Here is a 55,397-nt window from a genome sequence, read left to right as displayed (position 1 = left end):
TCCGTCAGCGGGAACGTCACGCCGTACGTCGCCGAGCAGAACTCGGCGATCTCCTCGGAGGTGCCGGGCTCCTGGCCCATGAACTGGTTGCAGGGCACCCCGAGGACGGTGAAGCCGCGGGCCGCGTACGTCTCCTGGAGGCGCTCCAGGCCCGCGTACTGCGGGGTGAGGCCGCACTTGGAGGCGACGTTGACGATCAGGACGGCCTTGCCCAGGTACTGGGACAGGTGCGCGGGGCCGCCCTGGAGGCTCTCGATCTCTACTGCGTCGTAGACAGACATGTCGCGGAGCCTACGCTCCGGCCGCATCGGGCGCCGAGGCGGGCCGGGCTGGCTCCGGCGGCTCCTCGCGGTGCAGCGTGCCGCGCGCGACGAGTTCGACGGTGACGGCGACCGCCACGGCCTGCACCGCCATCAGGGCGATGAGGACGAACAGCTGCACCGCGCCCGCCTGCACGGGGGATGCGCCGCCGAGCAGCATGCCGACGAACGCGCCGGGCAGCGTGACCAGGCCCACGGTGCGGGTCTGGTCGAGGCCGGGCAGCAGGGCGTCGGACGCGGCCGGGCGGATGACCTCCAGGCGGGCCTCGCGCGGCAGCAGCCCGAGGGCCAGGCCCGCCTCGAACTCGCCGTGGCGGGTGCGCAGTTCGTCCAGGGCGCGGCGGCCGCCCAGGACCGTCGCCGTGAGCGCGCCGCCGATGAGGATGCCGGTCACCGGGATCATGGCGATGCCGCGCACCGGCACGAGACCGGCGAGCGTGAGCGCCGCGACGACCGGCGCCACCGGCGTGACGAGGGGCACGGCCGCCCACCACCAGGTGCCGTTCGGCGTGATGCGGCGCCCCGCCGTGCGGGTGGCCACCGCGAGCATCAGGAGCAGGAACGCGAACAGGGCCGCCACGTGGTGGACCACCCAGCCGATGACCAAGGAGACCGCCGCCAGCTGGGCCGCCGCCCTGATCCCGGCCACCGCGATCTCCCGGGCCCGGGCGCGCGAGCCGTCCGGCGACAGGCGGAACACCGCGGCCACCGTGGCCGCGGCGACGAGCAGCACGAGCAGGACGACACCGAGGGTCACGTCGACGGGCAGCAGCGTTTGAGCAGCGAGGACACGCACGTCCCCACCCTAGAGTCGGGGGCCGTACGCTCCTTCGTGACCGGCGCGTTCGGCCCTGGTGGGCGGGGCGCGGCGGAGGGACGTACGCAGCGAGAGAAGGGCGAAGAGTCATGGCGCAGCAAGTGCGGGGCGTGGTCGCACGCGCGAAGGGCGAGCCGGTGCGGATCGAGACGGTCACGGTGCCGGATCCGGGGCCCGGGGAAGCCGTGGTGAAGGTCCAGGCGTGCGGGGTGTGCCACACCGATCTGCACTATCGCGAGGGCGGCATCAACGACGACTTCCCGTTCCTGCTCGGGCACGAGGCGGCGGGCGTGGTGGAGTCCGTGGGGGAGGGCGTCAGCGAGGTGGCGCCCGGTGACTTCGTCATCCTCAACTGGCGCGCCGTGTGCGGGCAGTGCCGGGCGTGTCTGCGGGGCCGCCCGCAGTACTGCTTCGACACGCACAACGCGCGGCAGAAGATGACCCTCGCCGACGGCACGGAGCTGGCGCCCGCGCTCGGCATCGGCGCGTTCGCCGAGAAGACCCTCGTCGCCGCCGGGCAGTGCACCAAGGTCGACCCGGCCGCGTCCCCGGCCGCGGCGGGGCTGCTCGGCTGCGGGGTGATGGCGGGGCTCGGCGCCGCGATCAACACGGGCGGCGTGGGCCGCGGCGACTCGGTGGCCGTGATCGGCTGCGGCGGCGTCGGCAACGCGGCCGTCGTCGGCGCGCGGCTCGCCGGGGCGGCGAAGGTCATCGCCGTCGACATCGACGACCGCAAGCTGGAGACCGCGCGCGGCCTCGGTGCCACGCACACCGTCAACTCCCGCTCGGCCGACCCCGTCGAGGCGATCCGGGAGCTGACCGGCGGCCACGGCGCGGACGTCGTCATCGAGGCGGTCGGGCGCCCGGAGACGTACGAGCAGGCCTTCTACGCCCGCGACCTCGCGGGCACGGTCGTCCTGGTGGGCGTGCCCACGCCGGACATGCGGATCGACCTGCCGCTGCTGGACGTCTTCGGGCGCGGCGGCGCGCTCAAGTCGAGCTGGTACGGCGACTGCCTGCCCTCGCGGGACTTCCCGATGCTCATCGACCTCTACCAGCAGGGGCGGCTCGACCTGGACGCGTTCGTGACCGAGACGATCGCGCTGGACGAGGTGGAGAAGGCCTTCGAGCGGATGCACCACGGCGACGTCCTTCGCTCGGTGGTGGTCTTCTGATGGCGGCCGGGGCCGCGGGCGCCGCCCGCGTCGAACACCTCGTCACGTCCGGCACCTTCTCCCTGGACGGCGGGGTCTGGGACGTCGACAACAACGTCTGGATCGTCGGGGACGAGCGGGAGGTCCTGGTCGTCGACGCCGCGCACGACGCCGAGGCGATCGCGGCCGCCGTGGGCGGGCGCCGGGTCGTGGCGATCGTGTGCACGCACGCCCACGACGACCACGTGGACGCCGCGCCCGCGCTCGCGGCCCGCACCGGCGCCCCCGTGCTGCTGCACCCCGACGACCTGGACCTGTGGAAGCTGACCCACCCGGACCGGGCGCCCGACGGCGAGCTGGCCGACGGCCAGGAACTGACTGTCGCGGGGACGACGTTGACGGTGCTGCACACCCCGGGCCACTGCCGGGGAGCGGTCAGCCTGTACGCGCCCGCGCTCGGGACCGTGTTCACCGGCGACACGCTGTTCGCGGGCGGACCGGGCGCCACCGGCCGCTCCTTCAGCGACTTCCCCACGATCATCGCGTCCATCCGGGAGCGGCTCCTGACGCTGCCGCCCGAGACGGTCGTGCGCACCGGCCACGGTGACAGCACGACGATCGGGGACGAGGCCGGACACGTGGAGGAGTGGATCGCGCGCGGCCACTGACGGCCGCGCCGCCCCACGAAGCCACCTGCGGGCACGCCCCGCGGGTGGCTTTTCCACGCTGCTAGCCTGTAGCAGGTGAACACTGATACTGACTATTACACGCTGCGGGACGAGACGCCCTCCGTCGAGGCCTACCTCCACCTGCGCGCCGCCTCCGGCCTGAGCCCCCGCACGGTCGAGCAGGCCGCGGCCGGACTGCCCCACACCTGGCACGCGGTGACCGTCTACGCCGAGGGCGAGCCGGTGGGGATGGGGCGCGTCGTGGGCGACGGCGGCTGCGTCTTCCAGATCGTCGACATGGCCGTACTGCCCGCGCACCAGGGGCAGGGGCTCGGCAAGCGGGTCATGGCGGCGCTCGTCGACGCCCTTGAGCGCCGGGCGCCCGCGGGCGCGTACGTCTCCCTCATCGCGGACGGCGACGCCCGCTTCCTCTACGAGAAGTTCGGGTTCCGCGATACGGCGCCCGAGTCGATCGGCATGCAGCGCCTTGTCTGATTCCCCCGACGCGGCGGCGCGCCGCAGGTCACGCGTGCTGGCAGCCGCCTCCGATCTCCGATAAGTTAGGCAAGGCTTACCTAATGGAGGTTGAGGATGGGTGTCCGACACGTCAGCACGACCATGCCCACAGCTGCGGCGCGCGCTCGCTCCGTGCTCGCCACCGCCTGGTCCTGTGCGGTGACCACGGAGATCGGCAGGGATGAACTGCTCGGCGCCCACAGCGTCACCGAGCGCGGCGCCGTCCGGCTGAGCCCGCCCGAGGACAGCGCCCTCGCCGCCGCCCTCATCTGCGCCCCGCGCGGGGAGCCCTCCACGCTCGTGGAGTTCGCCGACGTCGCGCCGGTGCCGGTGCGGGACCGGGTGCGCACCCGGCTGTGGCTCTCCGGCTCGCTCGCGGCCACCCACGACGAACTCCTCTTCGAGCCGGCCTGCGTCGTGCTGCACGACAGCCACGGGCGCACCGGCATCGACCTGGAGGAGTTCGCCCTGGCCGACCCCGACCCGCTGGCCCACGCCGAGTCCCGGCTGCTCACCCACCTCGCCGACTCCCACCCCGACGCCGTGGAGCAACTCACCCGGCTCATCGCGGCGGAGAGCCTGCACGGCGTCGTGAGCGTCAAACCGCTCGCCATCGACCGCCACGGCCTCACGCTGCGCCTGGAACGCGTCAGCAGCCAGGCCGACGTGCGACTGCCCTTCCACGCCCCCGTGGAGGACCTCGGCCAGGTCACCGAGCGCATGCACGCCCTGCTCACCAAGGCCCGCCTGCTGCGCCGCCCCGTCCTCGGCCCCGCGTCCGAGGAGCGCTGAACCGCCTCTTCGGGCGTGGGGGACGGGGCGGTTGCCGGTTCCTCGGACCACCGAGGCATGATGAGCGCCATGAGCGCGCAGAGTAAGTCCTTGCCCAACGATCCTGTGCAGGCCCTGATCGTCGTCGACATGCAGTCCGCCTTCGTGTCCGGCGACGACGCCATCCCCCACGCCGAGCGGGTGCTCCAGCGCACCGAACAACTCCTCGCCAAGGCCCGAGCGGAGGACGCGGTCGTCATCCAGCTCCAGAACGACGGCCCCGAAGGCGCCACCGACGAGCCGGGCACGCCCGGCTGGCGGCTCCATCTGCCCGTCGACAGGGACCGCGGCGAGGTCGTCATCCGCAAGGCCTTCGACGACGGCTTCGAGGAGACCGAACTGGAGGACCTGCTGCGCGAGGAGGGCGTCACCTCGATCGCCCTGTGCGGCGTGATGTCCGAGATGTGCGTGAGCGCCACCGCGCGCACCGCCCTCGACCTGGAGTTCCGCGTCGTCCTTCCGCACGACGCGCACGGTACGTACGACATCCCGGCGGCCGAGGGCATCAGCGACGCCGTACCGGCGGCGACGGTGTCGCGCGTCGCGGAGTGGGCGCTCGGCGACGAGGTCGAGATCGTGCCGAGCGCCGACGACGTGAGCTTCACGGGGGCCTGAGCGGGACCGTTCCCCTCCTCGGCCCGTCATGTCCCGGCGCCGCGGTCCGGGGAGACCGGCCGCGGCCCGGGACGGGTCGGGAGCGGGCGGTCAGGCCGAGGCCCCGCCCGCTGCCGCTGCCGCGGCTCGCTCCGCGAGGACGCCCGCCACCTCGTACAAGTAGCGGTTGACCGGCGTCGGCACCCCGGCGCGCTCGCCGAGGCGCACCACCGAACCGTTCCACGCGTCCAGTTCGGAGGGGCGCCCGGCGAGGATGTCGCGCTGGAGCGAGGACGTGCCTTCGGCGGGCTGCCGGTCGAGGAAGTCGAGCGTCGTCGGCACGATGTCCTCGGGCAGTTCCACGCCGTGCGCCCGGGCGAGCTGCTGGATCTCGGTCATGCCCTCGACCAGCAGCCGCCGCGTCCCCGGCCGCGCACGCAACACCCCGAACGGGGCGTTCGTGACCGTGCCGAGCCCGCCGAACGGCACGACGAACAGGAACTTGGCCCACAGCTCCGCCCAGATGTCGGCGGGCGCCGCCGCGGAGACGGACGACCCGGTGAGCGCCGACACCAGGCGGGCCACCCGCTCGGAGGGGCGGTTGTCCCACTCCGCGAAGGCCAGCGCGGCCGGGCCGCCCACATGGCGCACGCGTCCCGGCCCGTCCAGATGCGCGATGATCTTCGCGGTGCCGGGCAGGACCGCGGCGCGGCCGACCTCCCGCGCCACCCGCTCCGGGGCCTCGACGCCGTTCTGGAACGTCACGACCGCCGTAGTGGCGCCGACGAGCGGCTTCAACGCGGCGACGGCGGGCTCCAGCTGCCAGGTCTTCACGCACAGCAGGACGTAGTCGACCTCGCCGATGTCCCGGGTGTCGTCGCTCGCCCGCACCGGGGCGACGGAGAAGTCCCCGGCCGCGCTGTCCACGCGCAGCCCGTCGCGCCGCAGGGCCTCCAGGTGGGCGCCCCGCGCCACGAAGCGCACGTCGTGCCCGGCGGCGGCGAGCCGCCCGCCGAAGTAGCCGCCGATCCCGCCCGTGCCGAGCACCGCGACGCTGACCCGCCGCGCCGCCGCTGCCTTCTCCGTCTGCCCCGTCTTCTCCGCCATGGAGAACCTCCCCTGGATTCCCGGTACGTAGTGCCGGGCACCCAAGGCCCGGACCGGCTCACCCTAGTCGGCCCGGGCGCGCGGCCCGCCCCGCGCCCCGGCTACAGCGGCAGCGCGCACACCGCGACCGGCGCCGCGAAGGGCGGGCCCGTGAGGGCGAGTTCCCCCGTGCTGGCGTCGAGGCGGAAGACGCTGACCGTGCTCGACCGCTGGTTGCTGGCGAACAGCAGCCGCCCGGACGGCGAGAAGGCGAGGTGCCGGGGGAAGTCGCCGCTCACCGGCACCGTGCCGAGGAGCTCAAGGCGCGCCCCGTCCCGCTCGACGGCGTACCGCGCCAGGGAGTTGCCGCCCCGGTTGGCGAGGAACACGAAGCGGCCGTCGGGGGTCACGACGGGCTGGGCCGGGTAGTTGGTGACCCCCGGCGGGGTGCCCGTCGGCTGCGGCTCGCCCGGTGTGAGGCACCCGCTGTCCGGGTCGTAGGCGCAGACCACGACCGTGTTGTCCAGTTCGCACGCGACGTACGCGAAGCGCCCCGACGGATGGAACGCGAGGTGGCGCGGCCCGGCGCCGGGGCGCAGGGTGGCGTACGAGACGCGGGTCAGCCGTCCCGCCGCCGTGTCGAGGCGGTAGGTGTAGACGGCGTCGGTGCCGAGGTCGACGGCGAGGACGTGGCGGCCGTCCGGCGCGGTGACGATCTGGTGGGCGTGGGGGCCCTGCTGGCCGGGGCCGGGCGGCGGCTGCGTGTGCGTGACGAGGTCGGTGCGCGCCCCGAGCGCGCCCGAGGCCTCGATGGGGTGCACGGCCACGTTGCCCGAGCTGTAGTTGGCGCTCAGCAGCCAGCGGCCGCTGGGGTGCACGGACAGATGGCAGGCGCCCGCGCCGCCCGTGTCCCGGGTGCCGAGCACGCGGTGGGCGCCGTCGGGGGAGAGCTCGACGGCGGTCACACCGCCCTGGGGCCGTTCGTTGACGCAGTACAGCGTGCGCCCCGAGGGGTGCGCGACCAGATACGACGGGTCGGGCACCCCGGTGAGCGTCCCGGTGCCGGTGACGCGGCCCGTCACCTCGTCGTACGTGGCCAGGCCGATGCCGGTGCCGCCGCCCGGCTCGGAGGTGTACGTGCCGAGGAACAGGGGCCGCCCGCCGCGGGGGGCCGCCGCCGCGGGCAGGGCGATCGCCCCGGTGGCGGCCGCCGCGAGCGTCGTCGTGATGAACCGTCGTCTGTCCATGACCGCACCTCGTGTCTCAGGAGTAACGGAGTGGCAGCCACCCTGGACCCGGATCGGTTGAACAGGCAATAGTCGCAACAAGAGTTGCGTTCTGTGCAACGCCTGCTCAGGGCGCGAAAGGGCCCCCGGAAAGGCCCCCGGGAAGGCCACGGGAAGGCCCCGGAGAGGCCCCGGAGAGGCTCAGGCGAGGGCCGCGCGCTAGCGTCCGAACGCCGGATTCCGGGCCCCGCCGCCGGGCGGGGAATCGCCGTCGCCGCAGGCCGCCTCCTGGGACAGGGCCTTCAGCGCGCCGTCGATGGGGTGGGGCTGCGGCCGCCCCGAAGCGTCCGGCTTGTTCCACCGTTCGAGGTTCATCGCGACCGACATCTGCCGCGCGCCGTCGGCGCGGGTCATGGAGATCGTGCGGGCTCCCCACGTCGATCCGTCGTGGCCCCAGAAGGTGCCGCACGGGAGAGTGAACCGGTGCAGGCCGAGGCCGTAGTCGGCCGTCCCGCCCCCGTCCAGCGTGGTGACCGGCACGGTGCGCCGCATCTGCGCAAGCGCCGCCTTGCTGACGACCTTCCCGGCGAGGAGGCGGCCGTAGAACCGGTTCATGTCGCCCACGGTCGACACCAGACCGGCGCCCGTCATCACCCAGGACATGGTGTACACGCTGTAGTCGCGCGGGGGGTCGATCATGCCGTAGAACGCCTCGTACATCCGCGGGTGGGGCCCCTTGACGCGGGGCCCGCTCGGGAACGAGGTGTGCCGAAGACCGGCGGGCTCGATCACGCTGCGGGTGATGTACCGCGCGGCCGAGGTGCCGGTCACGCGCTCCAGGAGCTCGCCGAGGAGCAGGTAGTTGGTGTTGGAGTACACGCCGGGGACGGATCCGGGCGTGCTCGCGGCGGGCGCCGAGAGGCCCATCCTGATCAGCTCGGCCGGACGGAATTCACGGAACCGGTTGTCGTCCAGGCTCTTGGGCGAGATGTCCGGCAGTGAGGGGAAGCCCTTGAGGGACGGGAAGGCGTAGGGCAGGTAGTCGGGGATGCCGCTGGTGTGGTTGAGCAGCATCCGGACGGTGATCTTCCGGCCGCGTTCTCCCGGCACGAGACGCGGCAGATAGCGGCCGATCGGCGCGTCGAGCCGGATCCGGCCCCGGTCGACCTCGCGCAGGACCGCCGCGGCGGTGAAGGTCTTGGTGACGCTGCCGACGCGCTGGCGCATATCGGCCCGCACGGGCCGGCCGGTCCCGACGTCGGCGACGCCGGAGGCGCCGCGCCACACCTGGCCCGCGGCCCGCACCTCGGCGAAGACGCCCGGCATGCCCGCGCGGTGGACGCCGTCGAGCGCGGACCGCAGCGCCACGCGGTCGGGGGCGGCCGGGCGGCGGGGGTCAGCGGGCGGCGCGGGGGCGGCCGCCACCGTGCCCGCCGCGACGCTCAGCGCGGCCACGGTCGCGCACATCATCAGGCGGTACTTCATGACAGGGGTCCTCTCCTGGTCGGGACGGGGGTGACGGGGGTGACGGGGGCCATGCCGCGGGATCTCCGGCGAGGGCGCGGCTCGGTGCTGAGGTTCATTCGGCGCGGGCGTGGCTCGGTGCTGAGGTTCATCCGGCGTGGGCGCGGGGCAGCGCTGAGACTCTTCCGGCGCGGGCGCGGTGCGAGGCTGAAGGTCATCCGGCCAGAGCGCGGCGCAGCGCCGCGGCGAGTTCGGTGATCTGCCGCTGCGAGACCTCGGCCGACAAGATCGCCTGCGATCCGTGGAACGTGCCCGGCCACTGGTGCAGTTCGACGGACACGCCCGCCTGGAGGAGCCGCAGCCCGTAGGCGATGTTCTCGTCGCGGTTGGGGCACAGCTCCGCCGTGGCGAGGTGGGCGGGCGGCAGCCCGGACAGGTCGGTGGCCCGCATCGGGGCGGCGTACGGTGTGGCGGGCGCGGAGCCCAGGTAGTGCCGCCAGGCGGTGGTGACCTTGTCGCGGGTCATCCACGGGGTGTCGGTGAAGGCGTGCTGCGACCACGTCTCCTGGCGGTCGTCGAGCGCGGGCTGGTTGAGCAGCTGGAAGCGGATCGGCGGCCCGTCCTGGTCACGGGCGCGCAGCGCGAGACCGGCGGCGACGCAGCCCCCGGCGCTGTGACCGCCGACCGCGATCCGGTCGGCGTCGACGCCGAGTTCGGACGCGTGCTCGGCGGCCCAGGTCAGCACGGTGAAGGCATCGTCCAGGGCGGCGGGGAAGGGGTGCTCGGGGGCGAGTCGGTACTCCACCGAGATGACCACCGCGCCGGAGCCGCGCGCGAGCCGCGCGGCCCACGGGTGTTCGGTCTCCCGGCTTCCCATGACCCAGCCGCCGCCGTGCAGCCAGACCAGCGCGCCGTGCGCCTGGTGCGGGCGGTAGATCCGCACGGGCACCTCGGGGTCGCCGGGCACCGTGCGGTCCTCGACCTCCATGCCGGTGGTGTCCGGCGCGGGCACCGAGGCGGCGAGTTCGGCGAGGTTCGCGCGGTCGGCGGCGGGGTCGGTGAGGTCGACCTGCGGGAACAGCGGGAGGAATGCTTCCAGTTCGGGGTCCATACGGGCCATCCTGGCCGTCGTCACCCGCAGGGAGCGTCCGCCAACCGTCGCGGATGCGGACCTGATCGCGCGCCGATCGGCGCCCGCCGACGGGCCGGGCCCGCGCTCACCGCTCGCCTTCGCCCGCCCGCGTGGCGGTGAACGCGTTCTCGTAGAGCCGGAACAGGCGGGGCGCGGGCCGGTCAGCGCCCCGGGGCGGCGCGGTGCTCAGGAGGCGGTTCCAGCAGCGCGCGGTCAGGGCGCGGGCCCGGGAGCCGGGCCAGGGCCGGGGCAGCAGCTCGGGCGGGAGCAGGGGGTCCGGCGTCATCGCCGCCGAGAACGCCGAGGCGAGCGTGACGGCCAGCGTGAGGCGCTCGGTGTCCGTGGGCCCTACGGCGGCGTCGAGTACGGCGAGGCAGGACTCGGCGAGGGCCGCGAGCCGGTCGTGCCGTTCGGCGATCTCCTGGAGCGGCCACAGCGCCGCCGCCAGCTCGCGGGGGTCGTCCACGTCACCGACGCGCAGGTCCGTGCTGGTGAGGAAGGTGACCGAGGACAGGACGCCCAACTGGCGCGCCGGGGCCCGCACGAGGTCCTCGACGGCGTTCGCGCACACGTACAGGCCGCCTTGGAGCGGGGCGGCGCCCAGGTGCAGCAGGGTGTCGCGCAGCGCGTCGCGGGCGGCGCGCCGGGACTCGGGCACGGCGAAGGCGAACAGGTGCCAGACGCCGTCCCACGGCGCGAGCCCCTGGTCCTGGAGGTACGCGTGACGCACGTACGCGACGTCCGGGGCGAGGGAGCCGGTGGCGTCGGCGACGGTGCGAAGGACGGCCTTGCGGCCCCGGCCCTCGTGGGTGAACCGGCCCTCGCCGACGAGCCGTTTGACGCACAGCCGGACCTGCTGGTCGCTCATGCCGAGGAGGCCCGCCACCGCGTACAGCTCGCCCGCGTCGACCGTGCCGTCCTCGCGGACGAGGGCGTGGACGAGCAGGCGCGTGGGGATCTCGGGCCGGTCGGCCGCCCCGGTCGCGTCCTCGCGCGTGGTGGTGTTCATCGTGCCTCCCGGCGTCCCTGGTGATCCGCGGCCGTGACCGCGCGGTGCATGGTCGTCACCGCTCCGAAGCCCATCAGACGGCGCAGGAACGGCGTGCGCTGGGTGTGCGTGGCGGTGAAGCCGTGCCGTTCGTACAGGGCGCGGGCCCGGGGATTGGCGTCGATGACGTCGAGGCGGACGCGGCGGCAGCCCGCTTCGGCCGCCACCGCGATGACCTCCCGCAGCAGCAGGCTCCCGACGCCGCGGCCGCGATGGGCGGCGGCCACGGCGATGCCGTCCATCACCAGCTCCCCGGCGGCGGGCGTCCGCTCGAACAGGGCGAGGACCGCGAGCCGTGGCAGGCCCCGGACCGCGCCGTACGACGCAAGCACGTCCCGGACGCCGCCTCCGGTCAGGGCCCGGCCGCCCAGCTGGTATCCGGCCACCCCCACCACCCGGTCGCCGTCCGTCGCGATGACGCCCCGGTCGTGGTGGAGGTGCCGGGCGATGAACGCCCGCCCGGCGTCCGGGGGGTTGAGGCCCGGGCCCAGCTTCCGGCCGAACGCCTCCCAGTACAGCGCGGCGACCCGCTCCTCCGCGCCGTCCGGCACGCCTCGCCGCACCCTCAACACGCCCCCGGGCGCCGCCTGCCGCCCTTGGTCCGCCGCGCTCATGTGCACCGCCCCTCCCGCAGGATTCCCCCTTGCGCGATCGAGTGTATTACGTTCATTCTCAAAACGAGAGTTCTTCAAACGATAGTTTTCTGGGGGTGGGGTCATGCGAGGGCCGACACGCGACGCGTCCGAGCGGCACTTACGCGACACGTCCGAGCGGCGGCCGCACGACGGGGCCGAGCGACCGGTACATGACGCGTCCGGGCGACCGGTGCGCGACGCGTCCGGGCGGCGCCGCGGGCGAAGGTGGCGCGTCGTGGTGTGGTGCCTGGTCGGGGCGGTGCTGGTGGCCGCGGGCGTCGTCGGGGTGGTGCTCTGGCAGCACACGTACGCGCTGCGCGAGGAGCGGGTGCGGCTGCGCCACGACGGACACGTGCTCGACGGCGTCCTCGCCCGCCCGGAACACGGCGAAGGGCCGTTCGGGGTGGTCGTGTTCGTGCACGGCGACGGGCCCGTGGACGCGACCCACGACACGTTCTACCGGCCCCTGTGGGAGTCCTTCGCCAAGGCCGGATACGCCTCGCTGTCGTTCAGCAAGCCCGGCGTCGCGGACTCCGGCGGCGACTGGCTGGACCAGAGCATGACCGACCGGGCCGACGAGACCCTGGCCGCCGTCGCCTGGGCGCGCGCCCGGCCGGACCTCGACGGGCGGCGCGTCGGCCTGTGGGGCGCGAGCCAGGCGGGCTGGGTGCTGCCCAAGGTCGCCGCCCGCGACCGGAAGCTGCAATTCGTCATCGCGGTCTCACCGGCTGTCAACTGGCGGCGCCAGGGCCGCTACAACCTCCTGGCCGAACTCCGCCGCGACGGCGCATCCCCGGCGGAGCGGGCCGAGGCGCTGCGGCGGCGCGAGGTGACGCTGCGGCTGCTGCGCCGGGGCGCCTCGTTCGCCGCCTACCGGGCCGCCGTCCACGACGTACGCGGCATGACCGCCGCCCGCTGGCGCTTCATCACCAAGAACCACACCGCCGACGCCACCGCGGACCTCCGCGCGATGCGCGGCACCCCGGTGCTCCTGGTCCTCGCGGGCCACGACGTCAACGTCGACGTCGCCGACACCGAGGCCGCCTACCGCGCCCTGCTGCCCGCCGCGAGCCTGCGGATCGCGCGCTACCCGAACGCCACGCACTCCCTGGTGGCCCACGACCTCGAACGCTCCGAGACGCGGCTCACGCTCACCGCGGTGTTCGCCCCGAGGTCGGTGTACGCCTCCGGGTTCCTCAGCGGGCAACGGCACTTCGTCCAGCGGCTCGCCGCGCAGGGGGAGGAGACATGACCGGGACGACCACCCGGCCCCGGGCCACCGCGGCCCGGGCGCGCCTCGCCCACGTCGACGCCCTGCGCGGCTTCGCGCTCCTCGGCATCCTGATCGTCAACATCCACTACTTGGCCTCCGCTTACCACGGCACGGGCGTGCCAGAGCCCGCCTTCGGCTCGCCGCTGGACACGGCGGTCCGCTTCGTGATCGCGATGCTGTTCGAAGCCAAGTTCTTCCTGCTGTTCTCGTTCCTCTTCGGGTACGGCCTCACCTTGCAGCTCGCCTCCGCCGAACGCGCCGGGGCCCGCTTCACGCCCCGCTTCCTGCGGCGCCTGGCAGGCCTGTTCACCCTCGGAGTCCTGCACGCGGTGCTGCTGTTCCCCGGCGACATCCTCACCACGTACGCGGTCCTCGGCCTGATCCTGCTGGCGCTGTGCCGCATCCGGCCGCGCGGTGCGGTGCGCGTGGCCGTCGCGCTGTTCACCGTCACGGCGGCGGGCTACGCGCTGCTCGCGCTCGTCGCCCACACGGCGGGCACGGGCCCGGATACCGACGCCGCCGCGGCGGACGCCGAGCGGGCCACCGACGCGCTGCGCTCCGGCGCCGCCGCTGTCATCGGCGCGCACCTCGACCAACTCCCGGACGTGCTGGCCCTGCTCGCCCTCTTCCAGGCTCCGGCCGCCCTGGCCGCGTTCCTGCTCGGCCTGGCCGCGGGCCGCCACCGGGCCCTCGCCGACCCGGCCCGCCACCACCGCGTCGCGAGGCGGCTGCGCATCGCCGGGTTCACGGTCGGCCTCGCGGGCGGCGCGGTGTACGCCCACGCGAGCCTCGCGCACCCCGGCACCGCCTACCACGTCCTCGCCCTGGGAATCGACGTGATCACCGCGCCGCTGCTGGCCGCCGCCTACGCCGCCACGGTGCTGCGCGTCCTCGCCTCCCGCAGGGGCCGGGCGGTGACCGGCGCGCTGGCCCCGGCGGGGCGCATGACCCTCACCAACTACCTCACCCAATCCCTGGTCTGCGCCCTGCTGTTCACCGGGTACGGGACCGCCCTGGTCGGCCGCGTGTCCCCGCTCGGCGTCACGGCGGCGGCGCTCGCCCTGTTCACCCTCCAGGCCGTGGCCTGCCGCTGGTGGCTGCGCCGCCATCCGTACGGCCCGGTCGAGTGGCTGCTGCGGGCCGCGACCCACCTGGCGTGGCCGAGATGGCGCGAGCAGGGGTGACCCGGGGCGCCCCCAAGCGGCGGGGGCGTGAGCGCCGGGCGCACGCGCGGGCGGGCCCCGGGAAACGGCCCGTCCTGTCGACGGGCGGCCCTACAGTCGAGGCGGCGCGCGGACATCGGCGGAGGGGCCGAGAGGTCGGCGCCGGGCCTGAGGGGGGAAGCCGTGCTGGTCGTCTTCGTGGCCGCGGCCCTGGTGGGAGCCGCATCGCTGGCGGGCCTGCGGAGCCGCTCGCGCCGTCAGCGACTCGACCCCAAGCGACTGCGGCGCGGGGACGGCGGCCTCGGCCTGCCGCGCCCGGGTCTGACCGTCGCCTCCGAAGTCGCCGCGATAGTGGGCGTCTTCATCGCCCTGGTGGCCTTGGTTGTCACGCTGGCGGGACAGCGGTGACCGCGGAGCTCACGCGGTGGCGCGCGAGCGGCGGCGGTAGCCGCCGGGGGCCTGGCCGTACTCCCGCTTGAAGGCCTTGGCGAAGGCGTATTCGGAGCCGTACCCGGTCCGGGCCGCGACCGTGGTGAGGGGGGCCTCGGACTCGCGCAGGAGCTGGGCGGCGCGCGTCATGCGCCAGCGCGTCACGTACGCCATCGGCGGCTCGCCGACCAGCGTCGCGAAGCGGCGGGCGAAGGCCGCGCGGGACAGGCCCGCGCGGTCCGCGAGGGACTCGACGGTCCACTGGGCGGCCGGATCGGTGTGGATCGCGGTGAGGGCAGGGGCGACCGCGGCGTCGCTGAGCGCGGCGGCCCAGCCCTTGGCGGCCGCGGGCGGCTGCTCCTCCAGCCAGGCCCGCAGGATGTACAGGAGCAGCGAGTCGATCAGGGCGGGGACGATGCCCGCGGAGCCGAGGCGCGGGTTCTCCAGCTCGGTGCCGAGCAGCTGGACGGCGGCGCTCAGTTCGGGGTGGCGGCCGTGCCCGGTGGACAGGTGGACGACCTCCGGCAGCTGGCCCACCAGCGGGTGCGGGCGCCCTCGGTCCAGGTGGTAGTTGCCGCACAGCAGGCTCGTGCGCGGCCCGTCACCGCCGACCGAGACCGTGCCGATGGGGGAGCCGGGGCTGAACTGCTCGGCGCGCTCCTCCTCGGCCGGGGTGGAGGGGTCGTCGGCGAGGATGTGACCGGTGCCGTCGCGCAGGAAGACCACGTCGCCGGGGCTGAGGGCGAGCGCCTGGAGGCGGGGCGCGTCCAGCGGGATCAGCCAGCACGAGCCGCGCAGCACCACGTGGAAGCCCGCCCCGGCGACGGAGGGGAGGCGCAGGCCCCACGGGGCACGGCCCTCGGTGCGCACGGAGGCGGGGTGCCCGGTCCGCATCGAGCTCAGTGCCTCGGTCAGGATGTCCAACGCCCCGCCCCTTCGTCGTCGTTCATGATCCGGCCGCCCACGATACGGCCCCGCTGGTCAGGCGACGGCCAGGACGACCTTGCCCTGGGTGCGTCCTGACGCCACGAGCTCGTGCGCGCTCGCGGCGTCGGCGAGGTCGAACGTCGCGGAGACGTGCGGACGGATCCGCCCGGCGTCCACGAGGCGGGCGATGGCCTCAAGGGAGGCGTAGTCCGGCTCGACGGAGACTCCCGCGAAGCGGCGGCCCGCCTCCGTGACGCGCGCCGCGAGCTCCTGGTTCCCGTGCTCCATGATGCTCACCAGGGTGCCGCCGGGGCGCAGGACCGCCAAGGAGCGCGTTCCCTCGGACGAGGAGTCGAAGACCGCGTCCAGGTCCTTCACCGCCTCGGTGAAGTCGACGTCGCGGTAGTCGATGACCTCGTCGGCGCCGAGGCTCCGCACGAAGGCGTGCTTGGGGGCGCTCGCCAGGGCCGTCACGTGCGCGCCGCGCGCCTTGGCGATCTGCACGGCGAAGTGGCCGACGCCGCCCGCCGCGCGGTGGATGAGGACGCGCTGCCCCTCGCTGAGCCGGGCCGCGTCGACCAGGCCCTGCCAGGCGGTGAGCGCGGCCAGGGGCAGGGCCGCGGCCTGGACGTGGTCGAGGGTGGCGGGCTTGCGGGCCACCTGCCGGGAGGGCGCGGCGACGTAGTCGGCGTACGCGGTCGCCGCACGCGGGAAGAACGGCATCCCGAACACCTCGTCGCCCGGCTGGAACCGGGCGCCGGGCCCGGCCTCCTCGACGACCCCCGAGACGTCCCAGCCGACGCCGAACGGCGGCTCGCCGAGCAGCGGGTACGCCCCCGACCTGACGGCCAGGTCAACGGGGTTGACGCCGCTGGCGTGCACCCGGATAAGCACCTCGCCGCCGAGCGGCGCGGGCCGCTCGGTCTCGACGGTCTCCAGGACCTCGGGGCCACCGAAGGACTTCTGAACGACGGCGCGCATGACACTCCCTGTATCAAGGGCAGCCCCCGCGAACACGGTCCGCGGTTCCGCCCGGCCTGTTGATGCCTCAACCATAGGAAGATCGAACGAGCCGCTGAATATCCTCCTCGCTCTGAAAGATGTCCTATCGTCTCGCGGGTGTGCGGTGGGTGTGCGGTGGGTGTGCGGTGGGTGTGCGGCGAGTGCGTGGCGGGGGCGATCCCCGGAGCCGACGCGCAGGCGCTGACCGAGCGGCCTTGGGACGTGGTCGTCGTCGGCGCCGGGATCCGCAAGGCGGAGCAACTGCTGCCGCTCTTCGAGCGCACCGTGAACCTGATCCGCCGCGCGGGGGAGCGGGGTGAGCCCCGGGAGCGATGTGCCGGGCACCCGGTGCCAGGCAGGGTCGAGGGCGTGGACGCCTCCGTGGCGTACCGCTCTCGCCCCCCCTGGAGGACCCCGTGGACCCCGTGACGCCCCCGGCCGACCCCGCTCGCGCCCCGGGCGCCCCCGACACCGGGGCCCCTGCGGCCGGTTCACCACCCGGCGGCGCGGGCGGCACCCGGTGGTGGTGGCGCTGGCCGCGGTGGGCACCGCGTGCCGCCGCGCTGTGGACCGTGTTGTGCGCCGTCCTGCAAGCGATGTGGGCGGTGTCCGGCACCGGCGTGCCGATGGCGGGGGAGCGGCACTATCCGCCCGCCCTCCTGATGGGCTCGGCCGTCGCGGGCGTGCTCGCTGCCGGGGCGAGCCTGGCCACGACGCGGGAGCTCGACCGGCGGGGAAGGATCGCGGTCGGCGTGGCGCTCGCCGTGCTGATCCCGGCGCTCGGCTGGGGCGCGCCGGGCCTGCCCGCGACGTTCGTGACGGTGGCCTCGGGCTCGGGCGTGGACAGCGTCACCGGCCTGGTGAACCTCCTCCTGACGACCGGCGGGGCGGCCCTGCTGACCATGGTGGCCGTGGCGTACCGCCGTCGCCTGAAGGGCCGTTGCCCCCGCTGCGCGCGGCGGCACCCGGGCGCCGTCGACGGGCCCCTGGCCCACCCGGCCGCGACCGCCGCCTCCCGCCGGACGCGACGCACCGCGTACCTCCTCCTGTGCGGGCTGCTGCCCTGGGCCGGGGTGAAGACCGTCTGGCTGTGCGGCGGCGACGCGATCGGCGTGCGCGCCGAGGCCTGGCAGGACGAGATCGAGTCGAGCGCGTCCGGCGCGCCGAGGGCGCTCGCCTCCGTGGGCGTCGACGTCACCGTCCTCGCGGCGCTCGTCGGCGTCTTCCTGCTCCTTGGCCTGCTGCACCGCTGGGGGCAGGTCTTTCCGCGCTGGGCGCCGCCGCTGTCCGGGCGCCGGGTGCCGCGCCTGCTGCCGCTCGTTCCCGCCTGGCTGACCGGGGCCGGACTCGCCCTCTACGGAACGCTCCTGATCCCCGGCGCCGCCCTCATGGCGCTCGGCGTCGTGCCCCGGCCGGAGCCGGAGGGCGTGTTCACCACGAGTTCCGGCCTCGTCTGGATGGTCGCGTTCGGCGGTTTCGCCTTCGCCGGGCTCGGCTGGGCGCTGCTCATCGGCGCCCGGTCGTACGCGTACCGCACCCGGCCCCGATGCGTTTCGGCCGAAAACGTGTCAACACGTCCGATCCGCGACGCCTGTTGACCGCGTACGGCCATCGCTCCACTACCTTGTCGCAGGTGAATCCCGGTGCCCGCGCGACTGCGCGGGCACCGCCATGAGCGCAGACGAGGAGCCACCGAGTGGACCACAGCCATGTGATCCGAATACGCACGACCCTGGCCGCGATGGGAGTGACGGCCGCGCTTGTGACGACAGTCGCGGCCGCCCCCGCCGCGACGGCCGCCCCGGCGGCCAAGGCGTCGGCGCCGACCGGCACGCCGCGCCACGACCCGTGCACCGGAGCCTTCCAGGACGACGCCCGCCTCGGCCCCAAGTGGCTGCCGAAGAAGGGGCAGCGCCCGGTCGGGCCGCTCCTGAAGGGCTGGAAGCGCACCGGGAAGCTCACCCCGTCCGCGTTCCTGAAGAAGTACTGGCAGGGCCCGGCCGACACCGGAAGCTGGAAGTACCCGCCGAACGACGGCTTCGACACCGTCAACGGCCAGGTCGACAAGCACCGCGAGACGCTGGAGCGGGGCGAGCGCCTGGACCGGTTCGGCTCGGAGTTCGGCTCCTTCCTGGCGCCCGCGGGCGACTCCTACGCCGAGCGCGCCCTGCCGCCGCAGAACCTCAACACCCGCGACGCCGCGGTGGCCTGCGACTATCGGGTGTACCGCGTCGCCAAGGACTTCGACGTCTGGCAGGGCGGCATCGCCCCCTGGTTCGAGCAGCCCGGCCACGGCCAGCAGATCAAGCTCGACCCCGCGTTCCTGAACCCGGGTGACGGGCAGCGCCTGAACGTGAAGTGGCTCCTCGACCACGGCTATCTGACGCCCGCCAAGGCCTGACGGCAGGAGCGCGCACGGTGGACGTCCACGAACTGCGGTCCGCGCTGAGCGCCTCAGGCGCGGCCGACGGCTACTACTGGATCGAGGGCGTCCACGAACCGGCGCCCACGCCCCCGGACTTCGTGTACCTGCGCGGCGACGGGCAGGGGGCGTGGGAGGTCGGGACGTACGAACGAGGCCAGTGGCACCCGCTGGCACGCGGCCTGGACGAGGGGGAGGCGTGCCGGCGGATGCTGCGCCTGCTGACCTGAGACGGCGGCGGGCGGCCTGCCCGGCGAAGCCCGCTCACATGGGGTGCGACAGCAGCCGTATCTCCCCGTCGGGCCAGTCGGCCCCATCCCGCAGCGGGGTCCACATGGTCCGCAGCGGCATCACCACAGGACCGGCGGGCTGTTCGACGTGGACGTCCCGGTCGATCAGCCGCCAGCCGAGGCGTTCGTAGAGGGCGACGAGCGGCGGACGGCAGAAGAGCAGCCCGTGGCGGGGGCCCATCGTCCGGGCGTGGTCCAGGGCGGCGGTCAGGGCGAGCCGGGCGAGGCCGCGCCCCCGCACGTCCGCCGCGACGGCCACCCCGCCGACGCCGACGACCTCCGTCCGCGCGCCGCCGATCGCGACCGGGATGCGCAGCAGGCCGGCGTGGGCCACCAGACGGCCGTCGATCCGCACGCCGAAGTGCTCGTCCTTGGGCAGCCACGTCAACCCGGTGTCCGCCACCCCGAAGGGGTCGGGTCCGTCTCCGAGGATCTGGTTCTGGTCGGCGCGCGTGTACGCCGCGAGCCGGGCGCCCGCCGCCGGTTCCGGCAGATGATCAGTCATCCCGGCATGATCCCCCAGGGCCGGGACAGCGGCGGCGGTGGGTCAGCCCTCGAGGCGGATGAGCCCGCGCTCGTACGCCTTGACCAGGCGCTGCGGTACGAGATGGGTCACGCCGTCGACCGTGACCGGGACCAGCTGGGCCGTGCTGGCCTTCCACTGGGCGCGGCGGTGGCGGGTGTTGCTGCGGGACATCTTCCGCTTGGGGACGGCCATGGTGATCCTCCTGGGGCGTGGGGTGCGCACGCGCGGAGCTGGGGTGCGCGGACGCGTCGACCGTACATGAAAATGGGTTCCATTAACAAAAGGGGGGATCGGGCCGTGGTCGCCACCGCCGCGGCCCATGCGAGGTGCGCGGGGTTCACGGCGGGCCGCGCCGCGACGCCCCATGGGCCGTGCGGCAGCCCGGAGCGCGTCCACGTGTGGCGGGCGGTGTCGAGGAGGGCGGCGGGGTGCGGGAGTCAGTCGGGGACCAGGGAACAGAAGTAGCCGGGGAGCACGGCGTGCGCGGCGGCGGTGAAGGCGAGGAGCGGCGTGCGGGCCAGGGCGGCGATGGCGGACGTGCGCCGACGCTCAGGGCCGTGGCCCGGCTCCTCGGCGCGTGGCGGGCGCGGCCGGACGCCGACGAACCGCGGCGCCGGACGGCCGCCGTCGCCGGGGCTCCCGCCGCCGTCGACCCGCGGGCGGTGCACGCCGTCCGGGCCAGTGGGCGGTGCACGCCGTCCGGGCCAGCGGGCGAGCGCGGCGGCTCGCCTCCGTCGCCGCCGACGTGGGGCTCTCCCCGGTGCGGCCGCGCGCGCTCGTACGGGCGGAGATCGGGGTTCCGCTCGCGGTGGCGGCGGCCGCGCACCGCCGTGGACGCGCTGCCCACCGGCGAGGCGGCCCTCGCGGCGGCCCTCGCGGACCAGGCCCACCTCACTCACACCGTGCGCGCGCTCGCCGGGCGCACCCCGGCTCGCTCCGGCGCCGTTGCACCCCGACGGCGGCCGGGGCGGTCCCAGTTGACCCTCACGTCACGTCAGGCCGCACTCTGGACGGCGACGAAAGGGCGGGCACCATGAGTTACACCGTCGGGCAGGTCGCCGGCTTCGCCGGGGTCACGGTCCGTACCCTGCACCACTACGACCGCGCGGGGCTGCTCGCGCCGAGCGAGCGCAGCCCCGGCGGCTACCGCCTCTACGGCGACGCCGACCTGGCCCGGCTCCAGCAGATCCTCTTCTACCGGGAACTCGGCTTCGCGCTGGAGGAGATCGCGCAGATCCTCGCGGACCCGGTGGCCAACGCGCTCGACCAGCTGCGCGCCCGGCACCGGGCGCTGATCGAGCAGATCGGCAAGCTGGAGCGGCTCGTGGCGGTCGCCGAGCGGGCCATGGAGGTCCAGCGGACGGGCGTGCCGCTCAGTCCGCGGGAGCGGTTCGAGGTGTTCGGCGAGATCACCTTCGACCTGAGCTACGCCACCGAGGCCGAGCTCAAGTGGCAGGACAGCGCCGGACACCGGGAGGCCATGGCCCGCGCCGCCGGGCACTCCAAGGAGGACTGGGCCCAGATCATGGGCGAGGCCGCCGACTGGCGCGAGGACGTCCTCGCGGCCTTCGACGCGGGGGAGCCCGCCGACGGGCCCCGGGCCAGGAGCCTCGCCGAGCGGCACCGGCGGCACATCGGGCGCTGGTTCACCGACTGCCCGCCCGACATGCACCGGCGGATCGCGGACGACTTCCTGACCGACGCGCGGGCGTTCGCCCTCGTGGTGCCGCCCTCACAGCAACGGCCGGGACTCGCCCGCTATCTGTGGGAGGCGGTGGGGGCCAACGCCGGAGCCGCCGCTCACGAGGGTGCCGCGGCCGGTGCCGCCACCGACGCCGGTGCCACCGACGCCGGTGTCAGTGTCGCCGCCGGTGCCGAAGCCCGGGCCGACGCCGACACCGGTGCCGCAGCGCGCGGGCGTACCGGCCCTCAACCTCACCCTAAACCTGAGGGTGAGAGTGACACTCCATCAGCCGTCGAGGCCGACCGCGCCGACGCCGGGGGCGACCGATGAGGATCCTGATCGCCGCCGCCGGTTCGTACGGCGACGTCGCCCCCTACACCGGCCTCGGCGCCGCCCTGCGCACGGCCGGGCACGATGTCACCCTCGCCACCCACGACACCTTCGCCCCGCTCGTGCGCGGTGCCGGGCTGCGGGCGCGGTCGCTGCCCGGCGATCCGGGCGCGCACGGCTCCGCCGGGAGCCGCAGGGAGCTGGCGCGCACGGCCGCCGCGTTCGTGCGGACCCTCGGCGAGGGGATCGCCGACGCCGCCGGGGACGGCGCCGAGCTGCTGGTCCTGTCCACCACCACGGCACCGCTCGGCTGGCAGCTCGCGGAGGCCATGGGCGTGCCGTCGCTCGGCGCCTATCTCCAGCCCGCCCACCCGACCCGGGACTTCGCGCCCGTGCTGAGCGGCGGCCGCTCCCTCGGCGCCGTGGGCAACCGCGCGGCGGGCCGCTTCTCGCTGCACGTGGTCGACCGGATCTACGCGGACGCGGTGAGCGCCCTGCGGGCCCGGCTCGGCCTGCCCGCCGTGCCCCTCGCCGCCGTCCGCGCCCGCCAGGAGCGGACGGGGTGGCCCGTCCTGCACGGCTTCTCCGGGGCGGTCCTGCGGCGTCCCGCCGACTGGCGCCCGGGTCTGGAGGTGGTGGGCAACTGGTGGCCGCACCACGCGCCCGACGCGAGGCTGCCGCCCGCCGTGGCGGACTTCCTCGCCGAAGGACCGCCACCGGTGTTCATCGGCTTCGGCAGCATGGCCGAGGGCGAGGGCGAGCGCCTCGGTGAGCTCGCCGTGGCCGCGCTGCGCCGGGCCGGTCTGCGCGGCGTCCTGCAGTCGGGCCGGGCGGGCCTCGCGGCCGGCGGGGACGATGTCCTGACGGTCGGTGAGGTGCCGCACGCCCTGCTGTTCCCGCGAATGGCGGCCGTGGCGCACCACGCGGGCGCGGGCACCACGGCGGCGGGGCTGCGCGCCGGAGTGCCCGCCGTGCCGGTGCCGGTCGCCGCCGACCAGCCCTTCTGGGCGGCTCGGCTGATCGCCCTCGGCGCCGCCCCCGCCTCCGTACCGTTCGGGAAGCTCACCGCGGAGCGCCTCGGTGACGCGCTCCGCGCCGTCGTGAGGGAGCCGTCCTACACGTCCGCCGCCCGCGCCGTGGCCCGCGCGATGACGGCCGAGGACGGGTCCGGGCACGTCCTCAAGGCAGTGGAGCGGCTCGCCCGAACGTGAGCCGTGAGCCGCGGGCAGGCCGCGACGGGGCCCGGCTGAGGCCGCGAAGGGACCGCGACGCCGCGCGCACCCGGTGCCGCGCCGCCCACCTCACGGCATCGCCGCGAGCGGCGGCACCTCCTCACCGGGCGGCACCGGCCCCGGCGGCGTCCCGTCGCCGAACGGGCGCCCGCCGAGGCGCTCGCGGTGATGCGGCGTCAGCCACCCGGTCGGATCGGGCCCGAGGGGGACGACGCCGGTCGGGTTGATGCCCGTGTGCACCTCGTAGTAGTGCCGCTTGATGTGGTCGAAGTCGACCGTGTCGCCGAAGCCCGGCGTCTGGAACAGGTCGCGGGCGTAGGCCCACAGGACGGGGTCCTCGGACAGTTTCCACAGGTTGCACTTGAAGTGGCCGTGGTAGACGGCGTCGAAGCGCACCAGGGTGGCGAAGAGGCGGATGTCGGCCTCGGTGATGGTGTCGCCCACCAGATAGCGGCGGTGTGCCAGGCGGCGCGAGGTCTCCTCCAGGCGGCGGAAGACGTCCCGGCACGCGGCCTCGTACTCGCGCTGGCTGGCGGCGAAACCCGCGCGGTACACGCCGTTGTTGACGTCGCGGTAGATGCCGTCCATGACGGTGTCGATCTCGTCGCGCAGCGGCCGTGGATACAGGTCGGGGGCGCCCGGCCGGTGCAGCGCTGTCCACTGCGTGGCCAGGTCGAGGGTCAGCTGCTGGTAGTCGTTCGTGACCAGCTTGCCGCTCGGCACATCCACGAGGGCCGGGACGCTCACGCCGCCCGGATAGCCCCTCTCGCGCGCGTCATAGGCCTCGCTGAGGAAGCGGATGCCGAGCACCGGGTCGCGGTCGTCCTCGTCGAGGGTGAAGCGCCAGCTGCGGTCGTCCTGGATCGGGTCGGTCACCGCCAGGGACAGCGCGCTCTCCAGGCCGAGCAGTCGGCGCGAGATGACCGCACGGCTCGCCCAGGGGCAGGCGCGGCTCACCACCAGGCGGTAGCGGCCGGGCTCCACCGGCCAGCCGTCCTCGCCGCCCGCCGTGACGCGGTCGGCGAAGTGGCTCTTGGAGCGCTTGAACGGCTTCTTGCCGTACGCCGCGTTGCTCTTCGCCGTCCGCGTGTCCTCCCCGGACGCTTCGGCGGGGCGGGTGGCGCCCGCGTCGGCGGCGCTCACCGCGCGGAGCCCTCGTACGCGGTGGCGGGCTGGAGCGAGAGGTCGTAGATCCGCTCGAGCAGCGCCGCCTCGTTGCCCGCGAGGCCCGCCCGGCGCAGCGCGTCGTCGGCGTCCGCGAGCGGCACCGCGAGCAGCGCCGTCGTCTGCGGCGTCACCGGGTCCGACAGGGCGGCGCGCGCGGTGTGCAGCAGCCGCAAGCAGGCCTGTGCGGCGTCCAGTTCGGGGTACGTCGTGCCGGTCATGTCGCTTGGCTCCTTAGCCCGCGGGTGCAATGAGTGAAGGTGCAACTTCCACTCTCGCGCACGGGTCTGACAATGGCCCCTCACGCGCCTGGCGCGTGCCCCTTCGGGTGAGGGGCGTCGTCCCTGCGGGTGAGCCTCAGTCGCAGCCCTCGCGGCATCAGCGTCAGGCGCTCGTCGACCCGAAGTCGGTAGCCGGGCTCGGGCCGCAGGTCGTAGCGGCGCAGCAGCAGCGCGAGGACGAGCGTCGCCTCGTGCAGCGCGAACTGGCGGCCGATGCAGGCCCGGGCGCCGGTGCCGAAGGGCTTGAAGACGTGCGGGGGCCGCGCCCGCGCGGCGGCGGGCGCGAACCGGTCCGGGTCGAACGCCTCGGGCCGTTCGCCCCACGCCTCGGGATCCCGGTGCAGCATGATCGTCAGGACCAGCGTCCACGCCCCGCGCCGCATCGGGTGCCTGCCGCCGAGGACCGTGTCCGCCAGGGCCTCGCGGGCGAACGCGGGCGCGGTGGGCCACAGCCGCAGCGACTCGTCGAGCACCCGCCGCACGTACCGCAGCTTCGCCACCTGTTCGTAGCCGGGTGCCGCGGCCTCGCCCCAGACCTGGTCGACCTCGCCTCGCGCGCGGGCGAACACCTCGGGGTGGCGGGCCAGATAGTGCAGCGCGAACGACAGGGCGCCGGACGTCGTCTCGTGCCCCGCCACCAGGAACGTGATGACCTGGCGCCGGATGTTCTCGGCCGAGAGGCGCTCGCCGGTGTCCGGGTGCGCGACGTCCAGCATCCGGTCGAGGAGGTCCCCGCGGGCGCCCGAGGCGTCGGCGGCGCGGCGGGCGGCGACCACCTCGTCCACGGTGCGGTTGAGGTGGGCCATGTCGGCGGCGTTGCGCCGCTCGGCGCCCCGCAGCAGCACGGGGGCGAGCGCGGGCGGCAGGACGTTGCGGCGCTGGGCGTGGCTGAGGGTGCCGACCATGGCGGTCACGAACGGGTGCGGCCGGGACCGCTCGAAGGAGCCGAAGTCGTGCCCGAAGCCCGTGCGGGCGATGGTCTCCAGCGTCAGCTTCGTCATGTCACCGGGCACGTCGACGGCCCGCCCTGCGGCCGCCTCTGCGTCCCAGCGGTCCGTCAGCCGCCCGGCGACCTCCAGCATCAGCGGGTGGTAGCCCGCCATCGCCTCGCGGCTGAAGCCCGGCGCGAGGATGTCGTGCGCGAGCTGCCAGTTGGGCTCGTGGTTGTACGCGGTGAACAGGCCGTCGCCCGCCACCGGGCGCAGATTGGCCACCCCGAGCCCCACGTGCTTGGCGAACCGCGTCTCGTCGGCGAGTTCGGCCGCGAGCCCCGCGCCCCACACGAACACGATCTCCTTGCCGAAGGCCTTGCGCCGGAAGATCGGCCCGAGGTCCCGGGCGATCCGCATCGAGTCCTGGACGGGGGTGCGGGGCCGGACCCCGAGCACGTCGCCGAGCAGCGGAACCCGGTGCGGCGGGTGCGGTATCCGCCCAAGGCGCGGCCAGCCGAGCTCGGCTCCGCGAAACCCCTTGGGCGGTACGCCCGCGCCCTCCGCCTGCCGCGTCGTCTGTGCCACGTCGGCCATCTCCCTTGAGCGCGCGGCCCGTTGGGCCTTCTTATACGTCGATTCAATAAGCCCTGACAGTCTCGTCCCGCTGTTGAACCGACGTCAAGTAAGGTGCTCGCATGGCCGCGAACCCCCAGGAGCGCACGCGCCGCAGGCTCAGCACAGAGGAGCGGAAGGAACAGCTGCTCACGGTGGGCGCGCGCCTGTTCGCGCGGCACCCCTACGACGACGTGTGGATCGAGCGGGTCGCGGAGATCGCGGGCGTCTCGCGCGGCCTGCTCTACCACTACTTCCCGACGAAACGGGACTTCTTCGCCGCGGTCGTCCGGCGCGAGAGCCTGCGCATGCTGCGCCTGACGGCGGCCGAGCCGGGCCTGCCGATCCGCGCCCAGATCAGCACCGGGCTCGACGCGTTCCTCGGCTATGTGGAGTCCCACGCCGAGGGGTTCAGGGCCTTCCACCGCGCGGAGGCGGCGGGCGACCCGGCGGTCCGCGCGGTGTACCGGGAGGGTCTCGCCGCCCATGAGCGGCAGATCCTCGCGGCCCTCGCCGCGGACCCCGAGACCGCGCGCCTGGCCGACGACCCGCCCGCGCTGCGCCTCGCGGTCCGCGGCTGGCTGGCCTTCCTGGTCGCCGTCTGCCTGGAGTGGCTGCACACGCGGGAGCCGAGCCGCGACCAGGTGCGGGACCTGTGCGCGCGGGCGCTGCTCGGCGCGATCCTGCCGTGACCGCACCCGTGCCGCACGCGCGCGTGCGGCACGGGAGGAGAGGGGATCGGCTCAGGCGGCGACGGCCAGGTCCGGGGGCTGCGAGGCGAGCGGGCGCAAGGGTGGCACCACGCGTCCGTCGGGCAGGAGTTCACCGGTGTCGTCGAAGACGATCGTGCCGTTGCAGAGCAGGCTCCAGCCCTGCTCGGGATGGGCGCTGACGACCCGTGCGGCATCCCGGTCGGGTCGCTCGGCGGTCGGGCACGGCGGCTGATGGGCACACATGGCACACCTCCGGGTGAGGGGTCGCGACCCGCGCGGCCCGGTCTGCTGGATGTCCAAGGCGTTCGTTCGCTGCGACGTGCGGTGGGTGGTTCGCGGTGCCGCTCGCGCTGCTACGACACCTCTTAGTACGTAGTAATGACTCCCTCGCGCTCACGGACTCATCGCCCCGGGGGCTCATCAGGGCACGTGGATTCACCCGGACGGGAACCCCGCCCCGAAGTGCTCCCTGAGTGCGCGTCGTGCGCCCTCGTCGTCGCAGGTGAGGCGCTCGGCGGCCCACAGGAAGAAGTCGTCGGCGACGGTGTCGATCCAGTCGTGGGCGGGGTCGGCGGGGCCCGGGTCAGGTGCGGGGTAACGGAGTTCGAGCTCCGGGCCGCGCGCCCCGAAGACGGTGAACAGGCGGTGGCCGTCCGACTCGGACGCCTGCCGCACGGTCACCGCGTCGCTGTCCCACCGCCGGGGTCCGTACTGGAGCCACAGCGGCCCGCCGCCGCGCCCCTCGGCGTACAGGGCGGCGGCGACGGGCGGTTCGTCCCCGCGCGGGGCGGCGTCGAGGTGGACGAAGCCGTGGCAGCGGCCGGACGCGGGCGCGAGCAGCCCCGTGGCGGGGCTCAGCGCCCACACCCGGCCGTGCCGGTCGTAGTCCTGGAGCACCACGGCGGCGCCGGTGCCGGGGGCGGACATCAGGGGCGCCGCTTCGGCGGGTGCGGGCGGTGGGCGCGGGGCTCGTGCCCGGCTTGGGGGACGGTGGGTGCGGGCATGGGTGGGGGATCTCTCGTGGCGGGTGCGTAAGGAGTTCCCCGGACGTTACGGTGCGATGCGCGGGGAGCCGGAGTGCGATGGCGGCGCGTCCGGGTGACGCCCTGGACCTCGCGCGTTCCGTACGCGGCGACGCGGTGTGGAGAGGGCCAGGAAGCCCGCCGCCGCGAGGAGTTCGCACCCGGCGGCCGTGAGGAGCGCGCCGGACAGCGACCAGGTGGCGAGCGGGCCGCCGAGCCCCGCGCCGACCGCGTAACCGGTGATCTTCAGGCTCGCGCCCGTGGTGAAGATCTGCCCCCGCAGCCGCTCCGGCGCCTCCCGGTGCCGCACCGCGAACAGCGCCGTCAGCTGGGGTCCCGCGCCCGCGCCCGCGAGCACCATCGCCGCGAGGAGCGGCGCGGGCGCGGCCGTCGCGGCGATGGCGAAGGCGGCGGCGAGCACGAGGGTGCTCGCCAGGACGGTCGCGTCGGGCGGCAGCAGCCCGGGCCGCCTGGACAGCAGGGCGTTGGCGGTGAGGGACGCGGCGGCGAGAACGGTCAGGAGCGCCGTGCCGGAGCCCGAGGAGCCGAGCACCGCGTCACCGAGCAGGGGCGTGCAGGTCACCACCATGCCGACACCGACGTACGACACCACGGAGGTCAGCGTCGCGCGGGCCAGCGGCGGGGCGGTCACGATCGCCGCGAACCCGGCGACGAGGTCCGCCGTGATCGACGTCGCCGGACCGCTGCGCCCCGCCCCAGCCCGGCCCGGCAGCGTCCAGGCCACCGGCAGCGCGAGCAGGACAAGGACCAGGGACACGACCACGCCCGCCGGGGCCCCGGCGGTCATCGCCACGGCCCCCGCGAGGACCGGGCCCGCCAGGCTCGCCGCGTTGTAGGTCAGCGCGTCCAGGGCGTTGGCGCGCGGCAGTGCGTCGGGGGCCGCCACGCGCGGCAGTTGGGAGGTCCAGCCGCCCGCGAGCGCGGGCCCGAGGAGCCCGCCGAGCAGAGCCGTGGCGATCACCACGGGCAGCGGGACCCGGCCGAGGGCAAGCAGGACGAGCAGGAGCGCGGCGGAGTACGCGGCGAGCGCGCCCGCGAGCAGGCGCCCCGGCCGGGCCGCCCGGTCGAGCAGGACCCCGAAGACGGGCCCGCCCACCGCCGCCGACACCGTGATCCCCGCGAGCAGCGCCGACGCGGCCGACGCGGATCCGGTGACCGAGAGCCCCACCAGCAGCAGCGCGGGCCCTGACATCTCGTCACCGGTCCGGGCGGCCGTGGCGCCCGCCGCGTAGAGGAATATCCCGTAACGCTTCGTCATGTGCGGGACGTTACAAGGTAACGTTAAAAGAGCGGAATAGCGTTACATTCGTCGTGCGGGCGTGGGGAGTGGGGAGCGCGCGGGACAGCGGAGCAGCCGTACCGGGAAAGGGAGCAGATGAAGGGAGCAGCTGTGAGGGCGGAAGTGGCAGCGGAGCAGACGGAAGCAGCACAGCAAGCAGCGCGGGAGGCACGCCCGAGGGACGCGGACGACTGGTCGACCCGGCACTCCGTGCTGCGCACCGCGCAGCGCGCCGCCGCGCTCGTCAACGCGCTCGGCGGCGACGCGCCCCAGGCGGCTGAGGTCGAGGCGGTGCTGCGCGCGTACGGCGAGGCGGACCCGCTGGAGCTGACCGCCGAGGACGTGGCGGAGCTGCGCGCCGCCGCCGTGCCGCTGCGCGAGGTGTTCGCCGCCGCCGACGTGGACGCCGCGGCCCGCCTCCTGAACCGGCTGCTCGCCGAGCGCTGCGGTCCTGTCCGGCTCACCGCGCACGGCGGCACCTCACCCTGGCACCCGCACCTCGACAGCGATGACGCGGCCCCGTGGGCCCAGTGGTTCCTCGCGTCGTCGTGCATGGCCCTGACCGTCCTCCTCTGGGACCGCCAGCGCCCGCCGGGCGGCCAGTGCGCGTCCCCGAGCTGCGCCGAGGCGTTCGTCGCCGGCGGCAGCGGATCGGTGCGGCGCTACTGTTCGCGCCGGTGCGCGACGCGGGAGCGGGTGGCGCACCACCGCCGCGCGAAGGAGGCGGGCGCGGGCGGCCGCGCGTGAGACCGCACGGCGGGGCGCGGGCACCGGTGACCGGGATGATTGACTACGCCCATGGATCACCCGCCCCCTCTCGACCCCGAACTGAGCGCGGGCCTCGCGGCCTTGGGGAACCGGCCGAGGGGGCCGTTCACCCCGGAGAACCTCGCGGCCCGGCAGCGGCGGGACGCCGCGGCACGACCGCGCCCGACGGTCCAAGAGCTGCGCGCGGACGGCCGCTTCGAGGTGGACGAACTGCGGGTGCCGGGAGCCTCCGGCGGGCCGGACGTCACCCTCGTGAGCGCGCGGCCCGCCGGAGCCACCGGGCCGCTGCCGCTCCTGTACTACCTGCACGGCGGCGGCATGATCATGGGCAACGCGTGGTCCGTGCTGCCGAAGCTGCTGCGGGAGTGGGCCGTCGAGCCGGGGCTCGCCGTCATCTCCGCGGAGTACCGCCTGGCGCCGCGGGCGCGCTACCCCGAGCCGGTGGAGGACTGCTACGCGGGCTTCGTCTGGGCCCTTGAGCACGCCGCCGACCTTGGCGTCGACGCGGACCGCGTGATCGTCGGCGGGAAGAGCGCGGGGGGCGGACTCGCCGCGGCCTTGGCCCTGCTCATCCGCGACCGGGGCGCGCCCGCGCCGCTCGGGCAGCTGCTCCTGTGCCCGATGCTCGACGACCGGGGCGACACGTTCTCCAGCCATCAGATGTCGGGCGTCGACACCTGGGACCGCACCTCCAACGCGACCGCGTGGCAGGCGCTGCTCGGGGAGCGCTACGGCGCCGCCGACCTGCCGCCGTACGCGGCCCCCGCCCGCGCCACCGATCTCACCGGGCTCCCCGAGGCCTTCATAGAGGTCGGATCGGCCGAGATCTTCAGGGACGAGGCCGTGGCCTACGCCAACGCGCTCTGGCAGGCCGGTGGCCGGGCCGAACTCCACGTGTGGCCCGGGGCCTTCCACGGCTTCGACACCTACGTGCCCCGGGCGGCCCTCAGCCGCGACGCCCGCGAGACCCGCACCCGCTGGCTGCGGCGCGTCCTCACCCGGTCCGACGGGAGCGGCCCCCTCGCCCGTTGAGGCCGCCCGGAGGCACGGCCGAGCGGTTCAGGAGACCGGCTCATAGCCCTCGTAGTCGTTCCAGCCCGGCGACTGCGTGACCTCTTCCCACGACGGCCACGCCGCCCCGGTCCGCTGGCGGACGATTTCGCCGGGCAGGCTGAACAGGGGGGCCTTGGCGGGCTTGGTCAGGGCCTGGGACACGATCGCGTCCCGGAGCGCGGGCGCGGTGTGCAGACGGGGCAGCACCGCGTGGACCCGGTCGGCGTACCCGGGCGGCAGATCACGGGCGCTGCCCGCGACGTCGACGCGGGCCCCGGCGCTCACCAGCGCGATCTCGGGGCGCTTGCGCGCGGCGACGCCTTCGGTGGTGTGCAGCGCGATCGCGTCCCAGACCACCTCCACGCGCGAGGCCGCGACGCCCTGCCCGGTGAGGAAGTCGGCCGCCAGGTCCGCGCCGTCGACCTCGAAACGCGCCTCCCCATTGCCCTCTTCGGTCAGCCCGGCGTCGTGCAGCAGGCAGCCCAGGAAGAGGAGTTCGTCGTCGTAGTCGCGGCCGGGCAGCAGGCCCCGCCGCGCGCCGACGGAGCGGCCGTACAGATAGGTGCGCAGGCTGTGGTGGAAGACGACCGGGGTCTCGATGGACCGGGCGAACCGCAACGCCGCCAGGGACAGGGCGCTTTCGGGGAACTGAAGGTCCCCGAAAGCGCCCCACGCGGTGTCGGTGGTGTCGCCGGTGTGCGGCTGCGGGTCCGTGCTCTCTCGCGTCATGCGAGCGATTCTTCAACTGGGCCCGGATGGCCGCAATGACGAGAAACCCACCTATCCTGCCATGCCGCCGAGGGCCTTCGGCGGCTTAGCCGACGGGCTCGCCGACCCGCGCGAACAGCGGTCGCGGCGCCGGGACGCGGCCGTCGGTCTCGGCGCACTGCGCGGCGATCAGGGCCGCCGCATCGGGGACGAAGGGCGCGAGGTGGTCGGCCAGGGCGCGGCAGGCGTCCAGCAGGGCGGCGAGCACGTGGTCGAGCCGGTCGCCCGCCCGCCGGTCACCGGCCCGTTCGGCCTTCGCCAGGTCCCAGGGGCGGGTCACGTCGACGCAGCGGTTGCCCTCCTCCACGATCCGCCACACCGCGGCGGTCGCCCGCCGGAAGTCGAAGTCCGCGAGGGCCGCGTCGACCTCCGCCCGCACCCCCTGGCACACCGCCGCCAGTCGCCGGGCCTCCTCGACGCCCGTGCCCGCGCGCGGCGTTCGGCCGTCCCGGAAGCGGTGCACCATGGTCACGACCCGGTTGACGAGGTTGCCGAAGCCGCCGGGGAAGTCGGCGTTCGCGCGCGCGATCAGCCGCTCCCGGGTGAAGTCGGCGTCCCCGACGCGGGGCACATCGCGCAGCAGCCACCAGCGCACGGCGTCCGTCCCGTAGGCGGCGACCAGCTCCGCCGGATCGACCGTCGCCCCACCGGACTTGCTGATCTTGCGGCCGCCGACGGTGAGGTAGTCGTGGACGAGGACGTCCGTGGGCAGCGGCAGGCCCGCCGACAGGAGCATGGCGGGCCAGTACACGGCGTGGAAGCGGACGACGCCCTTGCCGACGAGGTGGACGCGGCGCCCCTCGCCCTCCCACCAGTGGGCGTAGGCGGGGTCCGAGGTGCCGTAGCCGAGGCTGGTGACGTAGTTGCCGAGCGCGTCCCACCACACGTACACGACCTGGTCGGGGTCGTCGGGGACCGGGATGCCCCAGCCGCGGGCGCGGGTGTGCGAGCGCGAGACGGAGAAGTCGCGCAGGCCGCCCGCGACGAGGGCGAGGACCTCGTTGCGGCGCGCCGCCGGCTCGATCCGCAGCCGGCCGCTGGAGATCAGCTCGTGCAGCTGGCCGGCGTACCGGGAAAGGCGGAAGAACCAGTTCTCCTCGGCGACGGTCCCCGGCTCGGTGCCGTGCTCCGCGCAGCGGCCGCCGACGAGTTCGGCGGGTGTGTAGAACTGCTCGCAGCCTACGCAGTACAGGCCCTCGTAGTGCTTGCGGTACAGGTCCCCGGCGGCCGCGCAGCGCCGCCACAGCGCTTCGACGCCCACGCGGTGGCGCGGGTCGGCGCTGGTGCGGATGAAGTCGTCGAGGGACAGCGCGAGCGGAGCGCGCAGCGCCGCGAACGCCCGCGCGTTGCGGTCGACGAGATCCCGCACGGGCACGTTCTCGGCCTCGGCGGCCAGGACGTTCTTCAGGGAGTTGTCGTCGGTGCCGCTGAGGAAGCGCACCTCGTCGGCGCGGTCGCGCCGGTGGCGGGCGACGACGTCCGCCTGGACGAGTTCGAGGGCGAACCCGAGATGCGGGCGGGCGTTGACGTACGGGATGGTCGTCGTGACGTACGTACGGGACGGGGGCATCGGAACCTCCAGTCGGGAGGCGGGGCTCCGAAGCCGCTCGAAACGGAACGAGGCCCCGACTCGGGGCCTCGGAAAACGCGTGCGTCCGAACGTCAAAAGCCCCGTGGCCGGGGCATCATGACGAGGTGCTGCGCGGACGTGATCACGCGGCGATGCTAGCAGCGGCGGACGCGCGGGCGCCGGGGAATTCACGGCGGCGGCGGGCGGCGACGGGCCGGGACCAGCCGATCATGGTGTCGCGTACCTGCCAGACGCGTGCGGTGGGCGCTGGTGGACTGAAGGCGCCCCCAGCCCCGCACCAGGACGGTCCCATGCCTGCCAGCACGACGCTCCCCGCACCCTCCGCCGCGCCGGAACGGCCGCCGCTCGTCCAGTGGCTCGCCGTCGTCTCGGTCACGGCGGGGATCTTCGCCATCGTCACGGTGGAGATCCTGCCCATCGGCCTGCTGCCCGCCATCGGGAGCGACTTCCGCGTCACGGACGGGACCGCGGGCCTGACCATGACCATGCCGGGCTTCCTGGCGGCGCTGTCGGCGCCCCTCGTCACGAAGGCCACCGCGCGCGTGGACCGGCGGGTCACGCTGTGCGCGTGCGTGGCGCTGCTCGCGGCGGCGTGCTTCGCCGCCGCCGCGGCGCCCGCCTACTGGCTGGTGCTGGTGTCGCGCGTCGCGGTCGGCGTCACCATCGGAGGCTTCTGGTCCCTCGCGGCCGGGCTCGCCGAGCGCCTTGTCCCGCGCGAGCGCGCCGGGCGCGCGCGGGCGGTCATCTTCTCCGCGGTCCCGCTGGGCTCGGTGCTCGGTGTGCCCGCGGGGACGGCTCTCGGTCAGAGCGCGGGTTGGCGGACCGCCTTCGTCGCCATGGGATTCCTGTCGCTGGCCGTGTGCGCGCTGATGGCGCTTGTGCTGCCCGCGCTGCCCCCGGACGCGGCCCCGCGCCCCGGCGTCCTGCGCGGCCTGCTGCGCGGCACCAACACCCGCCGCGCCCTGGCGATGACCTTCCTCGTGGTCCTCGCGCACTTCGGCGCCTACACCTACGTGACGCCCTTCCTGCGGCACGTCACGGGCGTCGGCCCGGACCTGACGACCGTGTTCCTGCTCGTGTACGGGGCCGCCGGGATCGTCGGCACCTTCCTGGGCGGCGCGGTCGCGGCCCGCCGCCCGCGCGCCGCGTTCGCCGGGGCCGCGGGGCTGATCGCCGCGGCCACCCTGCTGCTGCCCGTCGCCGGACGGTCGGCGGGCGGCGCGGTCGCGCTCCTCGTCGTGTGGGGCGTCGCCTACGGGGCCGTGCCGGTGTGCTCGCAGACCTGGTTCGCGGCGGCGGCACCCGGGGCGCCCGAGGCGGCCTCGGTTCTGTTCACCGCCTCGTTCCAGGCCACGCTCGCGCTGGGGGCGCTGGCGGGCGGCGCCGTGGTGGACCGGGGCACGACGTCCACGGCGATGGTCGCGGGCGGGGCGACCGCGCTGGCCGCGGCCTTGATGGCGGGGGCGTTCCGGCCGGGCGCGCCCGTCGGCGCCCGCCCGTGAGACGGGGCGGGCGCCGGAGGGGCCGCGCGTCAGACCGCGGCGGACAGCGCCTCGAACTGGGCGTCGCTGAGCGTGAGCGTCGCGGCGGCGGTGTTCTGCTCCAGGTGCGCCACCCGGGATGTACCGGGAATGGGCAGGACCACCGGCGAGCGGCGCAGCAGCCAGGCGAGGGCGAGCTGCGCGGGGCTCGCGCCCTGCTCCGCGGCGGCGGCGTCGAGCGGGCCGCCCGGGCGGGCGAGTTCACCGGTGGCCATCGGGTACCAGGGGATGAACGCGATGTTCTCGCGCTCGGCGTAGTCCAGGACGTCCTCCGCGCCGCGGTCGGCCAGGTTGTACCTGTTCTGCACGGAGGCGATCTCGGCGTACTCGCGGGCCGCCTTGATCTGATCCACCGTCACCTCGGACAGGCCGATGTGGCGGATCTTGCCCTCCTTCTGCAGCAGGGCGAGCTCGCCCACCTGGTCGGCGAGCGGGACCTGCTCGTCGACGCGGTGCAGCTGGTACAGGTCGATGCGCTCCACACCGAGGTGGCGCAGGCTCAGCTCGGTCTGCTGGCGCAGGTACTCGGGGCGGCCCACCGCGCGCCAGTCGCCGGGTCCTGAGCGGGTGAAGCCGCCCTTGGTGGCGATCACCAGGTCGTCGGCGTACGGGTGCAGGGCCTCCTTGATGAGGACCTCGTTGACGAACGGACCGTAGGAGTCGGCGGTGTCGATGAAGTTCACACCGAGCTCCACGGCGCGGCGCAGCACGCGGACGGCCTCGTCCCGGTCCGCGGGTTCGCCCCAGACGCCCGGTCCGGTGAGCTGCATGGCGCCGTAGCCGAGCCGGTTGACGGCCAGGTCGCCGCCGAGGGCGAACGTGCCGGAGGCGTCGGCGGGGCGCGCGGTGTTCGGGGTGCTCATGGGGAGCGGTCCTTTCGCAACGTACGGACGACACGAGGTGTGTGATTCCGAACCTATGCGCAAGACGGCGTCAAGAGCGGTCCGAGGTACGCACCGGCAGCTCACGGGCGGTGCGGCCGCCGCGTGCGGCGGGCTCGCGCGGGCGTCACGTCGGACAGGACAGGCGGGGAGGGACGAGGGGGATCAACGGACGGTGAAACTCCGCCCGTGGGGGATGAAGGCCGCGTGGGGTACGACGTCCCTCCGCCTGGTTCAGCCGCTGGCCCCCGGCCGTCACCCATAGGGATGCGAGGGGGAAGGCGGTGCCAGCCATCGGATATCCAATGGCTGGCGGGGAATAACAAGCCGGGCACCCTGCGGCGCCTGGCACCCGGCCGATCCCAGCCGTGAGCCGCTGAAAATCCGTGGGATGCGGGGGAAATAGCTGTAACGGCCTTGGGGTTGCAGGCACACATGCGCCGACGGCACCGGGCCGTGGCGCGCCACGGCCCTGGAGGACCCATGAAGATCGGCATCATCGGCGCGGGCAACATCGGCGGCAATCTCACCCGCCGCCTGACCGCGCTCGGGCACGAGGTGTCCGTGGCCAACTCCCGCGGCCCGCACACCCTGACCGCCCTCGCCGAGGAGACCGGCGCGACGCCCGTCACGGTCGCGGACGCGGCCCGCGGTGCGCGCGTCGTCGTCGTGACGGTCCCCCTGAAGAACGTCCCCGACCTGCCGTCGGGCCTCTTCGACGAGGCCGCCGACGGGTTCGCCGTGCTCGACACCGGCAACTACTACCCGCGGCAGCGCGACGGAAGGATCGACGCCATCGAGGACGGCCTGCCGGAGAGCCGCTGGACGGAGCGGCACATCGGACACCCCGTCATCAAGGCGTTCAACGGCACGTACGCCGAGGACCTCATCGACAAGCCGCTCCCCAAGGGCGACCCGCGGCGCATCGCCGTACCCGTCGCGGGCGACGACGAGGCCGCCAAGCGGATCATCCGCGACCTGATCGACGAGATCGGCTTCGACACGGTCGACGCGGGCGGCATCGACGAGTCCTGGCGCCAGCAGCCCGACACGCCCGTGTACGGGCTGCGGGCGGGCGTCGAGGAGGTCACCAAGGCCCTGGCGGCGGCGAGCCCCGAGCGGCCCGAGACGTTCCGCGCGTAGCCGAAGGCGTCGTCGCCGAGCGTTGTCGGCGCGGCGGCCCGGTCCCGCTCCGCCGCCCGCCTCGGCGACCGGCGGCGGGACCGGCTCGCGCGGGACGCTAAGCGGGCCGTCCGGTGGCGAGGCGATGGAGCAGCTCGACCGTCTCCGTCACGTGCGAGGCGAACGCGCCGTGGTCGCTCGGCCAGGTCAGGGCGTGCGTCGCGCGGGCGGTGAACCGGCGCTGCAGGTCCGCGTGCAGGACGCGGTCCTGGGTGCACCGCACATAGGTGCTGGGCCGCCGGTGCCAGGCGGCGGCGCCGACTGGTTGCCCACCGGCCGCCATCACCTGGGGGACGAGTCCGGCGGTGTGGCGGGCGCGCTGTTCCTCGGTGAGCCGGGCGTGGAACAGCTTCCCCGCGGCCCGGGGGTCGATCGTGGTGGTGCCCGCGGGGCCGCCGACCATGGCGGCGGCCAGTTCGGTGGGCGGCGCGGAGGCGAGCAGGCCGAGGGCGCTCTCGCCGCGGTCGGGCATCATCGCCGCGAGGTACACGAGGTGGCCGACCCGCCGCGGCGGCAGGCCCGTGATGACGGCCCCGCCATAGGAATGACCGCACGCGACGACGGGCCCGGCCCCGGAGACCCGGTCAAGGGCGGCCTCGGCGGCCGCCGTGTCGGCCGCGAGGGACCCCCGGTGCAGCTCGGCGACGGCCACGGCGACGCCGCGGGCCCGCAGCCCCGCCGCGACACCGTCCCAGGCCCTGCCGGTGTGCCAAGCGCCGTGCACCAGGAGCACGCCGCGGGGCGCGGGCTTGGTCTCGGGTGGGAGTGAGGGGGAGGGGAGCGTCACAGGGGCCTCCCGGCGTCTGCTGGCTGGTGGGCCGGTGAAGGGGCGGGCCCCGTAGGGCCGTTGGCGTCCGAGGCGGCGTCGAGGTGCGCGCGCACGGCCGAACGCGCGCGGTGCAGCCGTGACTTCATCGCCGCCGTGCTCAGGCCGAGCTCCTGGGCCACGGCCCGGCCCGAAAGGCCGCGGACGTCCCGCATGATCAGTACGTGGCGCTGGTCGGCGGGCAGCGCCGCGACCGCCGCGGCCACACGGCCGACCTCCAGCCTGGCAAGCGCCTCGTCCTCGGCCGACGGAACAACCGCTTCCGGGCGGGGCTCCACGGCGCGGGCCACGGCGCGCGCACGCCGCAGGCACTCGTTGCGGACGATACGGAACAGCCACGAGGCGAGCGCGGCGGTCGCCCGGAGCGTGCCCACCTCGCGGAACAGGACGATCATCGCGTCCTGCGCCGCGTCCTCGGCGTCCTGACCGCTCGCGCAGAGCGCGAACGCGAACCGCCGGACGTGCGGATACGCCCCCGACACCAGCACGGCGATCGACGCCTCGTCGCCGGACCGCGCCGCCGTGACGAGCCGCTCGTCCGGCCAGGCACGGGACTTCGGCCAGGCACGGGCCTTCGGCCGGGAACGGGTCGCGGAGCTAGCCACGCCGATCGCCCTCCTTCCGCGGCAGCGGCCGCCGCAGCACAGCGCAGACACGCTTCAACGCCGCCACGACCCGCACTCCGACACCGGAACCACCCTCGACCGCACGCACCGAACCACCTCCAGGACACACCGGCCTCACAGCCGCTCGACCATAAGAGCCACCGGGCGGGAAAAGGATTCAGGTCCGCGCGGATGTTTCTCCCCGCCCCCGCCGACAGACGCGCACATGAGGCGGAATCGCCCATTCATGATCATGCGTGGATAGGTTGGTGCCATGGTGGAGGGAACACACGACATAGCAGGTCCGCCGTCGGCGGACCGGGAACACATACCCGGCTTACATCAACGCCAGCGCCATCGTCATCGCCGGGGGCGTGCGCGGCGCGGGCGGCACGCCGCGCCGCGCAGGGGCCGGGGCGGGGGAAAGGGCGGTCTGGCCCGTTCCTCGCTGCTCATGGCCGCCGGAACCGTCGTCTCCCGGGCGACCGGCCTGATCCGGCAGACGCTCCAGGCCGCGGCTCTTGGCACCGGCCTGCTCGCCAGCACGTACAACACGGCGAACACCGTGCCGACCGGCCTGTACACGCTGCTGATCGGGGGCGCGCTCAACGCCGTCCTGGTGCCGCAACTCGTCCGCGCCCGCCAGACCCAGGCCGACGGCGGCCGGGCCTACGAGCAGCGCCTGGTGACGCTCGTCCTGTGCGTGCTCGCCGCGGGCACCGCGCTCGCCGTGTGGGCGGCGCCCGACATCGTCGGCCTGTACCTGCGCGACACCCCGGACAACCACGAGGCCTTCGAGCTCACCGTCGTCTTCGCGAGGTTCCTGCTGCCGCAGATCTTCTTCTACGGCATGTTCGGCATGCTCGGCCAAGTCCTGAACGCGCGGGAGAAGTTCGGGGCGATGATGTGGACGCCGGTCCTCAACAACGTCGTCCTCATCGCCATGTTCGGCGCCTATCTCACCCTGATGACCGCGCCGGAGCGGGTCGGTGACATCACGGCCGCCCACGTGCGGCTCCTGGGCATCGGCACGACCTGCGGCATCGCGCTCCAGGCCCTGGCCCTGGTGCCGTTCGTGCGCGCCGCGGGCTTCCGCTTCCGCCCGCGCTTCGACTGGCGCGGCGCGGGCCTGCGCGCGAGCGCGCGGGCGGCACGCTGGACGCTGCTCTTCGTCCTCGCCAACCAGGTCGCGCTGACCGTCGTCACGAACTACGCCAACGCCGCCGACCAGCGACTGCCCACCGCGGGCGTCGGCTACACCGCGTACTCCTACGCCCAGACCATCTGGCTGCTGCCGCAGTCCATCGTCACCGTCTCCCTGGTCACGGCGCTGCTGCCGCGGCTGAGCACGGCGGCGGCGCAGGGCCGCACCGACGACCTGCGCGGGGAACTGTCCCGGGCGCTGCGCCTGACCGGCGTCGTCATCGTGCCCGCCGGGTTCTTCTTCCTCGCGCTCGGCCCCCAGACCGCGACGCTGCTGTTCGGGCACGGCACGGCCGACGCGGACTCCGTGCGGCCGCTCGGCCAGATGCTCCAGGCCTTCGGGCTCGGTCTCATCCCGTTCTCCGCCCAGTACCTGCTGCTGCGCGGCTTCTACGCCTTCGAGGACACGCGCACGCCGTTCTGGATGGCGGCCTGGATCGCCGCCGTGAACATCGCCCTGGCCACCGCCTGCCACCAGCTCCTGCCCGCGCGCTGGGCGGTCGTCGGCATGGCGGCCGCCTACACCCTGTCGTACGCGGTGGGGCTGCTCCTCACCGCGCGGCTGCTGCGCAGGCGCCTCGAGGGCCGCCTGGACGGCAAGCGTCTCGCCCGCACCTACGGCAAGCTCGGCCTCGCCGCGGCCCCCGCCGGAGCCCTGGCGTGGGCGGTGGCGCGCGCGTGCGCGGACGGGGCCGACGCGGACACCGCCCGCACGGCGCTCGCCCTCGCCGCGGGCGCCGCCGTCATGGCCCTCGGATATCTGCTGCTCGCCCGGCTGCTGCGGGTCGGGGAGCTGCGCCTGCGGCTGCGCTGACGTCCCGGCGGGCCCTAAATTGCGTGGCGGAATCCGCCTTCCCCGGGCACCCTTGATGACCGGCTCAGGGAAGTGAACGGATGAGTCAGGTGTGTCAGGCAGGACGCGCTCCGCTGCGTCCTGCCTGATGTGACGAGCGCGGACCCGGCCTTCGCCCGGGGGCCCCACGGCGAGAGACCCGACCGAGCAGACCAAGGCTGAGCACAACGTGACTGAGATCAGTGGAACCGAACACGGTGGGACCGAACTGGCCGGGGCCGAGCGCGCTGGCACCGAGCGCGGTGGGACGGAACCCGGCGGGAAAGAGAGCAAGCCCGAGCGGCTGCCCGCCAAGGAGACCTGGCGCGTGCTCTACCGCCACTTCCGCCCGCACCGCGGCGTCGTGGCGCTCGGAGCGCTGTTCACACTGATCGGCGCGGCCACCGGCCTCGCCCAGCCGGTGGCCGTCGAACAGCTGGTCAACCGGCTCTCCGACGACGAGTCCATCGCCTCGATCCTCATCCTGCTGACCGGACTGCTCGTCATCGGCACCGCCGTCGAGTCCGTCGGCAGCTACATCCTGGAGCGCACCGCCCAGTCCGTCGTCCTGGACTCCCGGCGCTCGCTGATACGGCGGCTGCTGCGCCTGAAGGTCAGCGAGATCGAACGCGTCCAGCCCGGCGATCTGATGTCCCGCGTCACCTCGGACACGACCCTGCTCCAGGCGGTCACCACACAGGCGGTCGTGTCGGCGTTCTCCGGTGCCCTCACGGTCGTCGCGACGATCGTGATGATGGCCTTCATGGACCCGGTCCTCCTCGGTGTCACCCTCGGGGTGATCGTGCTCATCGGCGCCGCCACCGGATTCGTCATGCCGAAGATCTCCAAGGCGACCGAGCGCTCCCAGGAAGCGGTCGCCACGATCTCGACCGCCCTGGAGCGGGCCTTCGGCGCCTTCCGCACCCTGAAGGCCTCCGGCGCCGAGACGCGCGAGTCGGCCGCGGTCGAGGCGGCCGCCAAGGAGGCCTGGCGGCACGGCGTGATGTCGGCCAAGTGGCAGGCCGTGGCCTGGAGTTCGATGGGCTTCGCGATCCAGGTGTCGTTCCTCGCGGTGCTCGGCGTCGGCGGCGCGCGCGTGGCCTCCGAGGCGATCTCCGTCGCCACCCTGGTGGCGTTCCTGATGCTGCTCTTCTACCTGATCGACCCGGTCAGCCGACTCGTCGACGCGGTCACCCAGTACCAGGTGGGCGCCGCCGCCGTCGCCCGCATCGTGCGCGCCGAGCGCATGGAGACCGAGGACCTGGGCGAGGGCGCGCCGCGCGCGGCCGACGCGGCCCGCAAGCCCGCGGCCGTGGCCTTCGAGGACGTCACCTTCCGCTACCAGGACGAGCTTCCCCTGGTGCACCACGGCGTGAGCTTCACCGTGCCGAGCCCCGGCATGACCGCCTTCGTCGGCCCGTCCGGCGCGGGCAAGACCACCGTCTTCGGGCTCGTCGAGCGGTTCTACGAAGTCGCGGGCGGACGCGTCCTCGTCGACGGCGAGGACGTCAGGGACTGGCCCCTCGCGGACCTGCGCGCCGCCATCGGATACGTCGAACAGGACGCGCCGGTCCTCGCGGGCACCCTGCGCGAGAACCTCGTCTTCGCCGCGCCGGACGCCACCGAGGCCGACCTCCAGGACGTCCTCGTCCGCGCCCGCCTCGACGCCCTCGTCGCCCGCCTTCCCGACGGCCTGGAGACCGTGGTCGGCCACCGCGGCTCGAAGCTCTCCGGCGGCGAACGGCAGCGGGTGGCCATCGCCCGCGCCCTGCTGCGCAAGCCCCGGCTGCTGCTCCTGGACGAGGCCACCTCCCAGCTCGACGCCGTCAACGAACTCGCCCTGCGCGACGTCGTCGCCGAGGTGTCCCAGGACGTGACCGTCCTGGTCGTCGCGCACCGTCTGTCGACGGTGACGCTCGCCGACCAGATCGTCGTCATGGACGCGGGCAAGGTCCGCGCGACCGGCACCCACGACGAACTCGTCACGGCCGACCCGCTGTACGGGGAGCTGGCGGCCACGCAGTTCCTGGCGACCGCGTCATAGCGCAGGGAGCGCAGGGAGCGGCGGGAGCGGGGGCCGTCCCTGGAACCACAACCGACGTGACCCATCGCAACCGACATGACCCATCACCACCGACGTGATCCATCGCGATCTACCGTAAGGACATGACGAACGTGACCTTGGAACGCTACGCCGCCGAAATCGTCACGCAGACCGAGCAGTTGCGGTCCCTCATCAAGGACGCCGACCTCACCGCGCCCGTACCGACCTGCCCGGGCTGGAGCCTCGGCAACCTGCTGCGGCACGTGGGCGGCGCGCACCGCTGGAGCGAGCGCGTCGTGCGGACCCGGGCGAGCGGACCCGTGCCCCACGACCAGGTCGACGACGTCGACGGGGACGACACGGCCGACGCCGCCGCCCTCGGAGACTGGCTGGCCGAGGGCGCGGCGCTGCTCGCGGACACCCTGCGCGAGGCGGGCCCCGACGCGCGGGTGTGGACCCCGGCGCCCGGCGGCACACCGGTCTTCTGGGGCCGCCGCATGCTGTTCGAGACGGTCCTGCACCGCGCGGACGCCGTCACCGCCGTCGGCGGCCCGTACCCCCTCGACGCGGACGTCGCCCTGATCGGCCTGAACGAGTGGATGGAGTTCACCGAGCTGCCGCAGGTCTATGAATCCCCCGAGGCGCTGCGCGCGCTGCTCGGCCCCGGCCGCACCGTCCACCTCCACGCCACCGACGTCGAGCCCGCGGCCGCGGGGGAGTGGCTGATCGATCTGACCGGTGACGCCATCACCACCCGGCGCACCCACGAGAAGGCCGCCGTGGCGGTGCGCGGCCCGGCCGCCTCGCTCCTCGCGCTCCTGTACCAGCGCGAGTCGGTGCTCGCCGAGGCGCCCGAGGTCATCGGGGACCGCGCCCTGTTCGAGCAGTGGCGCGAGACGGTGAGCCACTGGCTGCGGAAGTAGGACGTCGTGGGCGCGGACGCGGCCGGGGACAAGCGGAACGGGTCCGCCGCCCGAGGGCGACGGACCCGTGGAGTGCGGCGGATCAGCAGCTCATGCCCCACGTGTGGGAGTCGCCGTCGTCGTTGGCCGCGCCGTTGTAGTTGACCTCTTGGCCCGGGGTGAGGCAGATGGTCATGTGGCCGCCCTGGTGGGCCCGTGAGTACACCTTGACGTGGTCCTTGATGCCGGCGCCCGAGATGCCGTGGTTGGCCCACGAGGAGTCCTCGTCCGCGATGTAGCTCTCCCACCAGCTGTCGTCGCCGGACCAGTTGGCGCGCTGGCCGTCGTAATTGGCGTGCTCCCACGCGCAGAAGTGGCCGCTGGGGCAGTCGGCCGCACCGGCGGGCGCGGCCGCGACCAGGCCGCCGGTGGCGAGGAGGGTGGCAGCGGCGGTGGCGAGGAGCGCCCGCTTGGCGGCTCCCGCCGTGGTGGCGGAGGTGCGCTTCTTGATCATGGAGAAGGGGTGCCTTTCTGTTCGGTTCCGTGCGGAGCGGAGATGCCCGTGCTGGTGGGCGGGCATCGCCAGGCTGCCCCCGCATCCGCCCCCGCACTCGGGCATTCACCCGAAAGGCCTACAGAACGGAAAGGAGAAGCCTTTCTTCGCATGCGGGGCGTGAGGCCCTGGTGAGGGGGTGAGGGTGCAAAAGGCCGGACGCGTGAATTGAGTACGGTGTACGCTGTGCGCTCCGTCGAACCGTACGAGGAGCACCCGTGAACGTCACCCCCGCCGACAGCCACACCGTGATCCAGGTCCGCGGCGCGCGTGCGAACAACCTGAAGGACGTCTCGCTCGACCTGCCCAAACGCCGTCTCACCGTGTTCACCGGCGTCTCGGGATCGGGCAAGTCCTCGCTGGTCTTCGGCACCATCGCGGCCGAGTCGCAGCGGCTGATCAACGAGACGTACACCGCGTTCGTCCAGTCGTTCATGCCGAGCGTCGGCCGCCCCGACGTCGACGAGCTGCGCAACCTCAGCGCGGCGATCGTCGTCGACCAGGAGCGCATGGGCGCCAACTCCCGCTCCACGGTGGGCACCGCGACGGACGCCTACACGATGCTGCGGATCGTCTTCGGCCGCCTCGGCACCCCGAACCTCGGCGACGCGGGCGCCTTCAGCTTCAACCTGCCCGACGGCATGTGTCCCGAGTGCGAGGGGACCGGCGAGGTCGCGACCGTGGACGTCGACCAGCTGGTCGACCGGGAGCTGTCCCTCAACGAGGGCGCCATCACCGTGCCGAACTACGCGGTGGACTCCTGGAGCTGGCAGATCATAGTCAACTCCGGCTACTGCGACCCCGACAAGAAGCTCAAGGACTTCACCGGCCAGGAGTGGGACGACCTGCTGCACAAGGGCCCGGTCAAGGTGAAGGTCGGCTCCAACGGCTTCACCTACGAAGGCCTCGTCGCCAAGATGCAGCGCGGCTGGCTCGCCAAGGACCGCGACGCACTCCAGCCGCACATCCGGAGCTTCGTCGAGCGGGCCGTGGTCTTCGCCCGGTGCCCGCTGTGCGAGGGCGCCCGGCTCACCCGGGCCGCGCTCGGCTCCCGGATCAACGGACTCAACATCGCCGAGTGCGCGGCGCTGCAGATCAGCGACCTGGTGGAGTTCATCCGCGGCATCGAGGCACCGGGCGCCGCGCCGCTGCTCGCCACGCTGCGGGACCTCCTCGACTCGCTGGTGGAGATCGGCCTCGGCTACCTCAGCCTGGACCGCCCCTCGGGCACGCTGTCCGGCGGCGAGGCACAGCGCGTGAAGATGGTCCGCCACCTCGGCTCCAGCATCACGGACGTGACGTACGTCTTCGACGAGCCCACCGTCGGCCTGCACCCGCACGACATCCAGCGCATGAACGGCCTGCTCCTCCGGCTGCGCGACAAGGGCAACACGGTGCTCGTGGTCGAGCACAAGCCGGAGGTCGTCGCCATCGCCGACCACGTCGTGGACCTCGGACCTGGAGCCGGGGAGGCGGGCGGCGAGATCTGCTACACCGGGGACGTCGCGGGCCTGCGCGGCTCCGGCACGCTCACCGGGCGCCACCTCGGGCACCGGGCGGCGCCCCGCGCCAGCGTGCGGGCGCCGAAGGGGCAGCTGTCCATCAAGGGCGCCGACCGGCACAACCTGAAGGGCGTGGACGTCGACGTGCCGCTCGGCGTGCTCACCGTCGTCACCGGCGTCGCGGGCTCCGGCAAGAGCTCGCTGATCCACGGCTATCTGTCCGGCCAGGACGGCGTCGTGGTCGCCGACCAGTCGCCGATCCGGGGCTCGCGCCGCTCGAACCCGGCGACGTACACCGGCCTGCTCGGCCCGGTCCGCGCGGCCTTCGCCAAGGCCAACAACGTCAAGCCCGCGCTGTTCAGCGCCAACTCCGAGGGCGCCTGCCCGCACTGCAACGGCATCGGGCTCGTCTACACCGACCTGGCGATGATGGCGCAGGTCGCGTCCGTCTGCGAGAAGTGCGACGGCAAGCGGTTCACGCCCGAGGTCCTCACCTACACGCTGCGCGGCAAGAACATCAGCGAGGTCCTCGGCATGTCGGTGGCGGAGGCGCACGCGTTCTTCCCCACGGGCCGGGCCCGCGCCATCCTCGCCCGGCTCAGCGACGTCGGGCTCGGCTATCTGCGTCTCGGCCAGCCGCTCAACACCCTCTCCGGAGGCGAGCGGCAGCGGCTGAAGCTGGCCATCCACATGGCCGAGACGTCCGCCACCTATGTCCTGGACGAGCCGACCACCGGACTGCACCTGGCCGACGTGGACAAGCTCCTCGCCCTCCTGGACCGGCTTGTCGACGACGGCAACTCGGTCGTCGTCATCGAGCACCATCAGGCCGTGATGGCCCACGCCGACTGGATCATCGACCTCGGCCCCGGCGGCGGGCACGACGGCGGTGAGGTGGTCTTCACCGGCACCCCGGCGGAACTCATCGCGGAGGGAACCACCGTGACGGCCCACCACCTGCGCGAGTACGTCGAGTCGTGAACGCGCCACCGGGGGCGCGGGCCCGCGCCCCCGGCCTGATATTCGCTTGCCCGCGCGGGCGGCGGCAGGCGACAGTCACCCCGTGCGAGACATCGAATGGGCGGACGGTGTCGTCACCTTGTCGCCCTTGACCCTCAACGACGTCGACGCGCACCTGGCGGGCGAGGACGAGCTGCTGGTGCGCTGGCTCAACGGCGGTCCGTCAACGCCGGAGAGCACCCGCGCGTACGTACGCCACTGTCAGGAGCAGTGGCTCACCGGCGGACCGCTGCGCGCCTTCGGCGTGCGCGTCGGGGACGGGCCGACGCTGGCGGGCACGATCGACGTGCGGCTCGCCATGCCGGGCCTCGCCCCCGGGGAGGCCAACATCGCCTACGGGCTCTACCCGGCCTGGCGCGGCCGGGGCCTCGCCACCCGCGCCGTCGACCTGATCTGCCGCTACGCGGCGGGCGAGGGCGCGACCATGGGCGTGATCCGGGTGGACCCGGACAACCCCGCGTCCGAGGCCGTCGCCCGGCGGGCGGGCTTCACCTATGTGCGGCGGGCCCAGGACGCGGACGGCGCGCGCGACCACTGGTACGTGCGCGACCTCAAGGGGCTCGCCGCGCCGCGCCGCACGGCCCGCGCCGCTCCCGGGCGCCTTCCGGGCGCCGCGCGCCTGCCCTGACCGCCGCCAAAATCTAGCCAATCGGGCCCGGTGGGCCTGACGTGCGCGTCTGCGACCGAGGCGGACGCGCCCATGGTCACGTGCGGGGCGACATGGCTTCGCAAGGGCCGGTTTTCGGCCCATTCCCTTAAATGGGGGACAGGAGAGGAGAATTTGGCTGAACCGCACATCATAGGGATAGCTGCAAGGGGCATGAAATAGGGGACGGAACGCCTCGGGGGACTGGCAGATTCCGTACGCTCGCCCGAGAACCGGAGACACGCATGCCGCAAGCCGCCGCCTTCCCTCAGGACCGCACCTGTCCCTACCACCCGCCCGCCGGATACCGTCCGCTGAGCGAACAGGGCCCGCTCAGCCGCGTCACCCTCTATGACGGCACCGAGGCCTGGCTCGTCACCGGGCACGCCGAGGCGCAGGCGCTGCTCACCGACGCCCGGCTTTCCTCCGACCGGCAGAATCCGGCCTTCCCCTCGCTCGCCCCCCGCTTCGAGGTCGCCCGCACGGTGCCGACCGCGCTGCTCGGCGTCGACGACCCCGAGCACAACAAGCAACGCCGCATGCTCATCCCGCCGTTCGGCGTGAAACGCGTGGCCGCGATGCGGCCCCGCATCCAGGCGATCGTCGACGGCCTGCTGGACGACCTGCTCGCGGCGGGGCCGCCCGTCGACCTGGTGAACGCGTTCGCGCTTCCGGTGCCCTCCATCGTGATCTGCGAACTCCTCGGCGTGCCGTACGCCGATCACGAGTTCTTCGAGGGCGCGTCGCGGCGCCTGCTGCGGGGCGTGACGCCACAGGAGTCCGAGGAGGGGCGGCGTGAACTGATGCGCTATCTCGGCGAGTTGATCGACCGGAAGAGCGAGGAGGCGAAGGAGAGAGGCGCCGGGGCGGGCCGGGGCATGCTCGACGACCTCGTCCGCGACCGGCTGAGCACCGGCGACCTGGACCGTGACGAACTGGCACGGCTTGCCCTCATCCTGCTCGTCGCCGGGCACGAGACGACCGCCAACATGATCTCGCTGGGCACCCTCACCCTGCTCGAACACCCCGAGCAGCTCGCCGCCGTGCGCGCGGAGCCGGAGCTGATCCGGGACGCGGTCGAGGAACTCCTGCGCTTCCTCTCGATCGCCGACGCGCTCGCCCGCGTCGCGACCGAGGACATCGAGATCGCCGGGCACACCATCCGCGCCGACGACGGCGTGCTCCTCGCCGCGTCGGCCATCAACCGTGACGCGGCGGTCTATCCCGACGCGGACGATCTCGACGTGCGCAGGAGCGCCCGCCACCACCTCGCGTTCGGCTTCGGCATCCACCAGTGCCTCGGCCAGAACCTCGCCCGCCTGGAACTGGAGATCGCGCTGAACTCGCTGCTCGCGCGCGTGCCCGACCTGCGGCTCGCCGCCCCGGTGGCGGAGATCCCCATCAAGCCGGGCGACACCATCCAGGGGCCGATCGACCTGCCCGTCACCTGGGGGCGCGGCTGATGCGCGTCGCCATCGACACGGACCGCTGCATCGGGGCGGGCCAGTGCGTCCTGACCGCCCCCGGCGTCTTCACCCAGGACGACGACGGCTTCAGCGAACTGCTGCCCGGCCGCGAGGACGGGGCGGGCGACCCGATGCTGCGCGAGGCGGCACGGGCCTGCCCGGTCCAGGCCATCACCCTCGACGAGACGGCGGCCGGCGGGGCGTGACGCACGGGGGTGGGCCAGAACAGTTCCGGCCCACCCCGTACGGGAATTGACGGCGGGGTCCGCTTGGCGCGGGGCAGGAAAAGCGACGTCCCGGGTGGGTTCCCCCGCCGTGCCCCCTGTGGACGTTTCTGGCGGAAAACCGACCGCCGCCCATTCCTTACGAGTCACCTGCCGAACCGCATTCCCCTCCGTCACGGTGCACACGCCTCACCTCCCGCGGCCCTGCCGCCCCACACCCCGCTCACCTCGGGTCCCAACGCCCTCCAGCGCCCCTTCCGTTCCTCGTGAAGGGGCGTTCTTATATGCGGAGTCAGTACCTTGACAAGGTCGGGGCCACGAGTATGGTCATTCGTGTTCCGCTATGCCAGAAAAGGTCGGCCAGAGTGCGGCGTTGAGAAAAACCGCGTGCTTTCTCGTGGCCTCTCAGGTGGCGCCGCACATTCATGGCGCATGCGCGTGGCGAGGAAACTCCGGGGATCGAAAAGTCCGTAACTCGCAGGGCCGTTATGGGTGCGCAGTGTCCCGAAGGAGACGACCGTAGTGGAATCCCAGGCTGTCGCGATTGTCGGAGTCGGCTGCGCGCTTCCCGGCGGCGTGGCCGACGTGGACGAGGCCCACCGCGCGTTCCTGCACGGCAGGGACTGCATCGAGCAGATCCCGGGCGACCGCTGGGGCGCCGACGACTTCTACGACCCCGACCCGCTGCGGCCCGGCAGGACGTATGTGCGGCACGGCGGCTTCGTCCGCGACGTCGACCGCTTCGACGCCGGGTTCTTCGGCATCTCCGACACCGAGGCCGCGCGCATGGACCCCCAGCAGCGCCTCCTGCTGCAGACCGTGTGGCACGCCCTGGAGAACGGCGCACAGAACCCCGAGGAACTCCGCGCCACCTCCACCGGCGTGTTCCTCGCGTCCATGAACACCAACAACTACTCGATGCTCAAGAACAGCCTCCAGGGTCCCGAAGGCATCACCCCGTACGACGCGATGGGCGACGCCACCAGCATCAGCGTCGGGCGCGTCGCGCACTTCCTCGGCGTCGAAGGGCCCTGCCTCGCCGTCGACACGGCCTGCTCCGGCGCCCTCGTCGCCCTGCACCTGGCCCGGCAGTCCATCCTCCTCGGCGAGTGCGACACCGCCCTCGTCGCCGGGGTCAACCTCATCCTCAACCCCGGCATCCACATCGCCTTCTCCAAGCTCGGCCTTCTCTCCCGCACCGGACAGTGCCGCGCGTTCGACGCGCGGGCCGACGGATACGTCCGCAGCGAGGGCTGCGTCGCCATGCTGCTGCGCCGCGAGGACCTGGCCGTGGACCGCGGCGACCCGATCCTCGCCGCGATCGTCGGCACCGCCGTCAACCACGACGGCCGCACCCAGGCCCTGACCGCGCCCAACGGCCTCAACCAGGAGAAGGTCATCCGCAGCGCCGTCGGCGGCGTCGGCGGTGTCGGCTGCGACGTCGACATCGCCCACACGGGCTACGTGGAGGCGCACGGCACCGGCACCCCCGTCGGCGACCCCATCGAGATGAGCGCCATCGTCAACGCCTACGGCCGCGGCCGCCCGCCCGAAAGGACCTTGTACGTCGGCTCCGCCAAGAGCAACTTCGGACACATCGAAGCGGGCGCCGGACTCCTCGGCGTGCTGCGCGCCGCCCTGTCCCTCGACCGGGAAGTGATCTTCCCCAGCGTCCACCTCGACGAACTCAACCCGAAGATCGACCTGCACGGCACTCCCGTGCGCGTCCCCACCGAACCCGTCCCCTGGCCCCGCGGTGAAACGCCCCGCCTCGCCGGGGTGAACTCCTTCGGCTACAGCGGCACCAACGCCCACGCCATCCTGCGCGAGGCACCCCCGCGCACCCCCGCGCGCGCGACCGCGAGCCGCCCCTGCGAACTGCTCACCCTGTCCGCCAAGTCCCCCCAGAGCCTCGCGGACTTGGCCGAGCGCTGGGAGCGGTTCCTGGCCCAGGCGGGACCCGACGCCCTGCGCGACGCCGCCTGCACCGCCGCCACCGGGCGGGCCACCCTGCGCCACCGGCTCGCCGTCACCGCGCGGACCAGCGCCGAGGCCGCCGACGGACTGCGCCTGTGGCGCACCGGGCGGGCCCCCGCGGGCGTCAGCGAAGGGCGGGCCCGCAAGAGCGCCAAGGTCGCCTTCGTGTTCACCGGGCAGGGCGCCCAGCACCCCGGCATGTCCCGCGAGCTCTACGCCACCGAACCGGTCTACGCCGCCGCGATCGACCGGTGCGCCGCCGTCATGGACGCCGAACTCGGCACCCCGCTGCGCGAGGTGCTCTTCGACCCCGACACCTCCGCCGCCCGCCTCGACGACACCACCTACGTCCAGCCAGCCCTGTTCGCCGTCGAGTTCGGCATCGCCGAGCTCCTCAGGCAGTGGGGCGTCACGCCCGCCGTCGCGCTCGGCCACAGCATCGGAGAGCTGGTGGCCGCGTGCGTCGGCGGGCTTCTCGGCCTGGAGGACGCGGCGCTCTTCAGCGTCCGGCGCGGCCGCGCCATGGGCGCGCTGCCCCGCGACGGCAAGATGCTCGCCGTCGCCGCCGCGCCTGACGTCGTGCGCGGCTGGCTCGCGGGACGGGAGTCCGTCGCCTCCCTGGCCGCCGTCAACGGCCCGCGCTCCGTGGTCGTCTCGGGGGCCGCCGGAGCCGTCGACGCGCTCGCGCGCCTGGCCGAGGACAGCGGCGTACGCACCAAGGAGCTGACGGTGTCGCACGCCTTCCACTCGCCGCTGATGGACCCCGCGCTCCCCGCCCTCGACGCCGCCGCGGCTGGGCTCACCCTCGCCGCGCCGACGCTGCCCGTCGTCTCCAACCTCACCGGGGAACCCCTCACCGGCGAGGAGGGGCCCGGCTACTGGAGCGCCCAGGCCCGCCAGACCGTCCGCTTCCACGACGGCATGCGGACCGTCATCGAGTCCGGCTGCTCCGCCATCGTCGAGATCGGCCCGCACGCCGCGCTCTCCCCGGCCATCTCCGCGGCCTTCGGCGTCATCGACGCCCGGCTCGTCCCCACCCTCCTGCGCGACGGCCGCGACAGCAGGAACGCGCTCAGGGCGGCGGGCGCGCTCCTGGCCGTCGGCGCCCCCCTCGACCCGCGCGCGCTCTTCCCCGCGGACGGCTACCGGCGCGTCGCCGCCCCGCAGTACCCCTTCCGCAAGGACCGCTACTGGATCACGCCCACGGACGGCGGCTGGTACGTGCCCACCGAGGCGCGCCGCACCGCCGCCGAGCCCGCCGCCACGGCGCCGCCCCCGGCCGAGCGGGAGCCCGGACACACCCTGCACGAGGTGGACCTGACGGCGGCAACGCCGTGGGCGGACCACCGCGTCCTGGGCAAGACGCTGTTCCCCGCTACCGGCTACCTGGAACTCGCGGCCCGAGCCTGCCGCCCCGAGGGCAGCGCCGACAGCGCCGCCGGGCCGACACCGCACGCCGTCACCCTCCAGGACGTCGACTTCCTGCGCCCCCTGGTCCTCAAGCCGGGCAGGACCACCGTCGCGGGCACCCTGGTGGAGACCGCGGGCGCCGCCGCCGCGCCGCGCCGCTTCTCCGTGACAGGCCGTCAAGGAGACCAGGACCCCGTCGAGTTCTGCCGCGGCGTCATCGCCCCCGCCGCCCCGGACCCCGGCAACGGCGAAGGGCCCCGGGCCTGGCGCGAGGCCATGACCGCGGGCCAGACACCCGGCCGCTTCTACGGGCAGCTGCGCGAGGCGGGCCTGGAGTACGGCACGCACTTCTCGACCGTGCGCGAGCTGTGGGTCGGCGGCCCTGACGGGGGAGAGGCCCTCGGCCGCGTCCGCGCCACGCCCGACGGCGCCCCCGACCCCGAGCACGGCCGCCACCGGCTCACCACCCTCCTTGACGGCTGCCTGCACGTGACCGGCGAGGCCCTCACCACGCTGTCCACGCACCTCCTGGAAGGCGCCTACGTACCGGTGTCGATCCGCCGCCTGGCCCTGTACCGGCCGTTCACCCCCCAGGTGTGGAGCCACGTCCGGGTCCACACCAACGACAGCGGCAGCGCCGCCGTCGCCACGGTGCGCGTCACCGACGACGAGGGCACCCCCCTCGCCGAGATCGAAGGCCTGGAGCTGCGGCACATGGCCTCGCTCGCCACCGGCGACCTGTCCGCCGCGCCCACCGCCCCCGGCCTGCGCCGCAGGGCGGGCGACGAACGCAAGGCACTGCTCGACCAACTGCTGCCGCTCACCCGCGCCCAGCGCGTGGCCACCGTCGCGGGCTGGCTCGTCGACGAGGTGCGCGCCACCCTCGGACACGCCGCCGACGACTTCGACATCGACATCGACGACCTGGACCCGTCGACGGCGCTCCTGGAGATCGGCCTCGACTCGCTGATGATCACCGAACTCCAGCGCCGACTGCAGGAGAAGCTCGACTTCCGCTTCGAGGCGATGGAAGCCCTGAACTACCAGAGCCTGGAGGACCTGGCCGGGTACATCCTCGACCGCGCCCTCGCCGGGGCCATCGCGGAGGCGGCCGACGAGCCGCCCGCGCCCGGCGCCTCGAAAACCGCGGCCACCGCGGCGCCCGGACCGGCGTGACACCACAGGACCCCGGTCCGCGACCGGCGCACCCACAGGTCCAGAGGGGAGAGACCCGCCCGTGCTAGACGAAGGATTCGTCCACCAGTACATCGACGTCCACCTGGAGAAACGCCAAGTCAACAAGATCCAGCACGGCTTCCCCTCGCCGCGGTACTGGTCGCAGACCACGGTGCCGGTCGAGGAGGTCGCCGCCGACCGCAGGCGCGTACGGGAGGCCGGACGGCCCTCGTTCGTGAACTTCTACATCGGCGTGCCGTACTGCATCAAGACCGACCCCGGCAAGTGCGGCTACTGCCTGTTCCCCGTCGAGGAGTTCCAGGGCAACGCGGCCCTGGAGAACTACTTCGGGTACGTGGAGCGCGAGGCGGCCCTGTACAAGGAGTCCCTCGACGGCGCGACGCTCGGCGCCGTGTACTTCGGCGGCGGCACCTCGAACCTCTACAAGGAGCCCCTCTACCACCGCCTCATGGACGTCGTCCGCGACCTCTTCCCGGTCGTCGCGCCCCAGGCCGACATCACCCTGGAAGGCATCCCGCAGCTGTTCTCGCGCGCCAAGATGCGGGCCATCAAGGACTCCGGGATGAACCGCGTCAGCATGGGCGTCCAGCAGATCAACGAACGCCTCAACAGCCTCAGCGGCCGCAAGCAGACCACCCAGCACGTCGTCCAGAGCCTCGAGTGGGCCCGCGAGTTCGGCCTCGCCGCCAATGTCGACCTGATCTTCGGCTGGCCGCAGCAGACCGTCGCCACCATGCTGGAGGACCTGCGGACCCTGGTGTCCTGGGGCGTGCACGACATCACCCACTACGAGCTGAACGTCGGCGGCCCCACCGACTTCGCGCTCAACCGCTACCACGAACTGCCCAGCACCCTCAGCAACCTGGAGATGTACCGGGCCGCCCGCGACTTCCTCACCGACGAGGGCTACGAGCAGATCACCGCGTACAACTTCCGCAAACCCGGCGACCCGGTGGGGCGCGCCTACGAAGAGGGCGTCAACCGCTGGCTCGACACCATGGACACCGTGGGGCTCGGCTACGCCGCCGTCTCGTTCTTCGGCAACTCCCTGCTCGACGAGGGCCGTTCGTGGTCCTTCATCAACCACCTGAGCCTGCCCCGCTACAAGCAGTCGCTCGACGAGGGAGTGTTCCCCGTCGAGCGCGGCTTCCGGCACTCCGCGCGGGACTGGCGGCTCGCGATGCTGTTCCGCAACCTCTTCGGGCTCACCGTCGACCGGGCCGACTACCGGTCCGCGTTCGGCGTCGATGTCTACGAGGAGTTCGCGACGGTCTGGGACGCGCTCGGCTCGTATGGATTCGTCGAGGTCAGCGACCAGGAACTGCGGCTCGTCGGCGACGGCCCCTTCTACACGCCCATGGTGCAGGCCCTCCTCGCCGAGGAGCGCTACCAGTCCCTGCGCGCACGCGAGGCCGACGCCGCACGGGCCCGCAGGGCCGCCCGCACCGGGGCGTCCGCGTGAGCCAGGCGGTGCGGGACGGGGGTGAGCGGGATGGGTGAGCGGCTGCCGCTGGAGGGCAAGCGGGTCGTCGTCACCGGCGGGGCGCGCGGCATCGGAGCGGGTGTCGTGCGGCTCGCCCTGGCCCAGGGCGCCGACGTCGTCTACGGCTACCACCGCAGCGCCGACCGGGCGCGCGAGCTGTGCGAGCGGCTGCGCGCCGCCCACCCCGACCAGGAGTGCACCGGACTGCCCGTACAGGTCGCCGACACCGAGGACGCCGCCCGCTTCGCGGAGACGGCCCTCGACGTCCTCGGCGCCGTCGACGTCCTCGTCAACAACGCCGGGGTGGCCCGCGACAGCGTGTTCGCGCGCATGCGGCGCGAGGAGTGGGACGAGACCATCGAGACCAACCTCGGCAGCATGTTCACCGTCACGCAGCCCCTGGTGATGGCGCTGGTGAGACGGAGGAAGGGCGCCATCGTCAACGTCACCTCGTCGGTGGGGGTCCACGGCGCTCCCGGCCAGACCGGGTACGCCGCGTCCAAGGCCGGGATCATCGGCTTCACCCGGGCTCTGGCGAAGGAGATCGGCGAACTCGGCGTCACGGTGAACGCGGTCGCCCCCGGCCTCATCGACACCGATATGACGGCCGCGATCCCGCCCGAACGCCTGGAGGAGATCAAGAGACGCATTCCGGGCCGCCGCCTCGGCACCGTCGACGACGTCGCCCACGTCGTCTGCTTCCTCGCCTCCGACCGCGCCCGCTACATCACCGGACAGGTCATCGAGGTGTCCGGCGGGCTCACGCACTGACCCCGCCCCGGTCGCCGATCCTGACCAGGCCCTCCTGCGCCACCGATGCCGCCAGCGCGCCCTCGCGTGTGAACACCTGCCCGCGCACCAGCGCCCGCCCGCCGTGCGCCACCGGCGTCTCCTGCGCGAACAGCAGCCACCGATCCGCGCGGAAGGCCC

At 74.0% G+C, this 55,397-nt stretch carries 54 protein-coding genes and 1 pseudogene (2 of these 55 only partly in view); 29 read left to right on the top strand and 26 right to left on the bottom strand.

Features of this window, described 5'->3' with window-relative positions:
- Together AC07A4_RS13625 and AC07A4_RS13620 are read right to left on the bottom strand one after the other, a co-directional pair.
- On the bottom strand, positions 1-281 hold the 5' portion of the coding sequence (locus AC07A4_RS13625) for a glutathione peroxidase (protein ID WP_478597161.1). Its footprint begins 211 nt before the window's first position; only the first 281 of its 492 coding nucleotides appear in the window; it begins with the start codon at positions 279-281; its stop codon lies beyond the left edge, outside the window.
- Between the two features lie 10 nt (positions 282-291).
- Entirely contained in the window at positions 292-1,116 is an 825-nt protein-coding gene (locus AC07A4_RS13620) for an ABC transporter permease (protein ID WP_478597158.1), read from the bottom strand.
- A 110-nt stretch (positions 1,117-1,226) separates the two neighbouring features.
- Here AC07A4_RS13620 and AC07A4_RS13615 point away from each other — a divergent pair, with 110 nt between their 5' ends.
- The 5 genes from AC07A4_RS13615 (at position 1,227) to AC07A4_RS13595 (ending at position 4,921) form a co-directional block, all read left to right on the top strand.
- Positions 1,227-2,312, top strand: a complete 1,086-nt coding sequence (locus tag AC07A4_RS13615; protein ID WP_478597155.1) for an S-(hydroxymethyl)mycothiol dehydrogenase — start codon at positions 1,227-1,229, stop codon at positions 2,310-2,312.
- A complete protein-coding gene (locus tag AC07A4_RS13610; RefSeq protein WP_478597152.1) occupies positions 2,312-2,959 on the top strand; it encodes an MBL fold metallo-hydrolase in 648 nt (215 codons plus the stop codon). The genes AC07A4_RS13615 and AC07A4_RS13610 overlap by 1 nt, the downstream gene beginning before the upstream one ends.
- Positions 2,960-3,034: 75 nt before the next feature.
- Complete coding sequence (locus tag AC07A4_RS13605) at positions 3,035-3,454, top strand: GNAT family N-acetyltransferase (RefSeq protein WP_478597150.1); 420 nt, start codon at positions 3,035-3,037, stop codon at positions 3,452-3,454.
- A gap of 96 nt (positions 3,455-3,550) precedes the next feature.
- Complete coding sequence (locus AC07A4_RS13600; protein WP_478597147.1) at positions 3,551-4,267, top strand: DUF2470 domain-containing protein; 717 nt, start codon at positions 3,551-3,553, stop codon at positions 4,265-4,267.
- Between the two features lie 69 nt (positions 4,268-4,336).
- Complete coding sequence (locus tag AC07A4_RS13595) at positions 4,337-4,921, top strand: cysteine hydrolase family protein (protein ID WP_478597145.1); 585 nt, start codon at positions 4,337-4,339, stop codon at positions 4,919-4,921.
- Between the two features lie 90 nt (positions 4,922-5,011).
- Here AC07A4_RS13595 and AC07A4_RS13590 read toward each other — a convergent pair whose 3' ends face one another.
- From AC07A4_RS13590 to AC07A4_RS13565, 6 genes are all read right to left on the bottom strand, one after another.
- Positions 5,012-6,007, bottom strand: coding sequence for a 2-dehydropantoate 2-reductase (locus tag AC07A4_RS13590; protein WP_478597143.1), 996 nt, complete (start codon positions 6,005-6,007; stop codon positions 5,012-5,014).
- 101 nt (positions 6,008-6,108) lie between these two features.
- Positions 6,109-7,233: a lactonase family protein gene (locus AC07A4_RS13585; RefSeq protein WP_478597141.1), complete on the bottom strand. Its 1,125-nt coding sequence runs from the start codon at positions 7,231-7,233 to the stop codon at positions 6,109-6,111.
- Positions 7,234-7,431: 198 nt separating this feature from the next.
- Positions 7,432-8,697 (bottom strand): serine hydrolase domain-containing protein, encoded by a 1,266-nt coding sequence (locus AC07A4_RS13580; protein WP_478597138.1) that lies wholly within the window; start codon positions 8,695-8,697, stop codon positions 7,432-7,434.
- Between the two features lie 193 nt (positions 8,698-8,890).
- A complete protein-coding gene (locus AC07A4_RS13575) occupies positions 8,891-9,787 on the bottom strand; it encodes an alpha/beta hydrolase (protein WP_478597135.1) in 897 nt (298 codons plus the stop codon).
- Positions 9,788-9,893: 106 nt separating this feature from the next.
- Positions 9,894-10,817, bottom strand: a complete 924-nt coding sequence (locus AC07A4_RS13570) for a PaaX family transcriptional regulator C-terminal domain-containing protein (protein ID WP_478597133.1) — start codon at positions 10,815-10,817, stop codon at positions 9,894-9,896.
- Positions 10,814-11,470 carry a GNAT family N-acetyltransferase gene (locus AC07A4_RS13565; protein WP_478597131.1) on the bottom strand — a complete coding sequence of 219 codons (657 nt, stop codon included), beginning with the start codon at positions 11,468-11,470 and terminating at the stop codon, positions 10,814-10,816. The genes AC07A4_RS13570 and AC07A4_RS13565 overlap by 4 nt, the downstream gene beginning before the upstream one ends.
- 256 nt (positions 11,471-11,726) lie before the next feature.
- Between AC07A4_RS13565 and AC07A4_RS13560 the strand changes: the two genes are divergently transcribed.
- The 3 genes from AC07A4_RS13560 (at position 11,727) to AC07A4_RS13550 (ending at position 14,335) form a co-directional block, all read left to right on the top strand.
- A complete protein-coding gene (locus AC07A4_RS13560; RefSeq protein ID WP_478597128.1) occupies positions 11,727-12,743 on the top strand; it encodes an alpha/beta hydrolase family protein in 1,017 nt (338 codons plus the stop codon).
- Complete coding sequence (locus tag AC07A4_RS13555; RefSeq protein WP_478597126.1) at positions 12,740-13,948, top strand: DUF418 domain-containing protein; 1,209 nt, start codon at positions 12,740-12,742, stop codon at positions 13,946-13,948. The genes AC07A4_RS13560 and AC07A4_RS13555 overlap by 4 nt, the downstream gene beginning before the upstream one ends.
- A gap of 162 nt (positions 13,949-14,110) precedes the next feature.
- Positions 14,111-14,335: a hypothetical protein gene (locus AC07A4_RS13550; protein ID WP_478597124.1), complete on the top strand. Its 225-nt coding sequence runs from the start codon at positions 14,111-14,113 to the stop codon at positions 14,333-14,335.
- Positions 14,336-14,344: 9 nt separating this feature from the next.
- Here AC07A4_RS13550 and AC07A4_RS13545 read toward each other — a convergent pair whose 3' ends face one another.
- Positions 14,345-15,280, bottom strand: a complete 936-nt coding sequence (locus AC07A4_RS13545) for an AraC family transcriptional regulator (protein WP_478597122.1) — start codon at positions 15,278-15,280, stop codon at positions 14,345-14,347.
- A 57-nt stretch (positions 15,281-15,337) separates the two neighbouring features.
- Positions 15,338-16,264 (bottom strand): NADP-dependent oxidoreductase, encoded by a 927-nt coding sequence (locus tag AC07A4_RS13540; protein ID WP_478597119.1) that lies wholly within the window; start codon positions 16,262-16,264, stop codon positions 15,338-15,340.
- 156 nt (positions 16,265-16,420) lie between these two features.
- On the opposite strand from AC07A4_RS13540, the gene AC07A4_RS13535 reads away from it, so the two are divergent.
- The 4 genes from AC07A4_RS13535 to AC07A4_RS13520 all read left to right on the top strand — a co-directional run bounded on the left by AC07A4_RS13535 (position 16,421) and on the right by AC07A4_RS13520 (position 18,937).
- On the top strand, positions 16,421-16,714 hold the full coding sequence (locus AC07A4_RS13535) for a hypothetical protein (protein WP_478597542.1): 294 nt from the start codon (positions 16,421-16,423) through the stop codon (positions 16,712-16,714).
- The gene (locus tag AC07A4_RS13530) at positions 16,702-17,883 is read left to right on the top strand and encodes a hypothetical protein (protein ID WP_478597117.1); all 1,182 of its coding nucleotides are present in this window, start codon (positions 16,702-16,704) and stop codon (positions 17,881-17,883) included. The genes AC07A4_RS13535 and AC07A4_RS13530 overlap by 13 nt, the downstream gene beginning before the upstream one ends.
- Before the next feature lie 113 nt (positions 17,884-17,996).
- Positions 17,997-18,686 carry a TNT domain-containing protein gene (locus AC07A4_RS13525; protein WP_478597517.1) on the top strand — a complete coding sequence of 230 codons (690 nt, stop codon included), beginning with the start codon at positions 17,997-17,999 and terminating at the stop codon, positions 18,684-18,686.
- Positions 18,687-18,703: 17 nt separating this feature from the next.
- Complete coding sequence (locus tag AC07A4_RS13520) at positions 18,704-18,937, top strand: hypothetical protein (protein WP_478597114.1); 234 nt, start codon at positions 18,704-18,706, stop codon at positions 18,935-18,937.
- Positions 18,938-18,971: 34 nt separating this feature from the next.
- Here AC07A4_RS13520 and AC07A4_RS13515 read toward each other — a convergent pair whose 3' ends face one another.
- The 3 genes from AC07A4_RS13515 to AC07A4_RS13505 all read right to left on the bottom strand — a co-directional run bounded on the left by AC07A4_RS13515 (position 18,972) and on the right by AC07A4_RS13505 (position 20,191).
- Complete coding sequence (locus tag AC07A4_RS13515; RefSeq protein ID WP_478597111.1) at positions 18,972-19,502, bottom strand: GNAT family N-acetyltransferase; 531 nt, start codon at positions 19,500-19,502, stop codon at positions 18,972-18,974.
- Positions 19,503-19,544: 42 nt separating this feature from the next.
- Complete coding sequence (rpmF, locus tag AC07A4_RS13510) at positions 19,545-19,715, bottom strand: 50S ribosomal protein L32 (protein ID WP_478597109.1); 171 nt, start codon at positions 19,713-19,715, stop codon at positions 19,545-19,547.
- Positions 19,716-19,960: 245 nt separating this feature from the next.
- A complete protein-coding gene (locus tag AC07A4_RS13505; protein ID WP_478597107.1) occupies positions 19,961-20,191 on the bottom strand; it encodes a hypothetical protein in 231 nt (76 codons plus the stop codon).
- Between the two features lie 365 nt (positions 20,192-20,556).
- Here AC07A4_RS13505 and AC07A4_RS13500 point away from each other — a divergent pair.
- Positions 20,557-21,324, top strand: a pseudogene (locus AC07A4_RS13500) (MerR family transcriptional regulator); the annotation flags it as partial.
- A 209-nt stretch (positions 21,325-21,533) separates the two neighbouring features.
- On the top strand, positions 21,534-22,748 hold the full coding sequence (locus tag AC07A4_RS13495; protein WP_478597105.1) for a glycosyltransferase: 1,215 nt from the start codon (positions 21,534-21,536) through the stop codon (positions 22,746-22,748).
- A 90-nt stretch (positions 22,749-22,838) separates the two neighbouring features.
- On the opposite strand, the gene AC07A4_RS13490 is transcribed toward AC07A4_RS13495, so the two are convergent.
- The 3 genes from AC07A4_RS13490 to AC07A4_RS13480 all read right to left on the bottom strand — a co-directional run bounded on the left by AC07A4_RS13490 (position 22,839) and on the right by AC07A4_RS13480 (position 25,731).
- Complete coding sequence (locus AC07A4_RS13490) at positions 22,839-23,912, bottom strand: glutathione S-transferase family protein (protein ID WP_478597103.1); 1,074 nt, start codon at positions 23,910-23,912, stop codon at positions 22,839-22,841.
- On the bottom strand, positions 23,909-24,154 hold the full coding sequence (locus tag AC07A4_RS13485; protein ID WP_478597101.1) for a hypothetical protein: 246 nt from the start codon (positions 24,152-24,154) through the stop codon (positions 23,909-23,911). The genes AC07A4_RS13490 and AC07A4_RS13485 overlap by 4 nt, the downstream gene beginning before the upstream one ends.
- An 80-nt stretch (positions 24,155-24,234) precedes the next feature.
- A complete protein-coding gene (locus AC07A4_RS13480) occupies positions 24,235-25,731 on the bottom strand; it encodes a cytochrome P450 (protein WP_478597098.1) in 1,497 nt (498 codons plus the stop codon).
- Between the two features lie 110 nt (positions 25,732-25,841).
- On the opposite strand from AC07A4_RS13480, the gene AC07A4_RS13475 reads away from it, so the two are divergent.
- A complete protein-coding gene (locus tag AC07A4_RS13475) occupies positions 25,842-26,450 on the top strand; it encodes a TetR/AcrR family transcriptional regulator (protein WP_478597095.1) in 609 nt (202 codons plus the stop codon).
- A 51-nt stretch (positions 26,451-26,501) separates the two neighbouring features.
- Here the strand turns inward: AC07A4_RS13475 and AC07A4_RS13470 are convergent, their stop codons facing one another.
- From AC07A4_RS13470 to AC07A4_RS13460, 3 genes are all read right to left on the bottom strand, one after another.
- A complete protein-coding gene (locus AC07A4_RS13470) occupies positions 26,502-26,714 on the bottom strand; it encodes a DUF5999 family protein (protein ID WP_478597092.1) in 213 nt (70 codons plus the stop codon).
- 192 nt (positions 26,715-26,906) lie between these two features.
- Positions 26,907-27,398 carry a hypothetical protein gene (locus AC07A4_RS13465; protein ID WP_478597090.1) on the bottom strand — a complete coding sequence of 164 codons (492 nt, stop codon included), beginning with the start codon at positions 27,396-27,398 and terminating at the stop codon, positions 26,907-26,909.
- A 123-nt stretch (positions 27,399-27,521) separates the two neighbouring features.
- Entirely contained in the window at positions 27,522-28,772 is a 1,251-nt protein-coding gene (locus tag AC07A4_RS13460) for an MFS transporter (protein ID WP_478597088.1), read from the bottom strand.
- A gap of 231 nt (positions 28,773-29,003) precedes the next feature.
- Here AC07A4_RS13460 and AC07A4_RS13455 point away from each other — a divergent pair, with 231 nt between their 5' ends.
- Positions 29,004-29,540 carry a CGNR zinc finger domain-containing protein gene (locus tag AC07A4_RS13455; RefSeq protein ID WP_478597514.1) on the top strand — a complete coding sequence of 179 codons (537 nt, stop codon included), beginning with the start codon at positions 29,004-29,006 and terminating at the stop codon, positions 29,538-29,540.
- A 51-nt stretch (positions 29,541-29,591) separates the two neighbouring features.
- Positions 29,592-30,593, top strand: a complete 1,002-nt coding sequence (locus AC07A4_RS13450) for an alpha/beta hydrolase (RefSeq protein ID WP_478597087.1) — start codon at positions 29,592-29,594, stop codon at positions 30,591-30,593.
- A gap of 27 nt (positions 30,594-30,620) precedes the next feature.
- On the opposite strand, the gene AC07A4_RS13445 is transcribed toward AC07A4_RS13450, so the two are convergent.
- Together AC07A4_RS13445 and AC07A4_RS13440 are read right to left on the bottom strand one after the other, a co-directional pair.
- On the bottom strand, positions 30,621-31,343 hold the full coding sequence (locus AC07A4_RS13445) for an HD domain-containing protein (RefSeq protein WP_478597085.1): 723 nt from the start codon (positions 31,341-31,343) through the stop codon (positions 30,621-30,623).
- Positions 31,344-31,428: 85 nt separating this feature from the next.
- Entirely contained in the window at positions 31,429-32,952 is a 1,524-nt protein-coding gene (locus tag AC07A4_RS13440) for a methionine--tRNA ligase (RefSeq protein ID WP_478597083.1), read from the bottom strand.
- 311 nt (positions 32,953-33,263) lie between these two features.
- On the opposite strand from AC07A4_RS13440, the gene AC07A4_RS13435 reads away from it, so the two are divergent.
- A complete protein-coding gene (locus AC07A4_RS13435) occupies positions 33,264-34,475 on the top strand; it encodes an MFS transporter (RefSeq protein WP_478597081.1) in 1,212 nt (403 codons plus the stop codon).
- A gap of 29 nt (positions 34,476-34,504) precedes the next feature.
- Here the strand turns inward: AC07A4_RS13435 and AC07A4_RS13430 are convergent, their stop codons facing one another.
- The gene (locus AC07A4_RS13430) at positions 34,505-35,377 is read right to left on the bottom strand and encodes an aldo/keto reductase (RefSeq protein WP_478597078.1); all 873 of its coding nucleotides are present in this window, start codon (positions 35,375-35,377) and stop codon (positions 34,505-34,507) included.
- Positions 35,378-35,878: 501 nt separating this feature from the next.
- On the opposite strand from AC07A4_RS13430, the gene AC07A4_RS13425 reads away from it, so the two are divergent.
- Positions 35,879-36,538, top strand: coding sequence for an NADPH-dependent F420 reductase (locus AC07A4_RS13425; protein ID WP_478597076.1), 660 nt, complete (start codon positions 35,879-35,881; stop codon positions 36,536-36,538).
- Between the two features lie 97 nt (positions 36,539-36,635).
- On the opposite strand, the gene AC07A4_RS13420 is transcribed toward AC07A4_RS13425, so the two are convergent.
- A complete protein-coding gene (locus tag AC07A4_RS13420; protein WP_478597074.1) occupies positions 36,636-37,364 on the bottom strand; it encodes an alpha/beta hydrolase in 729 nt (242 codons plus the stop codon).
- On the bottom strand, positions 37,361-38,008 hold the full coding sequence (locus tag AC07A4_RS13415) for an RNA polymerase sigma factor (RefSeq protein ID WP_478597071.1): 648 nt from the start codon (positions 38,006-38,008) through the stop codon (positions 37,361-37,363). The genes AC07A4_RS13420 and AC07A4_RS13415 overlap by 4 nt, the downstream gene beginning before the upstream one ends.
- 274 nt (positions 38,009-38,282) lie before the next feature.
- Between AC07A4_RS13415 and murJ the strand changes: the two genes are divergently transcribed.
- The 3 genes from murJ (at position 38,283) to AC07A4_RS13400 (ending at position 43,010) form a co-directional block, all read left to right on the top strand.
- Positions 38,283-40,025: a murein biosynthesis integral membrane protein MurJ gene (gene murJ, locus AC07A4_RS13410; protein WP_478597068.1), complete on the top strand. Its 1,743-nt coding sequence runs from the start codon at positions 38,283-38,285 to the stop codon at positions 40,023-40,025.
- Between the two features lie 322 nt (positions 40,026-40,347).
- On the top strand, positions 40,348-42,087 hold the full coding sequence (locus tag AC07A4_RS13405) for an ABC transporter ATP-binding protein (RefSeq protein ID WP_478597511.1): 1,740 nt from the start codon (positions 40,348-40,350) through the stop codon (positions 42,085-42,087).
- A 122-nt stretch (positions 42,088-42,209) separates the two neighbouring features.
- Positions 42,210-43,010, top strand: coding sequence for a maleylpyruvate isomerase family mycothiol-dependent enzyme (locus tag AC07A4_RS13400; protein ID WP_478597065.1), 801 nt, complete (start codon positions 42,210-42,212; stop codon positions 43,008-43,010).
- 82 nt (positions 43,011-43,092) lie between these two features.
- On the opposite strand, the gene AC07A4_RS13395 is transcribed toward AC07A4_RS13400, so the two are convergent.
- Positions 43,093-43,503 carry a peptidase inhibitor family I36 protein gene (locus AC07A4_RS13395; protein ID WP_478597062.1) on the bottom strand — a complete coding sequence of 137 codons (411 nt, stop codon included), beginning with the start codon at positions 43,501-43,503 and terminating at the stop codon, positions 43,093-43,095.
- A 257-nt stretch (positions 43,504-43,760) separates the two neighbouring features.
- Here AC07A4_RS13395 and AC07A4_RS13390 point away from each other — a divergent pair, with 257 nt between their 5' ends.
- The 7 genes from AC07A4_RS13390 (at position 43,761) to AC07A4_RS13360 (ending at position 55,238) form a co-directional block, all read left to right on the top strand.
- Positions 43,761-46,025 carry an ATP-binding cassette domain-containing protein gene (locus AC07A4_RS13390; RefSeq protein WP_478597060.1) on the top strand — a complete coding sequence of 755 codons (2,265 nt, stop codon included), beginning with the start codon at positions 43,761-43,763 and terminating at the stop codon, positions 46,023-46,025.
- Positions 46,026-46,107: 82 nt separating this feature from the next.
- A complete protein-coding gene (locus tag AC07A4_RS13385) occupies positions 46,108-46,692 on the top strand; it encodes a GNAT family N-acetyltransferase (protein WP_478597059.1) in 585 nt (194 codons plus the stop codon).
- 263 nt (positions 46,693-46,955) lie between these two features.
- Complete coding sequence (locus AC07A4_RS13380; protein WP_478597056.1) at positions 46,956-48,173, top strand: cytochrome P450; 1,218 nt, start codon at positions 46,956-46,958, stop codon at positions 48,171-48,173.
- The gene (locus AC07A4_RS13375) at positions 48,173-48,382 is read left to right on the top strand and encodes a ferredoxin (RefSeq protein WP_478597054.1); all 210 of its coding nucleotides are present in this window, start codon (positions 48,173-48,175) and stop codon (positions 48,380-48,382) included. Before AC07A4_RS13380 ends, AC07A4_RS13375 begins: the two co-directional genes overlap by 1 nt.
- 540 nt (positions 48,383-48,922) lie before the next feature.
- Complete coding sequence (locus AC07A4_RS13370; RefSeq protein ID WP_478597052.1) at positions 48,923-52,963, top strand: type I polyketide synthase; 4,041 nt, start codon at positions 48,923-48,925, stop codon at positions 52,961-52,963.
- 61 nt (positions 52,964-53,024) lie between these two features.
- Complete coding sequence (locus tag AC07A4_RS13365) at positions 53,025-54,446, top strand: coproporphyrinogen-III oxidase family protein (protein ID WP_478597050.1); 1,422 nt, start codon at positions 53,025-53,027, stop codon at positions 54,444-54,446.
- A gap of 30 nt (positions 54,447-54,476) precedes the next feature.
- Positions 54,477-55,238: an SDR family oxidoreductase gene (locus tag AC07A4_RS13360; protein ID WP_478597047.1), complete on the top strand. Its 762-nt coding sequence runs from the start codon at positions 54,477-54,479 to the stop codon at positions 55,236-55,238.
- On the opposite strand, the gene AC07A4_RS13355 is transcribed toward AC07A4_RS13360, so the two are convergent.
- Positions 55,228-55,397, bottom strand: the end of a protein-coding gene (locus tag AC07A4_RS13355) for an acyl-CoA thioesterase (protein WP_478597044.1). The gene runs 721 nt beyond the window's last position; only the last 170 of its 891 coding nucleotides appear in the window; the start codon falls outside the window, past its right edge; its stop codon occupies positions 55,228-55,230. The two genes, AC07A4_RS13360 and AC07A4_RS13355, sit on opposite strands and share 11 nt — an antisense overlap.

It is taken from the genome of Streptomyces sp. NPDC043996, from assembly GCF_056435225.1.
This window is presented reverse-complemented; position numbering and strand designations above follow the sequence as displayed.

Excerpts from the sequence above, each read along its gene's own strand:
- AC07A4_RS13615 (WP_478597155.1), top strand. The coding sequence starts at position 1,227 with ATGGCGCAGCAAGTGCGGGGCGTGGTCGCACGCGCGAAGGGCGAGCCG.
- AC07A4_RS13610 (WP_478597152.1), top strand. The coding sequence starts at position 2,312 with ATGGCGGCCGGGGCCGCGGGCGCCGCCCGCGTCGAACACCTCGTCACG.
- AC07A4_RS13600 (WP_478597147.1), top strand. The coding sequence starts at position 3,551 with ATGGGTGTCCGACACGTCAGCACGACCATGCCCACAGCTGCGGCGCGC.
- AC07A4_RS13595 (WP_478597145.1), top strand. The coding sequence starts at position 4,337 with ATGAGCGCGCAGAGTAAGTCCTTGCCCAACGATCCTGTGCAGGCCCTG.
- AC07A4_RS13590 (WP_478597143.1), bottom strand. The coding sequence starts at position 6,007 with ATGGCGGAGAAGACGGGGCAGACGGAGAAGGCAGCGGCGGCGCGGCGG.
- AC07A4_RS13585 (WP_478597141.1), bottom strand. The coding sequence starts at position 7,233 with ATGGACAGACGACGGTTCATCACGACGACGCTCGCGGCGGCCGCCACC.
- AC07A4_RS13580 (WP_478597138.1), bottom strand. The coding sequence starts at position 8,697 with ATGAAGTACCGCCTGATGATGTGCGCGACCGTGGCCGCGCTGAGCGTC.
- AC07A4_RS13575 (WP_478597135.1), bottom strand. The coding sequence starts at position 9,787 with ATGGACCCCGAACTGGAAGCATTCCTCCCGCTGTTCCCGCAGGTCGAC.
- AC07A4_RS13570 (WP_478597133.1), bottom strand. The coding sequence starts at position 10,817 with ATGAACACCACCACGCGCGAGGACGCGACCGGGGCGGCCGACCGGCCC.
- AC07A4_RS13565 (WP_478597131.1), bottom strand. The coding sequence starts at position 11,470 with ATGAGCGCGGCGGACCAAGGGCGGCAGGCGGCGCCCGGGGGCGTGTTG.
- AC07A4_RS13555 (WP_478597126.1), top strand. The coding sequence starts at position 12,740 with ATGACCGGGACGACCACCCGGCCCCGGGCCACCGCGGCCCGGGCGCGC.
- AC07A4_RS13540 (WP_478597119.1), bottom strand. The coding sequence starts at position 16,264 with ATGCGCGCCGTCGTTCAGAAGTCCTTCGGTGGCCCCGAGGTCCTGGAG.
- AC07A4_RS13515 (WP_478597111.1), bottom strand. The coding sequence starts at position 19,502 with ATGACTGATCATCTGCCGGAACCGGCGGCGGGCGCCCGGCTCGCGGCG.
- rpmF (WP_478597109.1), bottom strand. The coding sequence starts at position 19,715 with ATGGCCGTCCCCAAGCGGAAGATGTCCCGCAGCAACACCCGCCACCGC.
- AC07A4_RS13495 (WP_478597105.1), top strand. The coding sequence starts at position 21,534 with ATGAGGATCCTGATCGCCGCCGCCGGTTCGTACGGCGACGTCGCCCCC.
- AC07A4_RS13485 (WP_478597101.1), bottom strand. The coding sequence starts at position 24,154 with ATGACCGGCACGACGTACCCCGAACTGGACGCCGCACAGGCCTGCTTG.
- AC07A4_RS13475 (WP_478597095.1), top strand. The coding sequence starts at position 25,842 with ATGGCCGCGAACCCCCAGGAGCGCACGCGCCGCAGGCTCAGCACAGAG.
- AC07A4_RS13470 (WP_478597092.1), bottom strand. The coding sequence starts at position 26,714 with ATGTGTGCCCATCAGCCGCCGTGCCCGACCGCCGAGCGACCCGACCGG.
- AC07A4_RS13465 (WP_478597090.1), bottom strand. The coding sequence starts at position 27,398 with ATGTCCGCCCCCGGCACCGGCGCCGCCGTGGTGCTCCAGGACTACGAC.
- AC07A4_RS13460 (WP_478597088.1), bottom strand. The coding sequence starts at position 28,772 with ATGACGAAGCGTTACGGGATATTCCTCTACGCGGCGGGCGCCACGGCC.
- AC07A4_RS13450 (WP_478597087.1), top strand. The coding sequence starts at position 29,592 with ATGGATCACCCGCCCCCTCTCGACCCCGAACTGAGCGCGGGCCTCGCG.
- AC07A4_RS13445 (WP_478597085.1), bottom strand. The coding sequence starts at position 31,343 with ATGACGCGAGAGAGCACGGACCCGCAGCCGCACACCGGCGACACCACC.
- AC07A4_RS13440 (WP_478597083.1), bottom strand. The coding sequence starts at position 32,952 with ATGCCCCCGTCCCGTACGTACGTCACGACGACCATCCCGTACGTCAAC.
- AC07A4_RS13435 (WP_478597081.1), top strand. The coding sequence starts at position 33,264 with ATGCCTGCCAGCACGACGCTCCCCGCACCCTCCGCCGCGCCGGAACGG.
- AC07A4_RS13430 (WP_478597078.1), bottom strand. The coding sequence starts at position 35,377 with ATGAGCACCCCGAACACCGCGCGCCCCGCCGACGCCTCCGGCACGTTC.
- AC07A4_RS13425 (WP_478597076.1), top strand. The coding sequence starts at position 35,879 with ATGAAGATCGGCATCATCGGCGCGGGCAACATCGGCGGCAATCTCACC.
- murJ (WP_478597068.1), top strand. The coding sequence starts at position 38,283 with ATGGTGGAGGGAACACACGACATAGCAGGTCCGCCGTCGGCGGACCGG.
- AC07A4_RS13400 (WP_478597065.1), top strand. The coding sequence starts at position 42,210 with ATGACGAACGTGACCTTGGAACGCTACGCCGCCGAAATCGTCACGCAG.
- AC07A4_RS13395 (WP_478597062.1), bottom strand. The coding sequence starts at position 43,503 with ATGATCAAGAAGCGCACCTCCGCCACCACGGCGGGAGCCGCCAAGCGG.
- AC07A4_RS13380 (WP_478597056.1), top strand. The coding sequence starts at position 46,956 with ATGCCGCAAGCCGCCGCCTTCCCTCAGGACCGCACCTGTCCCTACCAC.
- AC07A4_RS13375 (WP_478597054.1), top strand. The coding sequence starts at position 48,173 with ATGCGCGTCGCCATCGACACGGACCGCTGCATCGGGGCGGGCCAGTGC.
- AC07A4_RS13360 (WP_478597047.1), top strand. The coding sequence starts at position 54,477 with ATGGGTGAGCGGCTGCCGCTGGAGGGCAAGCGGGTCGTCGTCACCGGC.